General features: G+C 64.9%; 52 protein-coding genes (2 of these 52 cut by a window edge). 17 read left to right on the forward strand and 35 right to left on the reverse strand.

Features of this window, described 5'->3' with window-relative positions; all coding sequences use genetic code 11:
- The 7 genes from BC1002_RS17825 to bcsD all read right to left on the reverse strand — a co-directional run.
- Positions 1–681 carry the 5' portion of a cellulose synthase subunit BcsC-related outer membrane protein gene (locus BC1002_RS17825; protein ID WP_013091390.1) on the reverse strand. Its footprint begins 3,972 nt before the window's first position, so 681 of the gene's 4,653 nt are visible here — the first part of the coding sequence; the start codon lies at positions 679–681; its stop codon lies beyond the left edge, outside the window.
- The gene (gene bcsZ, locus BC1002_RS17830) at positions 672–1,859 is read right to left on the reverse strand and encodes a cellulose synthase complex periplasmic endoglucanase BcsZ (RefSeq protein ID WP_013091391.1); all 1,188 of its coding nucleotides are present in this window, start codon (positions 1,857–1,859) and stop codon (positions 672–674) included. Before bcsZ ends, BC1002_RS17825 begins: the two co-directional genes overlap by 10 nt.
- Before the next feature lie 19 nt (positions 1,860–1,878).
- A complete protein-coding gene (bcsB, locus tag BC1002_RS17835; protein ID WP_013091392.1) occupies positions 1,879–4,458 on the reverse strand; it encodes a cellulose biosynthesis cyclic di-GMP-binding regulatory protein BcsB in 2,580 nt (859 codons plus the stop codon).
- Between the two features lie 3 nt (positions 4,459–4,461).
- On the reverse strand, positions 4,462–6,669 hold the full coding sequence (gene bcsA / locus BC1002_RS17840; protein ID WP_013091393.1) for a UDP-forming cellulose synthase catalytic subunit: 2,208 nt from the start codon (positions 6,667–6,669) through the stop codon (positions 4,462–4,464).
- A complete protein-coding gene (gene bcsQ / locus BC1002_RS17845) occupies positions 6,666–7,454 on the reverse strand; it encodes a cellulose biosynthesis protein BcsQ (RefSeq protein ID WP_013091394.1) in 789 nt (262 codons plus the stop codon). Before bcsQ ends, bcsA begins: the two co-directional genes overlap by 4 nt.
- Entirely contained in the window at positions 7,451–8,317 is an 867-nt protein-coding gene (gene bcsP / locus BC1002_RS17850; RefSeq protein WP_013091395.1) for a cellulose biosynthesis protein BcsP, read from the reverse strand. Before bcsP ends, bcsQ begins: the two co-directional genes overlap by 4 nt.
- A gap of 172 nt (positions 8,318–8,489) precedes the next feature.
- Positions 8,490–8,945, reverse strand: a complete 456-nt coding sequence (gene bcsD, locus BC1002_RS17855) for a cellulose biosynthesis protein BcsD (RefSeq protein WP_013091396.1) — start codon at positions 8,943–8,945, stop codon at positions 8,490–8,492.
- 472 nt (positions 8,946–9,417) lie between these two features.
- Between bcsD and BC1002_RS17860 the strand changes: the two genes are divergently transcribed.
- Both BC1002_RS17860 and BC1002_RS17865 read left to right on the forward strand, forming a co-directional pair.
- A complete protein-coding gene (locus tag BC1002_RS17860) occupies positions 9,418–10,563 on the forward strand; it encodes a GGDEF domain-containing protein (protein ID WP_013091397.1) in 1,146 nt (381 codons plus the stop codon).
- Positions 10,564–10,673: 110 nt separating this feature from the next.
- Positions 10,674–12,989, forward strand: a complete 2,316-nt coding sequence (locus BC1002_RS17865) for a bifunctional diguanylate cyclase/phosphodiesterase (RefSeq protein ID WP_013091398.1) — start codon at positions 10,674–10,676, stop codon at positions 12,987–12,989.
- A gap of 66 nt (positions 12,990–13,055) precedes the next feature.
- On the opposite strand, the gene hpaI is transcribed toward BC1002_RS17865, so the two are convergent.
- Genes hpaI through BC1002_RS17900 form a run of 7 tightly spaced genes read right to left on the reverse strand, consistent with a single transcriptional unit; the run spans position 13,056 to position 19,019 of the window.
- A complete protein-coding gene (hpaI, locus tag BC1002_RS17870; protein WP_013091399.1) occupies positions 13,056–13,859 on the reverse strand; it encodes a 4-hydroxy-2-oxoheptanedioate aldolase in 804 nt (267 codons plus the stop codon).
- 10 nt (positions 13,860–13,869) lie between these two features.
- Complete coding sequence (gene hpaH, locus BC1002_RS17875; protein WP_013091400.1) at positions 13,870–14,673, reverse strand: 2-oxo-hept-4-ene-1,7-dioate hydratase; 804 nt, start codon at positions 14,671–14,673, stop codon at positions 13,870–13,872.
- Between the two features lie 6 nt (positions 14,674–14,679).
- Positions 14,680–15,078 carry a 5-carboxymethyl-2-hydroxymuconate Delta-isomerase gene (locus tag BC1002_RS17880; RefSeq protein WP_013091401.1) on the reverse strand — a complete coding sequence of 133 codons (399 nt, stop codon included), beginning with the start codon at positions 15,076–15,078 and terminating at the stop codon, positions 14,680–14,682.
- 19 nt (positions 15,079–15,097) lie between these two features.
- Entirely contained in the window at positions 15,098–15,961 is an 864-nt protein-coding gene (hpaD, locus tag BC1002_RS17885; RefSeq protein WP_013091402.1) for a 3,4-dihydroxyphenylacetate 2,3-dioxygenase, read from the reverse strand.
- A 31-nt stretch (positions 15,962–15,992) separates the two neighbouring features.
- Complete coding sequence (gene hpaE, locus BC1002_RS17890; RefSeq protein ID WP_013091403.1) at positions 15,993–17,450, reverse strand: 5-carboxymethyl-2-hydroxymuconate semialdehyde dehydrogenase; 1,458 nt, start codon at positions 17,448–17,450, stop codon at positions 15,993–15,995.
- Positions 17,451–17,490: 40 nt separating this feature from the next.
- On the reverse strand, positions 17,491–18,249 hold the full coding sequence (locus tag BC1002_RS17895) for a fumarylacetoacetate hydrolase family protein (RefSeq protein ID WP_013091404.1): 759 nt from the start codon (positions 18,247–18,249) through the stop codon (positions 17,491–17,493).
- Positions 18,246–19,019 (reverse strand): fumarylacetoacetate hydrolase family protein, encoded by a 774-nt coding sequence (locus tag BC1002_RS17900; protein ID WP_013091405.1) that lies wholly within the window; start codon positions 19,017–19,019, stop codon positions 18,246–18,248. The genes BC1002_RS17895 and BC1002_RS17900 overlap by 4 nt, the downstream gene beginning before the upstream one ends.
- 190 nt (positions 19,020–19,209) lie before the next feature.
- Between BC1002_RS17900 and hpaR the strand changes: the two genes are divergently transcribed.
- Entirely contained in the window at positions 19,210–19,617 is a 408-nt protein-coding gene (gene hpaR / locus BC1002_RS17905) for a homoprotocatechuate degradation operon regulator HpaR (protein WP_035490605.1), read from the forward strand.
- Positions 19,618–19,626: 9 nt separating this feature from the next.
- Here hpaR and BC1002_RS17910 read toward each other — a convergent pair whose 3' ends face one another.
- From BC1002_RS17910 to BC1002_RS17920, 3 genes are all read right to left on the reverse strand, one after another.
- Positions 19,627–20,775, reverse strand: coding sequence for a DSD1 family PLP-dependent enzyme (locus tag BC1002_RS17910; RefSeq protein WP_013091407.1), 1,149 nt, complete (start codon positions 20,773–20,775; stop codon positions 19,627–19,629).
- A 34-nt stretch (positions 20,776–20,809) separates the two neighbouring features.
- The gene (locus BC1002_RS17915) at positions 20,810–21,484 is read right to left on the reverse strand and encodes an HAD-IA family hydrolase (RefSeq protein ID WP_013091408.1); all 675 of its coding nucleotides are present in this window, start codon (positions 21,482–21,484) and stop codon (positions 20,810–20,812) included.
- A 97-nt stretch (positions 21,485–21,581) separates the two neighbouring features.
- A complete protein-coding gene (locus tag BC1002_RS17920) occupies positions 21,582–22,487 on the reverse strand; it encodes a LysR substrate-binding domain-containing protein (protein ID WP_013091409.1) in 906 nt (301 codons plus the stop codon).
- Positions 22,488–22,606: 119 nt separating this feature from the next.
- Between BC1002_RS17920 and BC1002_RS17925 the strand changes: the two genes are divergently transcribed.
- On the forward strand, positions 22,607–23,686 hold the full coding sequence (locus BC1002_RS17925; protein WP_013091410.1) for a hypothetical protein: 1,080 nt from the start codon (positions 22,607–22,609) through the stop codon (positions 23,684–23,686).
- On the opposite strand, the gene aroQ is transcribed toward BC1002_RS17925, so the two are convergent.
- Genes aroQ through BC1002_RS17940 form a run of 3 tightly spaced genes read right to left on the reverse strand, consistent with a single transcriptional unit; the run spans position 23,683 to position 26,698 of the window.
- A complete protein-coding gene (aroQ, locus tag BC1002_RS17930) occupies positions 23,683–24,120 on the reverse strand; it encodes a type II 3-dehydroquinate dehydratase (protein WP_013091411.1) in 438 nt (145 codons plus the stop codon). The two genes, BC1002_RS17925 and aroQ, sit on opposite strands and share 4 nt — an antisense overlap.
- A gap of 52 nt (positions 24,121–24,172) precedes the next feature.
- A complete protein-coding gene (locus BC1002_RS17935; RefSeq protein WP_013091412.1) occupies positions 24,173–25,243 on the reverse strand; it encodes a Gfo/Idh/MocA family protein in 1,071 nt (356 codons plus the stop codon).
- A gap of 51 nt (positions 25,244–25,294) precedes the next feature.
- The gene (locus BC1002_RS17940; RefSeq protein ID WP_013091413.1) at positions 25,295–26,698 is read right to left on the reverse strand and encodes an MFS transporter; all 1,404 of its coding nucleotides are present in this window, start codon (positions 26,696–26,698) and stop codon (positions 25,295–25,297) included.
- Between the two features lie 283 nt (positions 26,699–26,981).
- Between BC1002_RS17940 and BC1002_RS17945 the strand changes: the two genes are divergently transcribed.
- On the forward strand, positions 26,982–27,938 hold the full coding sequence (locus tag BC1002_RS17945; protein WP_013091414.1) for a LysR family transcriptional regulator: 957 nt from the start codon (positions 26,982–26,984) through the stop codon (positions 27,936–27,938).
- Positions 27,939–27,977: 39 nt separating this feature from the next.
- On the opposite strand, the gene BC1002_RS17950 is transcribed toward BC1002_RS17945, so the two are convergent.
- From BC1002_RS17950 to BC1002_RS17965, 4 genes are all read right to left on the reverse strand, one after another.
- Entirely contained in the window at positions 27,978–29,327 is a 1,350-nt protein-coding gene (locus BC1002_RS17950) for an MFS transporter (protein ID WP_013091415.1), read from the reverse strand.
- Between the two features lie 63 nt (positions 29,328–29,390).
- Positions 29,391–29,957 (reverse strand): isochorismatase family protein, encoded by a 567-nt coding sequence (locus tag BC1002_RS17955; protein ID WP_013091416.1) that lies wholly within the window; start codon positions 29,955–29,957, stop codon positions 29,391–29,393.
- 45 nt (positions 29,958–30,002) lie between these two features.
- Entirely contained in the window at positions 30,003–30,455 is a 453-nt protein-coding gene (locus tag BC1002_RS17960) for a MarR family winged helix-turn-helix transcriptional regulator (protein WP_013091417.1), read from the reverse strand.
- Positions 30,456–30,570: 115 nt separating this feature from the next.
- Positions 30,571–31,218 carry a VTT domain-containing protein gene (locus BC1002_RS17965; protein WP_013091418.1) on the reverse strand — a complete coding sequence of 216 codons (648 nt, stop codon included), beginning with the start codon at positions 31,216–31,218 and terminating at the stop codon, positions 30,571–30,573.
- Positions 31,219–31,370: 152 nt separating this feature from the next.
- On the opposite strand from BC1002_RS17965, the gene BC1002_RS17970 reads away from it, so the two are divergent.
- On the forward strand, positions 31,371–31,898 hold the full coding sequence (locus tag BC1002_RS17970; protein WP_013091419.1) for a GNAT family N-acetyltransferase: 528 nt from the start codon (positions 31,371–31,373) through the stop codon (positions 31,896–31,898).
- A 93-nt stretch (positions 31,899–31,991) separates the two neighbouring features.
- Here BC1002_RS17970 and BC1002_RS17975 read toward each other — a convergent pair whose 3' ends face one another.
- Both BC1002_RS17975 and BC1002_RS17980 read right to left on the reverse strand, forming a co-directional pair.
- Positions 31,992–33,050, reverse strand: coding sequence for an alkene reductase (locus BC1002_RS17975; protein ID WP_013091420.1), 1,059 nt, complete (start codon positions 33,048–33,050; stop codon positions 31,992–31,994).
- A gap of 84 nt (positions 33,051–33,134) precedes the next feature.
- Positions 33,135–33,437, reverse strand: a complete 303-nt coding sequence (locus BC1002_RS17980) for an ArsR/SmtB family transcription factor (RefSeq protein ID WP_013091421.1) — start codon at positions 33,435–33,437, stop codon at positions 33,135–33,137.
- 682 nt (positions 33,438–34,119) lie between these two features.
- Between BC1002_RS17980 and BC1002_RS17985 the strand changes: the two genes are divergently transcribed.
- Complete coding sequence (locus BC1002_RS17985) at positions 34,120–37,134, forward strand: hybrid sensor histidine kinase/response regulator (protein ID WP_238537987.1); 3,015 nt, start codon at positions 34,120–34,122, stop codon at positions 37,132–37,134.
- A 95-nt stretch (positions 37,135–37,229) separates the two neighbouring features.
- On the opposite strand, the gene BC1002_RS17990 is transcribed toward BC1002_RS17985, so the two are convergent.
- On the reverse strand, positions 37,230–38,018 hold the full coding sequence (locus BC1002_RS17990) for an IclR family transcriptional regulator (protein ID WP_013091423.1): 789 nt from the start codon (positions 38,016–38,018) through the stop codon (positions 37,230–37,232).
- A gap of 141 nt (positions 38,019–38,159) precedes the next feature.
- On the opposite strand from BC1002_RS17990, the gene BC1002_RS17995 reads away from it, so the two are divergent.
- From BC1002_RS17995 to BC1002_RS18015, 5 genes are all read left to right on the forward strand, one after another.
- Complete coding sequence (locus BC1002_RS17995; protein WP_013091424.1) at positions 38,160–39,434, forward strand: aromatic ring-hydroxylating dioxygenase subunit alpha; 1,275 nt, start codon at positions 38,160–38,162, stop codon at positions 39,432–39,434.
- A 106-nt stretch (positions 39,435–39,540) separates the two neighbouring features.
- Complete coding sequence (locus tag BC1002_RS18000) at positions 39,541–40,323, forward strand: SDR family NAD(P)-dependent oxidoreductase (RefSeq protein ID WP_013091425.1); 783 nt, start codon at positions 39,541–39,543, stop codon at positions 40,321–40,323.
- Positions 40,324–40,337: 14 nt separating this feature from the next.
- Positions 40,338–41,297 carry a PDR/VanB family oxidoreductase gene (locus tag BC1002_RS18005; protein WP_013091426.1) on the forward strand — a complete coding sequence of 320 codons (960 nt, stop codon included), beginning with the start codon at positions 40,338–40,340 and terminating at the stop codon, positions 41,295–41,297.
- 99 nt (positions 41,298–41,396) lie between these two features.
- A complete protein-coding gene (locus tag BC1002_RS18010) occupies positions 41,397–42,656 on the forward strand; it encodes an MFS transporter (RefSeq protein ID WP_013091427.1) in 1,260 nt (419 codons plus the stop codon).
- 107 nt (positions 42,657–42,763) lie between these two features.
- The gene (locus BC1002_RS18015) at positions 42,764–43,870 is read left to right on the forward strand and encodes a porin (RefSeq protein WP_013091428.1); all 1,107 of its coding nucleotides are present in this window, start codon (positions 42,764–42,766) and stop codon (positions 43,868–43,870) included.
- 16 nt (positions 43,871–43,886) lie between these two features.
- Here the strand turns inward: BC1002_RS18015 and BC1002_RS18020 are convergent, their stop codons facing one another.
- The 4 genes from BC1002_RS18020 to BC1002_RS38930 all read right to left on the reverse strand — a co-directional run bounded on the left by BC1002_RS18020 (position 43,887) and on the right by BC1002_RS38930 (position 50,358).
- The gene (locus BC1002_RS18020) at positions 43,887–46,490 is read right to left on the reverse strand and encodes an ATP-binding response regulator (protein ID WP_013091429.1); all 2,604 of its coding nucleotides are present in this window, start codon (positions 46,488–46,490) and stop codon (positions 43,887–43,889) included.
- A 16-nt stretch (positions 46,491–46,506) separates the two neighbouring features.
- Positions 46,507–47,739: a hypothetical protein gene (locus BC1002_RS18025; protein WP_013091430.1), complete on the reverse strand. Its 1,233-nt coding sequence runs from the start codon at positions 47,737–47,739 to the stop codon at positions 46,507–46,509.
- A 299-nt stretch (positions 47,740–48,038) separates the two neighbouring features.
- Positions 48,039–49,421 (reverse strand): phospholipase A, encoded by a 1,383-nt coding sequence (locus BC1002_RS18030; RefSeq protein ID WP_337999492.1) that lies wholly within the window; start codon positions 49,419–49,421, stop codon positions 48,039–48,041.
- 661 nt (positions 49,422–50,082) lie between these two features.
- Entirely contained in the window at positions 50,083–50,358 is a 276-nt protein-coding gene (locus BC1002_RS38930) for a phytanoyl-CoA dioxygenase family protein (protein ID WP_238537988.1), read from the reverse strand.
- A gap of 40 nt (positions 50,359–50,398) precedes the next feature.
- Between BC1002_RS38930 and BC1002_RS38935 the strand changes: the two genes are divergently transcribed.
- Entirely contained in the window at positions 50,399–50,656 is a 258-nt protein-coding gene (locus BC1002_RS38935) for a hypothetical protein (RefSeq protein ID WP_238537989.1), read from the forward strand.
- A 3-nt stretch (positions 50,657–50,659) separates the two neighbouring features.
- On the opposite strand, the gene BC1002_RS18040 is transcribed toward BC1002_RS38935, so the two are convergent.
- Positions 50,660–52,663, reverse strand: coding sequence for a bifunctional DedA family/phosphatase PAP2 family protein (locus BC1002_RS18040; protein ID WP_013091432.1), 2,004 nt, complete (start codon positions 52,661–52,663; stop codon positions 50,660–50,662).
- Between the two features lie 153 nt (positions 52,664–52,816).
- Here BC1002_RS18040 and BC1002_RS18045 point away from each other — a divergent pair, with 153 nt between their 5' ends.
- Together BC1002_RS18045 and BC1002_RS18050 are read left to right on the forward strand one after the other, a co-directional pair.
- Positions 52,817–53,200: a hypothetical protein gene (locus BC1002_RS18045; protein ID WP_041734939.1), complete on the forward strand. Its 384-nt coding sequence runs from the start codon at positions 52,817–52,819 to the stop codon at positions 53,198–53,200.
- A 45-nt stretch (positions 53,201–53,245) separates the two neighbouring features.
- On the forward strand, positions 53,246–53,722 hold the full coding sequence (locus tag BC1002_RS18050) for an OsmC family protein (RefSeq protein ID WP_013091434.1): 477 nt from the start codon (positions 53,246–53,248) through the stop codon (positions 53,720–53,722).
- 74 nt (positions 53,723–53,796) lie between these two features.
- Here the strand turns inward: BC1002_RS18050 and BC1002_RS18055 are convergent, their stop codons facing one another.
- Positions 53,797–54,030, reverse strand: a complete 234-nt coding sequence (locus tag BC1002_RS18055; protein WP_013091435.1) for a hypothetical protein — start codon at positions 54,028–54,030, stop codon at positions 53,797–53,799.
- Positions 54,031–54,115: 85 nt separating this feature from the next.
- Positions 54,116–54,586 (reverse strand): Lrp/AsnC family transcriptional regulator, encoded by a 471-nt coding sequence (locus tag BC1002_RS18060; RefSeq protein WP_013091436.1) that lies wholly within the window; start codon positions 54,584–54,586, stop codon positions 54,116–54,118.
- A 155-nt stretch (positions 54,587–54,741) separates the two neighbouring features.
- Here BC1002_RS18060 and BC1002_RS18065 point away from each other — a divergent pair, with 155 nt between their 5' ends.
- Entirely contained in the window at positions 54,742–55,422 is a 681-nt protein-coding gene (locus BC1002_RS18065; protein WP_013091437.1) for a LysE family translocator, read from the forward strand.
- A 53-nt stretch (positions 55,423–55,475) separates the two neighbouring features.
- Here BC1002_RS18065 and BC1002_RS18070 read toward each other — a convergent pair whose 3' ends face one another.
- A complete protein-coding gene (locus BC1002_RS18070; RefSeq protein ID WP_013091438.1) occupies positions 55,476–55,649 on the reverse strand; it encodes a DUF1289 domain-containing protein in 174 nt (57 codons plus the stop codon).
- A 139-nt stretch (positions 55,650–55,788) separates the two neighbouring features.
- Between BC1002_RS18070 and BC1002_RS18075 the strand changes: the two genes are divergently transcribed.
- Positions 55,789–55,939, forward strand: the start of a protein-coding gene (locus BC1002_RS18075; protein ID WP_013091439.1) for a YnfA family protein. It continues 176 nt past the right edge of the window; only the first 151 of its 327 coding nucleotides appear in the window; the start codon lies at positions 55,789–55,791; the stop codon falls past the right edge of the window.

Below are 55,939 nucleotides of genomic sequence, written 5' to 3' on the forward strand. Positions count from 1 at the left end.
CGCCGCCGCGCCGACCGAGGTGTCGCCCGCGAGCTTCTGCAGCCGCGCGATGCCGTCGCGCCGCGTGACGTCGCGATAGGTCAGATGCTGCGCGTACGCGAGCGCGAAGCGCGGGTCGTTCGGGTTGTCGTGCGCGAGCTGTTCGAGGCCGCGGCGCGCTTCGTCCCAGCCCTGCGGCGTGGCCGACAGCGCCTGGTAGTACTCGAGCTGCAACTGCGGCGTGGCGGGCTTGCCGGTCAGCGCGCGCTGATACTCCTGCGCCGCGCTCGCGCTCTGTCCGGCTTGCGCGAGCCGGCGCGCTTCGTTGATCGTCTGATCGCGCGGGCTGGTCTGGCCCAGCCGGCGGCCGAGCTCATCGAGATTCGGATAGTTCGGCGCGGCCGCCTTCAGCCGCGCGAGGTATTGCTGCGCGCCGGCCGCGTCCTTGCGGTCGGCCAGCACCATGCCCATGCCGAACAGCGCGTCGGGCTGCTTCGGATCGATGCTGAGCACCTTCTGCCACGCCTGCTCGGCGAGGTCGCCGCGCTGATGCGACTGCCAGTACTTGCCCTGATCGATCAGCACGCTCAGCGGATCTTTGCTCGCCTGCGCGAGCGCATCGGGCGCGGTCGCGGCTGCGCAGAGCACCGCGCCGACGGACAGCGCGATGCGCAGCGACACGGCGAGAGCGTTCAATCGCATGCGGCCCTCCAGGCGGGCACGAGGCTGCCGGCTTCATCGAAGCGGTAGCGGCCATCGATGAATCCCGTGCCGAACAGACCGAGCACACGATCGTAGTACACCGGTTCGCGGCCCGGCACGCTCGCGTCGAGCGCGGCGAGCCGCGTGCGCGCGAGGCCGAGGCCATGCTCGTCGCCCAGCGTCTTGAAGTAAGGCGCGAGCGCGCCCCAGTAGCTGAGCGGGCCTTCGCCGCTCGACGCGCCGGTGGTCGACGACACCTTCTCCGGCGGGAAGCCGTTCTGTGCGACCTTCGCGCGCATGCCGCCGAGCGCGCCGAGCCACGGCTTCGCGAGCGGATCGGCGGGCGACGCGAGGCCGGCCCACAGATAGACGCGGATCGCGTCGTAACTGCCGACGTCGCCGTGCTTCGGATCGACGACGAACCGGCCGTTCTGCCACGCCGCCCAGTCGGGCGCGAAGCCTTGCGGCGACACGGTTTTAACGAACTGATAGGCGTTGTCGGCGAGCTTGGCCCACGGGCCGTCCGGCACCTCGTGCGCGAGCGCGCGCAGCAGCGGCAGCGGCAGATAGCTCGGATTCAGCCGCGTGACGCCGCCGTTCCTGAAACCCTGCGCGCCCGGCAGCAGCATCGGCCCGAGACCGGACAGATTCGCGACTTCGTCGTGCGCGATGCGCTCGGCGAGCGCCTGACCGAGCTGCGTGTAGGCGGGGCTGTGCCACAGGCGGCCGGCCTGCAGCAGGTCGTAGGCAATCCAGAGGTCGGAATCCGATGCCGAATTCGGATCGAGCACGCCGTACGAGCCGTCCGGCTTTTTGCCCCATTGCCACGCGGGCAGCCGCAGGTTCTGCGCGTCGAACTGGTCGCCAGCGAGATTCGCGCGGGTCCAGCCGAGCAGCTTGTCGAAGGTCGCGCGGTCGTTGGCGACCAGCGCGAAAAAGAGCGCGTAGGACTGGCCTTCCGAGGTGGTCTGCTGGGTCGGCGTCGAGTAGTCGATCACGCGGCCGTCGGCCTGCACGAAGCGTTGCACGAAGGTTCGCCACGCGCTCCAGTCGCCGCAGGCGGCACCGTTCTGCGCGGCCTGAGCGGTGCCGCTCGAAGCCGCAAGACTCGCCGACGCCGCGATGCCGATACCGAGCGCCAGCGCAAAGGAGGTTCTTCTGTCGATCCGAAACCGCATACGAGTCATATCCGTTCCATCAGTCCTTCAGTCGACGCGCGGCAAGCGCGCGCAGCGTCCGGTAGCACAGGCCCGCGATGATCAGCGCGGCGAGCACGCCGCCGAACAACAGCAGCAGCGGATGCGACGACAGCGCCCAGCGTAGATACTCCTGCGGCGACAAATGGCCGACATAGTATGCGGAGCCGTTCGACGTGACGGTGACGTCGCGGCCATGGATCACGGCCATCGCGCCTTGAATCTTCGGCAGCACGTCGGCGTCGAGCAGCGCGCCGGACAGGTCGGCGTCAGACGGGCCGGCCGCGCTGATCAGCGCAACCGCGCTGCGGCCGCTCTGCAGCGGCGACTCGAAGCCGGTCAGCAGGGCCGCGCCGGTCGAACTGACCATCGTCAGATCGGCGCGCGCGGGCGTGCGCTCGACGCCGCGCTCGCCATGCCACCAGTCCCGCAGCTTGAACACGAGGTCGGTAAGCTGGAACGTGTGCGCGTCGCCGTTACTGGAGAACGGCATCGACTTCGACCAGCGCTGCAACAGCGGCTGCTTGCCGGGCGCGCCGAACACCAGCAGGTCCTTGTCCGCGAAGTGGTCGACGTCGGCCGCGTGGGTGACGGTCACGCCGGCGACCGGAAAGCCGGTCGATTCGCCCATCCGGCCCATCGTCAGCAGATACAGGCTGTAGTCGCTCGCGTCCGGGGCGTCCGGCAGCACGACGGCGGTCTCCGAGAGATCCGCCATCCGCGTGAACGGGAAGCCGCTGTTGGCGAACGCGGCCAGATCGGGCAGCGCCATGTAGTGCGGGAACGACGACAGGTCGATCGTCGAGTTCGGATCGATCGCGCCGACCACGTTCTGCAGCAGGCGGCCCGCGCATTCGCCGGTGTTCGGGATGTCGTAGTAGAAGTGCAGGCGCAGTTGGGTGCGCGGCGTCATCAAGAGCGGCGGGATGCGGATGTTGCGGCGCGCGTCGGCGGTGCCGTCGGGCATGATCAGGTTGAAGTAGCGGCTCAGCTCGAACACCGACGTCGAGCGTGCCGGAATCGGCAGCGCCTGCACGAAGCCGTTGTTCACGCTGATGTTCAGCGACGAGCGGTCGCGCTTGGGTCGCACCGTGTAGCGGTAGCGCAGAGCGATCGGCGCGCCGCGCGTGTGCCACATGAACAGATCGGGCGCCACACGCATGTTGATGCGCACCGCGTCGGCGTCGTAGCCGAACACGGTCAGGTCTTTCGGATCGGCGAGTTCGCCGAAGCGCACCGCGCGGTCGGTCGCAAGCCAGTTCGGCGCGTCGTACGGCACGCGCGGCGTGATCTCGTTCAGCGACGTGATCGTCGCGCTCGCGCCGGACAGCGTGCTATGGCCGATGCCGAGCGACTTCGCGGCGGTCTTCAGCTCGGCCTCGTCGCGGCCGAGCACGAGCAGCAGCTTGCCGCGCGCGTTCGCATCGCGCTCGACCACCGCGATGGTCGGCCCGGTGATCTCGGGAATCGTCACGCCGGCCGGATGCTGGTCGCTCGTCGCGAACACGACCGCATTGCCCGACAGCGGCGGGTTGTCGAGCTGGGTCGGAAACAGCGCGCCGCGATAGCCGGCGAGCGAGCCGAACCACGACGCGACGATTCCGGCGGCTTCGAGCGTGCCGTTGCCGGGTTTCTGCGCGAATACGAATGGCAGTTCGAGGCGGCGCACGTCGCGGCGGTCGAAGAACGGCTGCGGCAGCGCGGCCAGTTCCGCCTTCGTCGCGAGCGACGAGTAGGTCAGGTCGAGCGAGCTCGCGTTGCTGATCGTCGCCCACAGCGACGAGTTCGCGGGGTCTTCGCAGGCGCTCGTGTAATGGCCGATCAGCTGCAGGTTCAGGTGGTTGAAGTCGGTGATGAAGCGCGGATCGATCGTGATGTCGCGCGCGACCAGCATGCCGGACTGCTCGTGCGGCAGCGGCAGTGTCGCGGCGACCTCGCCGTTGATCAGCACCTTCAGTTGCGACAGGTTCGCCAGCAGCGCGGGCGAGTAGCTGTAGATCAGATGCAGCGTCGCGCCGGTCACGACCTCGTCGCCGCGCACCGAGAACGCGATGCCGTTCTGACCGTCGACGCCGCGCAGTTGCAGCGGATCGAGCGCGCCGAAGTCGGCGAACGTCAGCGTTTGACGACGGCCTCCCGGCACCAGCGTGCCGGGCTCGGCGGTGGTCGGCGTGCGCATGCCGAGCGCCTTCACCGACGATGCCGCGAGCGCGGGCGTCGGCGTGGCGAGCTGGTCCTGGGCGATCGCGTTCGGATCGAACGGCACCGCTGCGCTCGGCGCGGGCACGTTGCCGACACCGGTCGCGGCTTGCGGGCTTTGCGCCGCGCCGGCGGTTGCGGCGGCGGCCGGGGCCGGTTTGGCCGTGGCGGTGGCTGCCGGAGCAGCCGCCGGTGCAGCCGCTTCAGCGAGCGGCACGAACGACGCCAGCGCGGTCTGCAGCACAAGCCAGCAGGCGACGCCGCGCATGATTCGCCGCGAGCGCTGCAAGCCATGGAGGGCTAACACGCGCGATTGGGGTCCAGTGGTGTTGCGCCCGTGAGCCGGGCGTTCGATATGGTCCTTCGCCATCCTGTAGCCCATAGATCAGTCTTTCGTTTTTAGCTTCTTGACGTCCGCGGGACGGCTTTTGATCGAACTGCGCAAGTCGTCGTACAGATGCTCGAACAGCCCCGCGATGCCGCGCACGCCGACCTTCAGCACATGCGACAAACCGCGCAGCGGCGTGTCCGTCTCGCGTCCCTCGGCCCAGCCAGTCCACGCGTCCGCGCGGGCGAAGGTGGTCTTCACGAACTCGTACTCCTGTTCAGGCGACAGCGACGAAAAGCGCAGGCCCACGCGGCCCGGCTCGGTGAAGCTGACGGTGGCGGGGAATGCGTACTCTTCGTCGCCGCGGAACAGCGACACGGTCACACGCTCCTGCATCGGCACTTCGATGGTGCTGGGCAGCTTTACACCGACGCCGCCTTCCGAGTAGTCGATCGTTTCGCAGGCGAGCGTGCGGCCGGTCGAGAACTTCAGCATCACCGGCATCTTCATCGCGACGCGGGGCACCGCGCGGATCTGGCGACGCTCGCTCGCGGCGGCCACGCTCGCGCCGAGGATCAGCATGTTGTAGCTGGTCCACGCGAGATTGAGCAGCGTGGTCTCGACGATGCTGCGCACGTGCCAGTTCAGATAGATGTGCACGAGACCCGCGAGGAAGCCGAGCAGGTTCAGAAGCAGCAGGAACAGATACGGCCGCGAGATCGACCAGTCGAAGTAGCTTTTCTCGATCACGCCGCCCTTGGCCGTCACGTTGAACTTGCCGAGCTTCGGATTGATCAGCGCGAGCAGCGTCGGCGCGGTGATGTACGACGCGAGCACCGACTCGTACACCTCGGCCCAGAACGAATGGCGGAACATCCGCTGCATCCGCGAGTTCGTGATGCTCGCGTGCATCATGTGCGGCAGCGCGTAGATCGCGATCGTGCTGGCCGCCGCTTCGATCACATGCGCGCCGAAGAACAGATACGACAGCGGCGCGGTCAGGAACACGAGACGCGGCACGCCGTAGAAGAAGTGCATCATCGCGTTCAGATAGCACAGGCGCTGGCCGATCTTCAGCCCCTTGCCGGCGAGCGGATTGTCGATCCGGAAGATCTGCGTCATGCCGCGCGCCCAGCGGATGCGCTGACCGATGTGGCCCGACAGGCTTTCGGTCGCGAGGCCGGCGGCCTGCGGAATCGCCAGATACGCGGTGGTGTAGCCGAGGCGGTGCAGCTTCAGCGCGGTGTGCGCGTCCTCGGTTACCGTTTCAACCGCGATGCCGCCGATCTCTTCGACCATGTTCCGGCGCAACAGCGCGCACGAGCCGCAGAAGAACGTCGCGTTCCACAGATCGTTGCCGTCCTGCACGAGGCCGTAGAACAGCTCGCCTTCGTTCGGCACCTTGCGGAAGGTGCCGAGGTTGCGCTCGAACGGGTCGGGGGAGAAGAAGTGGTGCGGTGTTTGCAGCATCGACAGCAGCTTGTCGCGCAGGAACCAGCCGAGGCCGATCTGCAGGAACGAGCGGGTCGGGATGTGATCGCAGTCGAAGATCGCGAGATACTCGCCGCTCGTGATCTTCATCGCCTCGTTGATGTTGCCGGCCTTCGCGTGACGGTTGTTCGTGCGGATCGTCCAGTTCACGCCGACTTCTTCGCAGAACGCCTTGAAATCGGGGCGGCGGCCGTCGTCGAGCACGTGGATCGACATCTTGTCGCCCGGGTAGTCGAGCGCGAGCGCCGCGTAGACGGTCGGCTTCACGACCGCGAGCGGCTCGTTGTAGGTCGGGATGAACACGTCGACGGTCGGCCACTCGTCGCGATTGGCGGGCAGCGGCATCGGCTTGCGCTTGAGCGGCCACGCGGTCTGGAAGTAGCCGAGCATCAGCACGAGCGTCGCGTAAACCTCGGCGGAGACGAGCAGCAAACCCCAGGCGGCGTCGAGCGGTCGCTCCCAGCCGGTCGTTTCGGTCAGACGCCAGTACATGTAGCGGCCCGACGCGACGATCGACAGCATGATCATCACCATCGTCGCGTAGCGGCCGGGCAGACGGCGAAACATCAGCGCGAGCACGAAGCACAGCGTCGCGAAGGTCAGCTGCTGATAGAACTCGAGCGGCACCGTGAACACGAAGTACAGCATGTACAGCGCGAGCAGCGTGACGAGCCCGGTGACGATGCGGCTGTTCCAGAAGTTCGCTTCGATGAAGCGTTCGAACCGCGAAGGCTCGCCGCCCTCGGGTTCGCGGGAGGAGGCTGGGCCGCTCATGCGACGTTCCTCGGCTGGGCGGCGATCGCGTCGAGCGCCGCCATGAGCCACGCGCCGCATGCGCGCAAATCGGCGGCGGCCTGGCTCAGTGGATCGTAGTGGATCAGCGTCGTGTCGCAGGCGAGCGCTTCGCTGACGCCTTCGTCGAGATGGATCACGCCTGGGAACACCTTGCCGGCGAGCATCTGGCGCAACACCTTCAGCACGTCCTTGGTCAGCTGGCGCGACTGGTCGATCTGGTTGACCACGTAGCCGACACCGCCGAAGTCCGTGCGCGGCGCCGCGTAGGTTTCGATCAGCCGCTCCATGTGCGGGATCGCCGCGTACGACGCGGCGTCGGCGAGCACGATGTTCAGCGCGAAGGTGGCCGCGCTCAGCGCGGTCCGCACGTAGACCGACGAGCCGGGCGGCGTGTCGATGATGACGATGTCGGACGCATCGAGCCGCAGGCTCTGCAGCGACTGCGCGAGCCATTGCGGATGCTGGTCGATATGCGCCTCGAGGCGGCGGCGGTCGTCTTCTAGCAGCGCGCCATAGGGCAGCACGGTCACGCCGTCGATGCCGTCGAACATCACCGTTTGCCACGGATTGCCGGAGAGCGTTGCGCGCGACACGCCGTCGATGCTGTCGAGCGGCACGCCGAAGTGCAGACGCAGCGCGTTCTGCGGATCGAGATCGAGCGCGATCACGCGCCGGCCGCTGTTGGCGAGCACGGAGGCGAGATTGGCGGCGAGGGTGGTCTTGCCGACCCCGCCCTTGGCGGACACCACGGCAATGACTTTCATGACCGACACGGACCGTTGGTGAGCCACGAGGGGAAGCCGCCGCGCGCGGGGCCGCCGGGTGGCTGCGCGCCTTGCACGGGCGTGCCGCGCAGACGGTCGAACACCGCGTTCAGCGACGTGGGCTGTGGCGCGGGCGCGGCAGCTTGCGGCGGCGCGGACGGGGTCTTAGCGGCAAACATCTTGCCGAGAATCGACGGTGGCTGGGCCGGCTGCGCGGGCGGGGCGGGGTAGCCGGGTTGCCTGGCCTGTAGCGGTTGCATCGACGCTGCCGGTGCAGCACTGACGCCGCCTGCGACCCATGCGGGCGCGGTCGGTGGAACCGAAGCTTGCGCCGCGGCCAGAGCCGGTGCGGAGATCGGCGGGATCGGCGGGATCGACGGGATCAGCGTGGGCGCGGCAGCAGTCGGGGCAGCCGGCAAGCCCGGCGCGGCAGCGATGCCCGATGACGCGCCGCCCGCCGCCGTGCGCGCGGCCGCCTCGTCGGGTTCTTCAGCGGTACTGAAGCGCGACGCGCCACTGGGCGCCGCTGGCTGCGCGGGAGCCACCGGCACCGGTGGAATGTCACGCCGGTGAGGGCGGGTGAACAGAGGCGCTTTCGCGCGCGTCACCGATGCCATGTCCTTCGGTGTCGTGTCGTCGTGGGCGGCGGCGGCCCGTGGCGCCATGCTCGCCGGCGGCTGCTGTTTCGTGTCTCGAAGCTGGCCGATGGCCGGAATGGCCGGCTGCGTCAGATCGAGCGTGACGAGCAGCGGCCAACGAGTGCGCGCGCTGCGCGCATCGTTTTCGCGACCGATCTCCTGGTACGCGTTGGCGTCGCCGCCGAATTGCTCGAACAGTTTTTCGATGTCGCTCGATGAACTCATGATGCCGTCGTCCGGTACATACCGTGCATTGGCCCGAGACGATTCCTCGGGCGCTGTTTATTGGAAATGCCTTCCCTGCTTCCACGCGTCGGCTGTATCGACGTCGCACTTTCTTGCATTACTACCGCTGTCTTGAAATTGGTATGTCGTTCGCGTACCGAGCCGCTGATGCTCAGGCGGGATGACGGCCGAGACGGAATTCGAGCGAGCTGTCCTCGCCGAATGCGCTCGTCTGCACGACCGACAAACCCTGCGCGCCCAACGCGCTCAACCACGTTTGATAGGCGCCTTCGAGAAACGCCGGCGTCCAGGCGAGCGCCGATTCGCCGAAGGCCGGCAGCGGCGCGCAATAGTGAATGATGCGCAGCGACTCCGCCTCGTCGGCGAGTGCGACGTAACCCCAATCCATCTGATGCCAGTAAGCGTTCAACACCTGCTCGAGTTCGGCCGTCGATGCGCAGGCGGGCAGCGGATGCGCGAGCGCGAAGCGGTTGCCGACGCGATGCATCAGCTGACGCAATTCGTCGCGTCCGATCTGCGCTTCGAACTCGCTCGCCAGTGCGCTCAGCATGCCGCGCCATTGCGGCGAGATTTGGCGTTCAAGCAGATAGTCGAGGATTGGGGCCATGTTTTCCGGAAGTGGTCGTTACCCGTTGCGCATTCGCAAACGTTTGCTCAATTGGGCAGCGCAGTCGCTCGGCAATCGTGCGCCGCGCCATTTACGTCATTTGTACCGGCATGTCTGGCGCGTCCGGCACACATCGTGAGAAGTCTACTTAAGACACTGGCTTTTAGCCACTTTCCATTGCTCAGCTTAGACGTTTATTGATGTGCATTCGAGACACATGAATTACGTAATTTTTGCTGCTTCAAACAAAAATTGAAACGTTTGCCTTGCGCTTCATGCAAAAAGGCTTGCGCAACAATAGGCGGATTAGCCGACAATTCCGGCATGCTTTGAGCTTTGCGCTTTAAATCATGCATTCGGCGGGTGGTGAATCGCGCGAATTGAATTGCGGAATTGCCTGAAACCGTAATGAAAGTTATCGTCGCATGCCGGCATTGGCCGAGTAGCGACCTTCGATTCAAAACAATTCGCAATGCTCAATCCACTCACTATTCTGCTGGTCACGATTCTGGCGGACGCAATCGCGATGGCCGTGCTGCTGTCGCTAAGGCGTGCGGAGATTCCGGGTGTCGGCTACTGGATCGCCGCCAACGCGATCGCGGTCGTCGCGCTTCTGGGCACCGCGTTACAGGGACATGCATCGCCCTGGCTGACGCTCGTCGTGGCCAACGTGCTATTCGCGCTCGCGCTGCTGCTCCTGTTCGAGGGCTGCCTGCGTTTCCTCGGCCGCCGCCCACGGCCGTGGCCCGCATATGTGGGGCTGCTGTTCGTACTGGCCGGCATGATCTACTGGACCTTCGTTGCGCCGAACTTCAATGCGCGCGTCGCGCTGGTCTCTGCCTATCACGCGACCGTCTACGCGGCGCTCGGTCTGCTGATGCTGACCGGACGCCCGGCCAACCGGCCGCGCTACAGCTTCTACTTTCTCGCGACCGCGGCGCTGCTGCTGTGCCTCGGGCACACGACACGCGGCGTCATGTACGGCTTCCATCTGCTCGAGCAGGCGAGCCTGATGCAGGTGTCGATGCCCAACATCGTATTTCTCGCGCTCGGCATTCTCGCGCCGCCGTTCCTGTCGATCGGCGTCGTGATGCTCGCGCACGACCGGCTCGCCGAGCGCCTAGAGCGGCTCGCGAACGTCGACGATCTGACTGGCGCGCTGTCCCGTCGAGCGTTCATCGAAATCGGCGGCGCGCTGCTGAACGCATCGCTGCGCACGGGCTCGCCGGTCGCCATCGCGATCGTCGACATCGATTCGTTCAAGGCCGTCAACGATACGCACGGCCACGCGGCCGGCGACCAGGTGCTCACGCACTTCGCGGCATTCGTCGCGCGCGAGCTGCGGATCGGCGACGTGTTCGGGCGCCTGGGCGGCGAGGAGTTCGGCGTGCTATGCCCGGCGACCTCGGCCGCCGAGGCGGTCGTGCTGCTCGAGCGGCTGCGGGCGCGGCTTGCCGCCACCGTGCCGGACGAAAGGCCGCGCGGGTTGCGCTATACGTTCAGCGTCGGCGTCGATCAGCAGCGGCGGGGCGAATCGCTCGCGCAATTGATGGCGCGCGCCGACCGTGCGTTGTACGCGGCGAAAGCGGCGGGGCGCGATCGGGTGATGGCGGCGTAGTGGAGCGCACCGCAATTTGTACGTCGTCTTACGTTAGCCATAAATGTTTATCGAACGTTTGCCGATAACCATTGGCGGAGTGACCGGAAACCCATCCTGATCAGCCCTCTATGTCTGCCATCCCGACGCAGCACCTGTCCCAGCCGAGCCTGCGTGAGCGCTTTCACCGGCGCTCGCTCGACCATCAGCGGCCGCTTTCTCTCGTGACGATGGGTTTCACCGTGGTTGCGTTCCTGTGCATGGTGGTGGTGCGCGAACTGATCCGCGCTCCGGCCTCGCCGCTCGGCTACCGGCTGCTGTGCGCGCTCGTGCTTGCGCTGCTGGTGCTGGCGATCCCGCGCGCGAAGTCGACGACGCTGTTCGGCGCGATCGGCGTCGCGTACGAGCTGGTGCTGATCGGCGGGCTCGTGCTGAATGCGAGCGGCCTCACGCATCCGTTGGCGTGGCTGTTGCCCGCGTTCGTCGTGATACCAATCTGCGCGGCGCCGCTATGGCTCACGCCCGCCCATTTCGCGACCGGCAGCGCGCTGTTCTACGCGGCGGCCATCCCGCTGCTGCGCGGCAAAGCTCATGCGCCCGAGGTCGACGCTGCCGTGTGGACGTGGGTTATCGCGATCGGCGCGCCGATGGCGGTGGTGTTCCATTTCGGCTTCTACCGTTTCCGGCGCAATCACTTTCTGCTCGAAAGCCAGCTCGCGCAGCTCGCCGCAACCGATCCGCTGACCGGCCTGCAAAACCGCCGCTCGTTCGTCAAGCACGCGGAGGGACGGCTCGAAACGCTGGCGCCGGGCGCGCAGATCAGTGCGATCTTTCTGGACATCGACAGCTTCAAGTCGCTCAACGATCGCTTCGGCCATGCGGTCGGCGATCTTGCGCTGTTCCAGGTCGCGCAGGTGCTGAAGGACGCGGTCGCGCTTTACGACAGCGTGAGCCGCATCGGCGGCGAGGAGTTCGCGTTGCTGATCGACGAAGATCTCACCGGCGCGCTGCAACTCGCCGAGCGGCTGCGCCTCGACATCGCCGCGATCGAACGGCCGGACGGCCATCTGACCGCGAGCTTTGGCGTAGCCGAGCACCGGCGCGGCGAAAGCTTCATGGTGCTGCTCGATCGCGCGGACGAAGCGTTGCTGCGCGCGAAGCAGACGGGCCGCAACCGTGTCTGCGCGGAGCGCGCGCTGCCGTTCGACGCGCTGCAGCCGCCGTTCGACGATGTGCTGGCGCCGCGTTACCGCTGGGAAGACTTCTATCTGATCTCGCACTTCCAGCCGCTCTACAGCCTGTCGCATCAGAAGCAGGTCGGCTTCGAGGCGCTGCTGCGCGGCGAGCACGACGACGGCACGCTGGTGCCGCCGGTCGTGATGTTCGCGCCGAAGCCGTCGAGCGACGAAGGCGCGCTCGACCGCGCGAGCCACGCGGTGCATCTCGGCAACGCGCGCCGCGCGCTGCCCGGCGATGCGTGGCTGTTCCTGAACATCCTGCCGGCCACCTTCGTCGCCGAAGGCTATGCCGACCAGTTGACGAAAATCGTGCGCGCCGCGGGGCTCGAACCCGAGCGCGTGATTCTGGAGATTCTCGAATCGCATGGCGGCAGCGTCGACGAGATGTCGCGCGCGGCGGCCCGCTATCGGCAGCACGGCTTCCTGATCGCAGTCGACGACTTCGGCGCGGGCCAGTCGAATCTCGACCGGCTGCTGCGCATCCGGCCGGACATCGTGAAGCTCGACGGCGAGCTGATTCGCGCGACTACGCACGGCACGCAGCAGCCGATCCTGCCGAAGCTGGTGTCGCTGCTGCATCAGGCGGGGATGCTGGTGGTCGTCGAAGGCGTCGAGACGGCCGACGAGCTGATTCTCGCGGTCGAGTCGAATGTCGATTTCGCGCAGGGCTTTCTGCTCGGCCGGCCGGCTGTCGAGATCGCGCCGCCCGAATCGGTGCACCGCCAGATCGACGATGCATTCGACGTGATCGCGCAGGGCCGTGCGCATCAGTATGCGTTGTTCGAATCCGAGATGGAGCCATACCGGCTCGAACTGCGCCGCGCGGCCGACGCGTTGCGCGCCGGCGTCACGATGGACGATGCATTCGCGCTACTCGCGACCTTCAAGCGTTGCATCAGCTGCTTCCTTCTCGACGATACCGGTCGCCAGATCGGTCACGAGGTGCGCGGGCCCGCATGGAGCGAGGACGCCGCGTCGCTGCAGCCGGTCGCGAATCCGCGCGATGCGCGCTGGGATCATCGGCCGTACTTCCGCAATGCGGTGCTGCTGCCCGGCGAGGCGATTACCAGCAATCCGTATCTGTCGCTCGCGAGCGGGCGGCCGTGCATCGCGGTGACGTTGGCCGCGCAATTGGCGAGCGGGCGCTGTGTAATGGGCGTCGAGCTGGATTGGTCGGCGCGAGACTTGCCTTGGCCGGCGGGGGAGTAGGGGCAAGGTGAAGGCCGCGAGCGCGGGTGGGTGCGGCGGCTCGCGGCTTTTGCCGCAGCTATCGCGTCAATACCCGCCTGTGATCTGCGGTGCCATCGCCGCCGTGTTCTTGTACGACGCGGCGAGGTCCGAGGCCGCGCGGCTCAGCAAACCGGTATCCGTGCCGACCGCGACGAAGCTCGCGCCCGCCGCCAGATATTCAGCCGCCAGCGCGGGATCAGTGGCGAGCACGCCCGCTGCCTTGCCAGCGCCGCGCACGGTATCGATGCCGCGGCGAATCGCATCGCGCACGCGCGCGTCGCCCGGTTTGCCGAGCAATCCCATCGACGCGCTCAGATCCGACGGCCCGAAAAACACGCCATCGACGCCATCCACACGCGCGATCTCCGCGAGATTGTCGAGGCTCTGCACGGTCTCCGCCTGCACGATCACGCACAGTTCGTCGGCGGCGGTGTTCAGATAGTCGGGCACCCGATTCCAGCGCGACGCACGCGCGAGCGCGCTGCCGACGCCGCGAATCCCCTGCGGCGGATAACGCGTGGCCGCGACCGCGTCGAGCGCCTGCGCGGCCGTGTCGATCATCGGCAGCAGCAGCGTTTGCGCGCCGATGTCGAGCAACTGCTTGATCAGCGCGGCGTCGCTCCTCACCGGTCGCACGACCGGATGCGACGGATACGCGGCGACCGCCTGCAATTGCGACAGCGTGCTGCGTACGTCGTTCGGCGCGTGCTCGTTGTCGATCAGCAGCCAGTCGAAACCGGCGGTGGCGAGCAGTTCGGTCACATAGGCGTCGGCGAGCGCGGCCCACAAGCCGAACTGCGGCCGGCCGTCGGCGAGCGCGCGTTTGAAGGGGTTGGTCGGCAAGGACATGTCGTTGCTCTCAGATGAAATTCAAACCGATGCCGCCGAGCCGGCCATAGTCGACGTGGAACGTGTCGCCCGCCCGGGCCGGAATCGGGCTCGTGAATGAGCCGCTCAGGATTACGTCGCCCGCGTTCAATGATTCGTCGTACGGGGCAATCTTGTTGGCGAGCCACGCGACGCCGGTGGCCGGATGGTTGAGCACCGCCGCCGCGAGCCCGCTTTCCTCGACCGCGCCGTTCTTGTACAGCAGCGCGCCGACCCAGCGCAGGTCGACGTCGAGCGGACGCACGGGCCTGCCGCCGAGCACGACGCCCGCGTTCGCGGCGAAGTCGGAGATCGTGTCGTATACCTTGCGCGGCGCGCGCGTTTCGCGATCGAACTGCTCGATGCGCGCGTCGATGATTTCGATGGCCGGCGTCACATAGGCGGTCGCGTCGAGCACATCGAACAGCGTGACGCCTGGGCCTTTCAACGGTTTGTTCAGTACGAACGCGAGTTCCACTTCGACGCGCGGTGCGATGAAACGATCCACGCGAATGTCCTGGCCGCTGTCGATGAACATGCTGTCGAGCAGCGGCGCGTAGTCGGGTTCGTCGATCTGCGACGAGCGCTGCATCGCGCGCGACGTCAGGCCGATCTTCCTGCCCTTGATCACGTGGCCTTCGGCGAGTTTCAGCTTGACCCACTCGCGTTGAATCGCGTAGCCGTCCTGTACCGTCATCTGAGGATACTGGGCGGAAAAATGGCGCAGCTGGGTGCGGCTCTTTTCCGCGTGATCGAGTTGCGCGGCGAGCTCGCGAATGATGTGTTCGTCTAGCATGATGTGTCAGCCCTTGAGCCGCGCGTGCAGATTGTTGTGCTTCCAGGTGCCCGCTTCGCTGAACTCGTTGATTTCGAGCGATAACGCGAGCCCCTGTCGTTCGAACTCAGTGGCGAAGCACTGTTTGATCAGCGCGAACAGCGCGTCGCCGGTCGCCTTTTTGACGGCCTCCGAGCGACCCGCGCCGATCTTCAGGTTCGCGTGCAGGAACGCGGCGTCGGGGCGCCCATCGGCGATGCAGTACTGTTCGCAGCGCAGCGCGCGCACGCGAATGCCGCCGAGCGGATAGACCCGCTCGCCGTTATCGCGCTGCGCGTCTAGGCACTGCGCGAGGTCTTTGCAGAGTGCGCCGAGCCGTTGAGCATCCGCGAGATTGGCGCTGTATTCGAGTGTCAAGTGAGGCATGGCGATTTCCTCGCGAGTGTCAGACGGGTAGCGGCGTGACCGGGAAGATCGCATTGATCTGGCCGGTGCCCGAACTGCCGAAATAAGGCGTGATGACTTCGACTTTGCCGTCGTAACGATCCCAGCCGAGCGCGCCGAGCAGCATCGCGGTATCGTGCATGCCGCCTTCGCCCCAGCATTTCTCGTTGTAGAGCGGCAGCATGTCGCAGAAGGTCTTCCAGTCGCCGGCTTCCCACATGCGCACCACGCTGCGATCCATCTGCTCGAGGAACGGGCTCCAGACTTTGTGCAAGAACTGATCGGCGGTGCCGTTGTTCGCGAAGTGATGCGACAGCGAGCCGCTCGCGAGAATGGCCACGGTACCGTCGTAGCGTTCTTCGATGGCCTTGCGCACCGCGAGGCCGAAGCGCGCGCTGGTCGCGAGGTCGTGCCACATGCACCAGCCCGCCACCGACACCGTCTTGAAATGCTGATCGCCGTTCATATAGCGCATCGGCACCAGCGTGCCGTATTCGAGTTCGAGCGTGGTCTCGCTGTGCGCGCGGCTTTTCACGCCCATTTCGTTGGCGACTTCCGCGATCAACTCACCGAGCCCGACATTGCCCGGGTACGCGTACGGCATGTTTCTGATGAAATGCGGCAGTTCGTTGCTCGTGTACACGCCTTCGAACTTCGGCGCGCAATTGATGTGGTATTCGCTATTCACGAGCCAGTGCACGTCGAACACGACGATCGTATCGACGCCGAGTTCGCGACAGCGTCGGCCGATTTCGTGGTGCCCGTCGATCGCGGCTTGACGGCAACCCTTGTGCGGACCATCGAGCTCGGATAAATACAACGACGGCACGTGTGTGACTTTTGCTGCCAGCGCGAGTTTGCCCATCGCGGTCTCCCAGGTGTTTTCGATGTCGCGGTTAGACGCCCCAGCGCGGAATATGATGCGAGCCGAGCGACACGCAGACGTTCTTCGGTTCGAGGAATACTTCATAGCTCCACGTCCCGCCTTCGCGGCCCACGCCCGACGCTTTCGTGCCGCCGAACGGCTGACGCAGATCGCGCACGTTCTGGCTGTTTACGAAGCACATGCCGGCTTCGACAGCGGCGGCCACGCGCAGCGCACGGCCCGTGTTCTCGGTCCAGATATAGCTCGACAGACCATACGAAATATCGTTGGCGACACGGATCGCCTCGGCTTCATCGTCGAACGGAATCAGGCACGCGACCGGTCCGAAGATCTCTTCCTGCGCGATGCGCATGCGGTTGTCGACGTCGACGAACACGGTCGGCGCGACGAAATTGCCGTGGCGCAGGGCGTCGGGCAACTCGGGCGTGTCGAGGCCTCCGCACGCGAGCGTCGCGCCTTCCTTCGGGCCGAGCTCGATATAGCTGCGTACTTTCGCGAGATGCCCCTGGCTGATCATCGGGCCGACGATCGTGCTGTCCGCGAGCGGATCGCCGACCGTCAGACGCTTCGCGCGCTCGATGAAGCGCTCGGCGAACCGCGCGTAAATGGAGCGCTGCACGAGAATGCGCGAGCCCGCGGTGCAGCGCTCGCCATTGTTCGAGAAGATCATGAACACCGCGGCATCGAGCGCGCGTTCGAAGTCGGCGTCGTCGAAGATCACGAACGGCGACTTGCCTCCCAGCTCCATCGAGAACTTCTTCAGGCCCGCGGTTTGCACGATGCGATTGCCGGTCGCGGTCGACCCGGTGAACGACACCGCATGCACATCACGATGCGCGACGAGCGGTTCGCCCGCTTCCTTGCCGTAGCCGTGCACGACGTTCAGCACGCCCGCCGGAATGCCCGCTTCGAGCGCGAGCTTGCCGAGCATCGACGCGGTCAGCGGCGACAGTTCGCTCATCTTCAGCACAGCGGTGTTGCCGAACGCGAGGCAGGGCGCGACCTTCCAGGTGGCCGTCATGAACGGCACGTTCCACGGCGAGATCAGCGCGCACACCCCGACCGGATGAAACAGCGTGTAGTTCAGATGCGAGTCGGTCGGGTACGTGTGGCCGTCGACGCGCGTGCACATCTCGGCGAAATAGCTGAAGTTGTCGGCCGCGCGCGGCACCAGTTGCTTGCGCGTCTGCGAGATCGTCTGGCCGGTGTCCTTCGTTTCGGTCTCCGAGAGTTCCGGCACGTGCTTCGTGATCAGCTCGCCGAGCTTGCGGATCAGCTTCGCGCGTTCCGCGGCGGGCTTCGCGGCCCAGGCGGGAAAGGCGCCTTTGGCCGCTTGCACGGCCGCATCGACTTCCTTCGCGCCGCCGCGCGCGACTTCGGCGAGCACTTCCTGCGTGGCTGGATTGACGGTTTCGAAGTAGTCACTCGAAGTGCACATCTCGCCGTTGATCAGATGGTCGATCGGCATTGCCTTGTCCTTTTGCTGTTCGCAGGGTTTTTGCTGTCCATCAGGCGCGGCCGAAGTCCGCGTCCGATACGATCGTGTTGACGAGACGGCCGAGGCCGTCGATCTCGCAGACGACTTCATCGCCCGCGTTGACGTTGACGATGCCTTCGGGCGTGCCGGTCAGGATCACGTCGCCGGGTGCGAGCGTCATGAAGCCGCTCAGGTATTCGATCAGCGCGGGGATGTCGGTGACGAGATCGCGCGTATTGCCGCATTGCTGACGCGTGCCGTTGACGAACGTGCGCAGCTCGAGCTGCGTGACGTCGGCGATGTCGGCGGCGTCGACGAACCAGGGGCCGAGCACCGTGCCGCCGTCGCGATTCTTCACGCGCAGATTCGGGCGATAGTAGTTTTCGAGGTAGTCGCGAATCGCGTAGTCGTTCGCGATCATGTAGCCGGCCACGTGCTGCATCGCGTTTTCGCGCGCGACGTTTTGCGCGGTTCGCCCGATCACGACCGCGAGTTCGCACTCGTAGTGCATGAACGTGACGTCGGCTGGGCGGCGCGTGACGCCGCGATGGCCGAGTACCGTGCCCGGTCCCTTCAGAAATACCAGCGGTTCTTCCTGCTTGCTGAACTGCAACTCCCTGGCGTGCTCCGCGTAGTTCAGCCCGAGCGCGAAGATCGTGCCGACTTCGATCGGCGCGAGCCAGACCACTTCGTCCTCGCGACGCACGCGGCCGTCGGCGAGTCGGACACCCTGCTCGTGCGGATACGCTTCGTGAATCGCTCCCGCATAGGCGACGCGGCCGCGCATCATGCTTGTTCTCCGTTGCGTTGATCGACGCCCACGAACGATATGGTCAAGGGCGGCAGCGTGCCGACCGACAACGTGGCCGTATCGCCGACATGCGCGACCGGCGAGCCGTGCCGCACGCCGAGCGTCAGCACGTCGCCCGCGTTCAGCGTCATGAAGTCGGTGACGTCGGCGAGCAATTGCGCGACGTTGCGCACGGACGATGCGGTGTTCGCGATAAACGGTTCGGCACCGTTCAGCGAGATGGCGATGTCGAGCCGATCCGGCGCGGCGACATGGCGCGCGGCGACGAGCGCGGGTCCGATCACGCAGAAGCCGTCGCGTGCCCGCAGCCGTACGTTCGGGCGATACACGTTGGTATGCGGCACGCTCAGATCGCCGACCAGCGTATAGCCAGCGATATAGTCCGCCGCGCGCTCGACACCGACGCGCGTCGCGGTGCGGCCGAGCACGATGCCGAGCGACGCGCCGACCTCGACGCCGAGCGTGTTATCCGGCACGGCCACGCGCGCCCGATGTCCGGCCAGCGTATTGCGCGGCTTCAGATACAGAATCGGTGCTTTCGGCGGAGCCTTGTAGGGTGCCGCATGCACTGCGTCGCCCAGCGCGTTCAAGGCGGCGCGATCGTTAAGCAGGACTCCGTACACGGCGCCGCTGACCGGCGCGCGACATGCGACGCCGCGCGCGAGCAATGCGGCCGCGGTGTGCGCGTCGACGTCGCGAGGCAGCGCGTCGCCTTCGGGATGCAGTAGATGATCGGCAAGGGCAAACATATATGCGCAGCCTCGTGGCGAAAGTTCGGCGAAAACACTAAGATGTTAGTAGTATCCTGCTTGATATGATTGACGGTCAATAGGCTGTCAGTTGATCGCGGGTTTTCCCGTAAGCTTCGACGGCTTTTCTTTCTGATTTCTTACCGACATGTCCGCTGCGTCCACTCGAGTTTTGCACCGCAACCTGCCGATGCTGTTATTACGCGCTCGCGAAAAGATGATGGAGCGCTTTCGTCCGTTGATCACCGCGCACGGACTCACCGAGCAGCAATGGCGAGTGATTCGCGCGCTCAACGAGCACGGCCCGATGGAGCCGCGCCAGATCTCCGACATCTGCACGATTTCGAGCCCGAGCATGGCCGGCGTGCTCGCGCGCATGGAGAGCATGGAACTCGTGACGAAAGAACGTTTCGCGGAGGATCAACGGCGCGTACTCGTGTCGCTGACCGATACGAGCATCGAACTGGTGCGTGTAATTTCGAAAGATCTCGAGGCGCACTATCGCGAGCTCGAGCGCAAGGTGGGACCGGAGATCGTCGAGCGCGTGTATCGCGCGGTTGACGATCTGCTGGCGGGGTTGTCGGAAGAGGAGGGGTGACGCGGTGGCTTACCAGCCGTAAAACCTCTGCCACTCGACGCTGCTGCCGTCCGGCGCGACCGCGTGATACTCGGGAAACTGTGCGCCGGTCGCGCACGCGTGGTTCGGCAGAATGCGCAGTTTCATACCGATCGGAAAGCGCTGCGCGATGTCGGCGCTCTGTGCATCGGCATGCGGATCGGCCTGAGCCGCCGCAAGAATTCCGTGCTCCTGGTTGGCGCCGCTCACGACATAGCCCGGCAGCAACGTGCCATTGAGCAAACACGGCTGCCCGTAACCGAAATCGTGCGACTGCCGCGAGGTGCCGCGATCGCGGCTCAACGCCATCCAGCCCGCATCGAGAATCGCCCAGCCTTTGTCTTCCTGATGACCGATCACGGTCGTGAGTACGCTGAGCGCGATGTCGTCGAGCGTGCAAACGCCCACGTTGTGCATGACCAGATCGAACAGCACGTAGACGCCGGCCCGCACCTCGGTGACGCCTTCGAGATTCCGCGCGGCGAGCGCGGTCGGCGTCGAACCGACGCTGACGGCCGGACACGCAATGCCCGCTTCGCGCAGCCGCTCGGCGGCGCGCACACAGCCCGCGCGTTCCTGCTCCGCGAGCGCGGCGAGCGCTTCGGGCGTATTCAACTCGTAGCTCGAACCCGCATGGGTCATCACGCCGCCGACCTTCACACCGTTCTCGTGCAGAATCCGCCCGACGTCGAGCAGCGTCTGCTGTTCAGGCTGGATACCCGAGCGATGGCCGTCCGTATCGACCTCGATCCAGACCTCGAACGTTTCGCCGTGCTGGTCGCCGAACGCGGCAAGCGCCGCGGCGGCGGTCGGATTGTCGACCACCAGCTTCAGATCGCAGCCCTGGCGACGCAGCGCGAGTGCGCGCGGCAGCTTCGACGGAACCATGCTGACGGCGTACAGGATGTCGTCGACGCCGGCCGCGAAGAACGCTTCCGCTTCCTTCAGCGTCGATACCGTGATGCCGCGCGCGCCGGCGGCGATCTGCGCGCGGACGACGTCGATGCACTTGGTGGTCTTCACGTGCGGCCGGAACGCGACGCCGAGCTCATTCATCCGCCCTTGCATCCGCGCGATGTTCTTCTGCATCCGCGCGACGTCGATCAATGCGGCCGGGGTTTCGATCTGTTCGAGTTTCATGCTTGCACCTGAGGAACGAGGTGAGGTTGGAGGTTCAGTGCCGATGATGGCGGCCAAAGCTTGCGAGCCACGGCACGAGCCCGTCGAGCGATGCCGCTTCGCGCTCGGGCGCCTGCGCGCCCGCGACGAGCGGCAGGCCGACGTGGTTGTGCCAGTAGGTCCGCAGACCGACGGCCGCGGTGCCGAACATGTCATAGCTCGACCCGGCGACGAACGCGGCGCGCCGCGCTTCCACGCCGAGCTTATCGAGCGCGAGGCGGTACGGGTGCGGGTCCGGCTTGTAGACGCCGGCTTCCTCGGCGGTCACGATCGCGTCCCAGCGCACGGGCAACAGCGCGGCCGCCTGCAAGCCGAGCCGCGTCGAGCAGTTGGTGACGACCGCGAGTTTGCAGTGCGGCGCGAGCGCGCGCAATGCGTCGAGCGCGCCGGGCCACGGCGTCAGGTTCAGCCAGTCCGCTTCGAGCGCGTTCGCGGCCGCTTCGGACAAACCGACCTGCGTGGCAGCCTCCCGCACCAGTTGTTCGTAGGGAACGTAGCGGCCGCAGCCGTACGTCAGACGCAGATAGGCGGCACGCCATGCGCGGCCCGCTTCGCCGGAGCCTGCCGCGCGGTTCCACGAGGTCCACGAGTCGAGCAGGGCGGTGAGCAGGTCGAACAGGACCGCGTCGGGGTAGGCGGGGTTGTCGGCGGAGTAGGCGACGGCAGTCATGATTGCATGGGCCGGCTGTTGAGGATGAGCTGATTATAGGTTTCTGATCGTACGTAAGCGTTCAGGCCGGTTGACTCTTAGATTCAGGCAAACTGAATCATCGCCGCCACGGCGGCAGTGGCCTGAAGCTGCTTTGCAAATACTGCATGAAATGGCGCGTGCGCGCCGGCAGCCCCGTGCGCTGATGCGTGAGCGCGATCACGTTCGCATCAGGCGCTTTCCAGCCCGGCAGCAGACGCACGAGTTTGCCCTTCGCAAGGTCGTCTGCGACGTCCCATTCGGAGCGCAGAATCACGCCGCGTCCCTCGCAGGCCCATTGTCGGATCACGTCACCGTCGTTGCAGCTCAGATGCGCGGACACGCGCACGCTGCGACGCGTGCGGCCCTTGCTGAACTGCCACAGCGACACGTCCTCGTTGTTTTCGCGCAGCACGATGCACGGTAGCCGGCTCAGTGCTTCCGGCGATCCGGGTTGGCCGATTCGCTTGACGAGCGCGGGCGCCGCGCAGACGAAGCGCGCGTTCGGCGCGATCGTATAGCCGATCAGGTTCGACAGAGGCAACTCGCCGATATGCACGACGATATCGAAGCGATCGAGCGTTTCGGTCAACGGCCGGTCGGACAGCGTCAGCGCGACGTCGATATCGGGGTTCTGCTGCTGGAACTCGCTGATCAGCGGCGCCAGATGGCGTCGTCCGAAACCGAGCGGCGCATTGATCTTCAGCGTGCCGACGAGACCGCCGCGGCGAGTTTGCAGATCGTCGAACAACGCGTCGAATTGCTCGATCAGCTCGGCGCCGCGCTCGCACAGCAGCAGGCCTTCGTCGGTGAATTGCAGGCGGCGCGCGCTGCGGTTCACGAGCTGCGCGCCGAGCTTCTTTTCGAGCTGCTGCAGGCGCTGCGTCACCGCGGACGGCGATAGCGCGAGCCGCCGCGCTGCGGCGATCAGGCTGCCGCTCGCGCGCAGTGTGAGCAGGAAGCGGATATCGGCCGAATCGTTCATGAGGGCGAGGTGGGTGCAATGGCGGGAGCGTGGAAACTCGCAGCATAATGCGTCCCGATCGCTCACAGGGTAAAGTGGCGCTTCCGGTCTATCGATTCAATCATTGGAAGAGAAGTCCCATGTCGTTGCCTCATGAGTCGTCCGCGAACGACGCAGCGCCCAACACTCCGCTGAAACAGGCGGTTTTTCTGCACACGGGCTGGCGCAGCGCGGGCACGTGGGTGTGGTCGAGGCTACGCGAACTCGAAGGCGCGGCCGGTTTTTACGAGCCGCTCAGCAACGTGCTCGCCGATCTCAAACTGGCCGACGTGCCCGCCTCGCGGCCCACCTTCACCTCGGGGCATCCGCCGCTCGCCGCGCCATACTTCGATGAGTACCGGCCGTTTTTGCGCGAAGACGCGCGCGGCGTCGCGGGTTACGACCGGCGTTTCAGCATCGATCGATTTACGCGCGAGCCCGATGCGACATTCCCGTCACTGAAGGCCTATCTGCAAGCGCTGAGCGCACACGCGATCGAGCAGGGCCGTGTGCCGGTGTTCAAGTTTTGCCGCACGGGCGGTCGTCTACCGTGGCTGAAGCGCGCGTTTGCCGAGGCGCTGCACGTGGGCGTGCTGCGCAATCCCGCGTCGCAGTTCGCGTCGGGTTGGCTGCTGCGGCAGCAATGGAGCAATGCATTCTTCGTCGCCGCACCGTTTCGCGTGCTCGGTCTGAACCAGATCGATCCGCTGGTGCGCGAGGCGCTGGGCGTGTGCGGCGTGCGCCTGCCGCCCCTGCCGCCGATGCCCGATGACGCATATGCGGTCGCCTGCGAGCAATTCGCGCGCACGGTGGACAGCGACAACGCGTATCGCGCGTTCATTGCGTTGTGGATTCTCTGCGCGCTGCGCATGGGCGAGGGTGTCGATCTGCTGATCGATATGGAGCGGCTCGGCGAATCGCGCGACTACGCGGCCGGTCTAGGCGCCGCGTTCGACGCGCAATGCGGCTTGTCACCCGACTTCACGGGCGCGCGCGATCTGGTCGTTGAAACGCGGCGCAGCGCGGCGCGCATGACGGGCATCGACGGCGGCGCGTTGCGCGCCGTGCACTCGGCCGCGCTGAAATTCCTGAAGGCGCAGGCGGGTGTCGACCCGGCCTTCGCCGAGGTGGTCCGCCAGAAAATGGTGCTGGCCAACGAATTGACCGAAACGTGGCGCTAGCCCGCCGCGGACACCGCCGCGCGCAGCCCGAGCAGATAGCTGTCCACACCGAAGCCGCAAATCTGCCCTTTGACGATCTCCGCGAACACCGACTGATGCCGGAACGCTTCGCGCGCGTGAATGTTCGACATGTGGATCTCGACCACCGGCACGGTCAGGATCGCGAGTGCATCGCGAATGCCGTAGCTGTAGTGCGTCCATGCGCCGGCATTGATCAGCACGCCGTCGGCGTTGTCGGTGAACGCCTGGTGAATGCGCTCGCACATCGCCGCTTCGCTATTGGTCTGAAAGCTGTCGACCCGCACACCGAGCTCGTCGCCGAGCGCGCGCAGCCGTGCGTCGATTTCTTCGAGCGTGATCGTGCCGTATTGCGCGGGATCGCGCTTGCCGAACATGTTGTGGTTGATGCCGTGCAGCATCACGAATGTTTTCATATAGCCATCCTGTTTGATCAACTGAGTAATATCGACGCGACTTCAGTTTGTTTTAGTGGATCGCCGGCGCGACAGCGCGGGGCGTGTCGACGACCGCGCCGGTCCTCGCCGCTTCGACGATCGCCTCGGTAATACGCAGATTCTGCAAGCCGTCCCGTGCGCTGACGAGCGGCGGCTCTTTGCCGTGAATCACCCGCACGAAATGCTCGAGCTGCAGCTTCAGCGGATCGTCGCGCGTCATCTCGGCGACGCTGACGTCGAACGGCTTCCACCACGAGCGGTCCGCGGCTTTGGCGTAGGTTTTCAGACGCATCGTCGGGACCGCGAGCGAGCCGAAGGTGCCCGCGATCACGTAGCAGTCTTCGTCCGGATACGACGGATAGGCCTTGTTCTCTTGCGACGTCTGCTCCCAGCTGCGCGCGCTCGCGGCGGTATCGGACAGCATGAAGCTGCCGAGCGCGCCGTTCGCGAAACGCAGATTGATCGCGACGGTATCCTCGACCGGAAAGCCGCGCGTCGCATGCGACGAGAAAGCCTGCACGGCGACGATGTCGCCGCACAGCATGCGCAGGTTGTGCACCTCGTGAATCATGTTCAGCAGGATCGGACCGCCGCCGGGCTGGCGCCGCCAGTCGGCGTCGGCGAAGTACTCGTCGGGTTTGAAGAACACCGCGCTGCCCATCACTGCGACGAGCTTGCCGAGCCGTCCCTCGTCGATCAGCTGCCGTGCGCGCGCCATGATCGGACTGTGCGCGCGATGATGACCGATCAGCAGCGGCACGCCGCTGCGCTCCGCGTCGGCGGCGAGCGTTTCCGCTTCGTCGACGCTCGGCGCGATCGGCTTTTCGAGCAGCGTCGGCACGCGCGCCGCGAGACAACGCGACGCGTGTTCGACGTGCAGCCGGTTCGGCGTCGCGAGAATCACGCCGTCCGGGCAATCGCGTTCGAGCAGTTCGTCGAGCGTGCGGAACAGCGGCACGCCCGCCTCGGCCGCGAGCGCGGCGGCCGCGGGCGACGGATCGACGATCGCCGACAGCGTGCACGCGTCGCTTTGCTGCGCGACCGCCATATGAGCGCGGCCGATGTAGCCCGCGCCGGCGACGGCGATCCGAATGCTGGTCATGAGCGGGTTCCCTGAAAGTACTGACTAAAACGCGCTAACGGGCAAGCGGGCTCAAGCAACGGCCTTTTTTCCTGCGGCCATGCTTTGCGCGCGCAGCGCGTCGTAGCTGAGCTTGTCCATCGGCACGACGTTCTTTTCGCCGAGGTCGCCAAGCCGCACACGGAAGTTCTCGCGCGCGCTCCATGCGGAAATCGCGCAGACGATCGTGATGCCGAACGTGATCGCGCCGATCGTCAGCGGCACGTTGTGCGATCCCGGCGGCGCGACGTAGGCGAACAGGGCCGGCAACAGGGCGGTGATCGTCGTGCCGATGTTCTGGCCGATCGCCATCGCGGAGACGCGTGAACGCGTCGGGAACAGTTCCGGATAGAAGCTCGGGAAGATCGCGTTATAGCCTTGATAGATGACGCCCCACATCAGGATCGACATCACCATCGCGAGCGGCACGTTGTGGATGCTGATCGCGTACAGATACGCGAAAGAAAGCAGCCCGGCGCCGAGCGCGCCGACGATGATCGGCAGGCGCCGGCCGATCCGATCGGACAGATTGCCCACATATGGAATCACCAGCACCGCAACGATATTGCCGATCACCGGAATCCACAGATACAGGCTCTTCGAAAAGCCGATTCCATACGACGGCTGCACCGCGTACGCCGCGCCGAAAATCGTCGCGACGACCGGGATCACGTTCATCAGCGAGCACAGCACGACGCGCAGCATGTCGCGCCAGTTGTACTTGAACGCTTCGACGATCGGCGAGCGCGGCACGCCGCCGCTCGCGCCTTCCTTCTCGAACGCGGGCGTTTCGTGGACTTCGCGGCGGATGATGTAGCCGGCGATCAGCACGATCGCGCTGAGCAGGAACGGAATGCGCCAGCCCCACGAGTTGAACGAGGCGTCGTCCATGTAATAGGCGAGCGGCAGGAATACCGCGGCGGCGAGAATCTGCCCGGCCTGCACGCCTTGCAGCGTGAAGCTCGCGTAGTAGCCGCGTCGTCCGAATGGCGCGTGTTCGAGGATCATCGAGCTGGCGCCCGAGATCTCGCCAGCGACCGCGAACCCCTGGATCAGCCGCAGCACGACGAGCAGCACCGGCGCGAGAAAGCCGATCTGGTGATAGGTCGGCAGCAAACCGACCGCCATCGTCGACAGACCCATCAGGAACATGCAAAGAAGCAGTACGTTCTTGCGCCCGTGTGTATCGCCCCAGTGCCCGAGCACGATTGCGCCGATCGGCCGCGCGACGTAGCCGACGCCGTAGGTTGCGAGCGATGCGACGATCGCGATCTTGGGATTGCCGGAAGGGAAGAACAGTTGAGGAAAGATCAGCGCGGCGGCCTGCGCATAGATGAAGAAATCGTAGTACTCGAGTGCCGAGCCGATCCAGCCGCTGGCGGTTGCCTTGCGCGCCTGCGAGCTATGCCCGCTGCTTGCGGATGCGTTCGTTTGCATGTCGTCTCCTGAATGGGAAATGTTTTTGTCAGCTTCTACGGCTGAATCATTGGCGCTTTTAAACGGGCACCGCGCAAGCCAGGATTTTCCTGATCCCGTTACCGCGGTGCAGCACAACGGTACGGATCGACGCATGTCATACGCCGCCCCGGCGCACTGCGGGTTAACCACGGCATGCGTGCTCCGGGCATTGCATGCAGACCGGCATTCGAACGACCGCCCTTGCCCAACCAATCCGTTGGAGCTAGGGTAATAGCGTTATGCGCCGACACAATGCGTCCAGATGCAAAATCAGAATGCGCTCACAGCCACGAATGAATCCTTCCTGCGCGATCTGCAGCTGTTCTGTCATATCGCGCGGCGCGGCAGTTTTGTCGCGGCGTCGACGGAGATGGGGCTGTCGCCGTCGCATGTGAGCAAGCGCATCGCAATGCTCGAAGCCGGTCTCGGCGTGAAGTTGTTTCAGCGCACCACGCGCCGCGTCAGCGTGACGAGCGACGGCGAAGCCGCGCTGCAGTGGGCGCAAAAAATTCTCGACGACGTGCAGGGCATGGCCGACGCGTTCGCCGATCGCCGCACCGAGCTGAGCGGTGTGTTGCGCATCAGCACGAGTCTGCGGCTCGGCCGCAAGCACGTGTCACCGATTCTCGCGATGCTGCGCGAGCGCCACCCAAACCTCGAAATCTGGCTCGAACTGCTGGATCGGCGCGCGGATGTGGTCGGCGAGAACTTCGATATCGACGTGCGCGTGGGCGAAGTGCAGGAGCCGCATCTGATCGCGCACAAGATGGTGGAGAGCGCGCGCATTCTGTGCGCGTCGCCGGCTTATCTCGAGCGGCACGGCGCGCCGGTCGAACTCAACGATCTGACCGGCCATGATTGCCTGCTGTTTCGCGGCCGCGACGACCGCTTCGGGGTGTGGCGTCTCAGTGGGCCGCACGGCGAAAAGAGCGTGAAGGTGACGGGCACGGTCGCGTCGAATCTGAGCGACATCGTCGTGCAGTGGGCGAAGCAGGGCTACGGGATCGTGATGGTATCGATCTGGGACGTGGCAGAGAGCCTGCGCGCGGGCGAACTGGTGCGCGTGCTGCCCGACTATCAGCAATCCGCCGATGTGTGGGCGGTGACGGCCGCGCGCTTGTCGTCGTCGGCGCGGATTCAGGTGTGCATCGAGTTTCTCAGGGAGCAGCTGACGTGCGGGCCGTATGCGCTGGTGACGCGCGGCGTCGGCGGACTCTGAGCTGCGCCTGGATGGGTCCGGGGTTCGGACGCTGCGCGCTTATACGCTCGAAGCCGTATCCTCTTCCGCCTCGTCGAGCTCGCTGCGCTGAACCGTCGTGACGGAGTCGGGAAACACCGTGGTGGCCATGACGGGTCGCGGGTCTTCGATGCTGTAGCGCAGGAGCCAGCCTTCACGATAGAAGCGCAGCTGCCGGTATCGCATCAGATAGACCAGACCGACGAGCGCCGCGCCGAACCCCGATGCCGCGCCGACGCCAAGCGCCCAGCGCGGGCCGAAACGGTCGGCGACCCAGCCGACCACCGGCGCGCCGAGCGGTGTGGTGCCGAGCGCGATCGCGAGCAGGATCGCGATCACGCGGCCGCGCATCGCGGGCTCGGTGGTCAGTTGCACGAGGCTATTGGTCGAGGTGGTGAAGGTCTGCGTCGACACGCCGATCACGACTAGCACGATGCCGAACAGCACGTAGTTCGGCATCAGCGCGGCTGCCGTGCAGCCGACACCGAACAGCGCGACGGCGCCGAGCAGCAGCCCCATCGTGGGCCGCGCGCGGCGCGCGGCGAGCAGCGCGCCGGTGACCGAGCCGATCGCCATCGTCGAACTCAGGAGGCCGTATTCGCTGGCGCCGGCACGGAACGCGGTGACGGACATCGTCGAGATGAAGATCGGGAAGTTCAGGCCGAAGGTGCCGATCAGGAACAGCATCAGCAGCGCCGCCTTCAGATCGGGGCGGGTCCATACATATTTGAAGCCTTCGACGAAGCTGCCGCGCGAGCGCACATTGCGCGGCTTGATATGCAACTGGTCGAGCCGGAGCATGCGCAGCGCGCCGAGCACCGCGACGAACGACAGCGCATTGATCAGGAACACCCAGCCGCTGCCCACCGACGCGATCAGCAGACCCGCGACCGCCGGGCCGAGCATGCGCGCGGCGTTGAACGACGTGGAGTTGAGCCCGACCGCGTTGGCGAGATCGCGTTCGCCGACGAGGTCGGATACGAAGGTCTGGCGCGCGGGCGAATCGAACGCGGTCACGCAGCCGAGCAGACCCGCGAACACGTAAACCTGCCATAGCTGCACGAGCCCCGTGACCGTGAGCAGACCGAGCGCGAGCGCCAGCGTGCCCATCGCCGCCTGCGTCGCGAACAGCAGCTTGCGGCGGTCGAAATGGTCGGCCGCGTAGCCGGTGAGCGGCAGCAACAACATCTGCGGGCCGAATTGAAGCGACATCACGATGCCCACAGCCGTCGCGTTGTGATGCGTAAGCTCGGTCAGCACGAGCCAGTCCTGCGCCGTGCGTTGCATCCATGTGCCGATGTTCGAGACGAGCGCGCCGCTCGCCCAGACACGATAGTTGAAGATGCGCAGCGAACGGAACGTGGTGCTCACGGCAGGGGTTTCCTCAACGCGGGGTGGGCCGGATGCGGGTGGTGACTCGCGTCAATTCAGGCTTTAAGCGCGCGAGCGTTCGAGCAGATCGAGCACTTCCTGCGTCGTGCCGGTTTCGCCGAGGCGCGGGAAGATACGCGTGATGCTGTGGGTGTGCGCTTCGGCGTTCAGATCGGTCATCGCGTCGACGACGAGCGTGACGTGCAGGCCTGCCTCGCTCGCGAAACGCGCGGTCGATTCGACGCCGATGCTGGTCGCGATACCGACGAGCACCACTTGCGTCACGCCTTGCCGTTGCAGATACGAGGCCAGATCCGTGTTGGTGAAGGCGCCCCACGTGCGCTTCGTGACCAGATGATCCGACGGCTGCGGCTTCAGTTCGGGCAACAGATCGGCGAAACCGGCCGGGAAGTCGGCGGAGTGGCGACCCTGGTCGGTGCGGCCCGGTGCGCCGGCGGTGACATTCACGAGCACGACCGGCAGGCCGTGGCGGCGGAACGCGTCGAGCAGCATCACCGAGCGTTCGACGATTTCGCCGGCCGAATGGGGCGCGGTGGGCAGCGCGACGACGCCGCGCTGCAGATCGACGACGATCAGTGCAGTTTTGGCATCGAGAGTAGTGAGTGCCATGAAGTGCTCCTGCGAGTGGCGAGACGCGCGTGCGCGAATCGCGAGTTACAAATCGACGAGGCGTTTCAGCAGATCGACGCCCGTCGCGAGCTGTTGCTGTTCGGCTTCGGTGAAGCGAGTTTGAATCGTGCGGTAAAGCCAGTCTTCGCGCGCCGCGCGGCTTGCCTTGACCTTCTTGCGAAAGGAAGGCGTCAGCGACAGAACCGTCTGCCGACCGTCGTCGGGATCGGGCGCGCCGCTGACGAGCCCCGCGGCTTTTAATGCCGCGAGCGTTTCTCCCATCGACTGTGGACGCATGCCGTGCGCGCGCGCGAGCGCGGTGACGGTGGCTGGGCCTTCGCGTTCCAGCAAGTTCAGCACCTGCACCTGCGACGGCGTGAAGTCGCCGACATGCGACTCTTCGCGCAGACGCCGGCGCAGCTTGCCCGCCAGCACGCGCAGGTCTTCGGCCAGCGTATGGAGTTCTTCCGGCGTAACGGGGGGAGGGGATTTGCTCATGCGATGAACTCACGCGATGACATGATGTGAAGGTATCCTGCGAAGGTTACCTTCGTATCTCGCCAGGGTCAAGTTTTGAGGTGGCGGGACGCCGTACGCCCGGGCCACGATCGCCTCAACGCGCCCGCATCCGTCGGTTGAAAAAGCGCCAGACCGCGGCGCCGGCCAGCATCGCACCGCCGAGCGCAAGGCCCAGCAACACCAGCGAACTCAGATGCTCGCGCACCACCGGCACGTTGCCGAACAGATAGCCGGCCGCGATCAGCGACACGATCCACAGCGCCGCGCCGGCAGTGACGAACGTGACGAAGCGCGAGAACGTCATTCGCGATACGCCCGCGGCGAACGGCGCGAACGTGCGCACCACGGCGATGTAGGGTGACAGCAGGAAGGTCAGGCGGCCGCGCGCCTCGCTGAACGCGTGGGCACGGCTCAGCGCATTGCGGTTGAGCCAGTAGTAGTTGCGGGTATAGACCTTGTCGCCGACCGCGTGGCCGATCGCGTACCCGACGACGCTGCCGGCCACCGTCGCGACGAACAGCACGGGCGCGATGATCCACACGTTCAATGCACCGGTGGCCGCGAGCGCGCCGCAGATGAAGATCAGCGGATCGCCGGGCAGAAAGAACAACGGCAGAAAACCGAATTCGACGAACACGACGACGAACAGCAGTGCGTAGATTGCCGTGCCGAATTGCACGATCAGCGCGCTCAGGTGCTGGTCGAGGTGCAGCGCGATCTGCAGCGCATTCATCAGGTTCATGTTGGCATGAGCCTCAGGTGGCGTTCGGATCTGATGAGTGTAGTCCCGCGAGCGTGGGTGAGGGCGCTCTTGCGCGAGTTTATGTCGTTTGACGCTTGTCGATGTTGCGGCGCCGATGTCAAACTCGGGTGGTCTTCATCAGATGCAACGCCATGTCGCGCGACTCCGCCATCACCTTCCGTTTTGCCGCGCCGCACGAAGTGGAAACGATTCGCGCCATCGAATTCGAAGCGGGCCTGCGTTTCGTCAGCGTCGGCATGACGGGCATCGCTGACGCACCGCCGATGGCGCGCGAGGTCGTGGAGCGCAAGATCGAAGCGCGCGAGATCGTCGTCGCGCTCGACCAGCAGGAGATTTGCGTGGGCTTCGTGATGTTCGAGCCGCAACCGACGCGCATCTACATTCAGGAGCTCGATGTACTGACCTCGCACGCGGGCAGGCGCATCGGCGCGGCATTGATCGAAGAGGTCGCGCGAATCGCGCGCGTGCGGCAATTGACGCAACTCGTGCTGTCGACGTATCGCGACGTGCCGTGGAACGCGCCGTACTACCGGCGGCTCGGTTTTCGCGACCTCGACACGTCGGAACTCGACCCGGCATTGGTTGCGCTGCGCGACGCGCATATCGCGCGCGGGCTCGATGAGTCGAAACGGGTGTTCATGCGGCGCGATCTGGCGTAGCGCGCAAAAAAGGCGGCGGGCGTGGCTGAAATTCAGTCACGCCCGCCGCTTTGCCATCTCATACAGCGGACTTGAGCCCGCTGTCACTACCGATTACACCGCTTCCAGCGCCGGATAATCGATGTAGCCGGCTTCGCCGCGCGCATAGAACGTCGCCGGAACCGGCGTGTTCAGCGGCGCATCTTCAGCGAAGCGGCGTACCAGATCCGGGTTCGCGATGTACAACTTACCCCAGGCCACCGCATCCGCTTCACCGGCGTCGAGCACCTGCTGCGCGGTTTCCTTCGTGAACTTCTCGTTCGCGATGTACGGGCCGCCGAACGCTTTCTTCAGCTGCGGGCCGAGGCGGTCGTCGCCGAGCGATTCACGCGCGGCGATAAATGCGATCTTGCGCTTGCCGAGTTCGCGCGCGACATAGCCGAACGTTGCGGCCGGATCGGAATCGCCCATCGTATGCGAGTCGCGGCGCGGCGCGAGATGCACGCCGACGCGGTTTGCGCCCCACACGCTGATGCACGCGTCGGTGACTTCGAGGAGCAGACGCGCGCGGTTCTCGATCGGGCCGCCGTAGATATCGGTACGCTGGTTGGTGCTGTCCTGCAGGAACTGGTCGAGCAGATAGCCGTTCGCGCCGTGCACTTCGACGCCGTCGAAGCCCGCGGCCTTGGCGTTTTCCGCGCCCTTGCGGAATGCTTCGACGACACCGGCGATTTCATCGAGCTCGAGGGCGCGAGGCGTCACGAACGGACGCTCGGGCCGCACGAGGCTCACGTTACCGCCGGCCGCGATCGCGCTCGGCGCGACCGGCAGCTCGCCGTTCAGGAACACCGGGTCCGAAATACGGCCGACGTGCCACAACTGCAGGAAGATCTTGCCGCCCGCGTCGTGCACGGCCTGCGTGACGAGTTTCCAACCTTCGACCTGTTCCTGCGACCAGATGCCCGGCGTGTCCGCATAGCCGACGCCCTGAGGCGTGACCGATGTCGCTTCGCTGAGGATCAGGCCGGCGCTCGCGCGCTCGGCGTAGTAGCGCGCCATCAGCGCGTTCGGCACGCGAATTTCCTCGGCGCGCTGACGCGTGAGCGGCGCCATGATGATGCGGTTCGGCAGCGTGATATCGCCAATTTGCAGCGGATCGAAAAGAGTCGGCATGAGAGTTCACCTTTGGCGGCGGGCAGGGCCCGTGCCTCATAAGACTGCGTGAAAGAAGGAAACGCGGCGATGCGAGTGCGGTGCTCAGAGCGTGGCGTTCATGTATTCGAGGAACGCCTGAATGACGGGCTCGTTGCGTTTGAAAAACACCCATTGGCCGACCCGTTTCGACGTAACGAGCCCCGCGCGCTGCAAAGCGGCGAGATGCGCCGACACGGTGGACTGCGACAGGCCGCAGCGCGCGTCGATCTTGCCCGCGCACACGCCGTGGTCGAGCGGTAGCTCCTGATCGGCAAAGTGCGCGTACGGCTCGCGCAGCCAGCCGAGAATCTCCCGGCGGACGGGGTTGGCCAGCGCTTTGTGGATCGCGTCGAAATCGGGCGTCATGTGGATGGTTTCAGGTGGTTCGACAAACGGCACGCTGGTTGGCGTGCGCGCAATTGCATCGCTACGGTACGAATCATATATCGGAATTTGACGATATGTGCGAAGGCACTACTGGGAATGGGGCGATAGGTTATCGACGTGAAGTTTGGATCGCGCTGCGTGGCGGTGCGCGGCGATTACGGTTTTCGGGACGGTCATTCGCAGCAACGACGGGCGGCAGCATTGTCCCGACGGCTCGAAGGATGAGTCGCTGGTCGAAGTTCTCCCTAATGTCGCGCGAGCTCAACTACGCGGTGCTACGAGGCATCTACGGCCTTGGAATAGCGCTTCTTTCTGCCTACGTTGTCGCGGTTGGCGTCCGGAGTCATCTCCTGATCGTCCCGTTCAGTTATTACCCCGCCGTCGCCGTAATGCCGTTCAGTCAAGCAACTGAACGGCATATTTTTTTCATGAGATTGCCGCCTTGTCATCTAGCCGTCAGGCATCACCGCAACGCGGCGACCTCAAGACGCAGCACTTCTCGTGCGGACCTGCGCTCGTCGGTCCCTGCATGAACGCGGCTCGAATGACTTCAAACGCGCAACGCTTCAGATTGGCCGTATGATGCTGAAATCATCTCCAAGGTCCCGGATCCGGGTCCGCCATGCCATCAAAGAGCACAGATTCCACTGGACATGAGCGTGTGACTTACGCACCCAATGGCGATGCACACATTGATGAGCCAAGCAGGCTGAACCGATATCAGCGGGCGCTGGTCATGGGGACGGGCATCGCCATCTCGTTTGTGCTGGTGCTGTTGACCGGCGTTTTGCTGCACTCGGCGATCGCGGAATACATAGAGGATCGCTACAGAGACTTCTCTCTACGCCAGATTCGCGTGCAACTTGAGTTCCTCGAGCGGGAAAGAACCTTGCGAGCCGCGATCCTCCATGAGGAATCGGGGTGGGGTACGCGACCACTTGCACCCGCGGCCCTCATCGACGAATTTGCTGCGCAGCATGGACAAGTCATTCTGCAGAGACACGCGAATTTTGACCCGGTGATGATGCTCGGCGATGTTGGTCCGTCGCACCCCGCATCGGATTTTGCACCGTATCTCGCGCTCGGCGTCGATTTTCATTATCGTGTTGGACCTTGGGCCAAGGTGCAGACCAATGCGGTGTCAGGCTATTTCTATTCGCCGGACCGGCGCTTCGTCGGAATTCTTCCTGCACCGGCATCGGGCAACCCGGTCAAGCAAAGCGGCACGAAAGACGTTCACGAGCTTCTCGACCGCATTGCCCCGGACATCGGCGATCTGACAGACCCAACGGTGATCGAGAGGTTGCGAGAGGGCGAGGGTGCGACCTGGTTTCCGCCAGCCACAGATCCATTCGGCGACAAGCCCGCAATCCGGCTCGTCATGCCGGCTTTTAGCGAGGGCAAGATTTTCCTCGTGGCTGTCCGAAAGATTTACTTGAGTTCCGTAATCGAAATACTTGCCGGGGGGCGCTACGATGAGGAATCGCTGCTGCTCGATTCCGCCGGCAACGTGATCCTCAGTACAGCCACGCCGGGTACCGGCGCTGCGCTGACGCAACGGATTCTCGAGTCTCGTCCGCAAGCGGCGGAGCGAACCGGAGAAAGCCGTCGCTATCGCAATCGACTTTTCATGGCCAGTGCGGAAGTAACGAATTCTGGCTGGACCATCGTTTACGCATTCACGTGGCGCACGATTCTGCGCGACTTGGGGCCACGCCTCGCTGCTTACATTGCAGTGGTGCTGCTGGTCCTGGGGTTCATGTGGCTGCTTCTGTTGATGCTCGATCACAAGCTCTTCAAGCCCGACTACGAACGTTCGCAACGAGTATTCGAAAGCGAAGCCTTGAATCGCACGATGGTTGCCGCCGCGCCGTCCGGGTTCGCGCTGCTGTCTTTCGAACAGGGCGATATCTTGTTGCAGAGCAACCTGATGCGTGCCTATGAACTGAACACGCATCCGGACGAGCCACGCTTGCACGAGCGTTTGCTCGGACTGTATGACCGCAGCCCTGGCGCTCCCGCGTGGCAGTCCGATCTGGAGATGCCGCTAAGGCTGGCCGATGGCCGCGTGGACGACCTGCTGGTGAGCATCGTGCGCACCAAGTATCGCGGGAAAGATGTGTTGCTGTGCAGTTTTTCCGACGTCACGACGCTGAAAAACACCGAACGCAAGCTGGACGAGGCGCGTGCCGCGGCGGACGCTGCCAACCAGGCAAAGTCGGCGTTCCTCGCGATGATGAGCCACGAAATACGCACGCCGCTCAATGCCATTCTCGGCAACCTCGAGTTGCTCGGACGCTCGCCGTTGTCACCGTTGCAGGAGGAGCGGGTAGGGGTCGTTACGTCGTCGTCCACCGCGCTGCTCGGCATCATCAACGACATTCTCGATTTTTCGAAGGTGGAGTCGGGTCAGATGACGCTCGAGTCGATCAGCTTCGATCTCGCTCAGGTGATTCGTGAGGTGGCCGCGATGTTCGAACCAGTCGCGCAGGCGAAGGGACTCGAGTTCGACTGCGTGATAGACGATGCGCTCGCGCCGCACTATCTAGGTGACCCGACGAGAATCCGGCAGATCGTGATCAACCTGGTCAGTAACGCGATCAAATTCACCGCCACGGGCGATGTACTGCTCGAGGTCTACCTGAAGGACGACACGGCCGAAGATTCTCCGATCGTGATCGGCGTCAGCGACACCGGCATCGGCATGACCCCGCAGCAGCAGGAGTCGCTATTTCATGCTTTTACACAGGCCGATTCCTCGATTGCGAGGCGCTACGGCGGAACAGGCCTCGGACTCGCGCTCTGTCTGCGCCTGACCGAATTGATGCATGGCACGATTTGGGTGAAGAGCGAGTTACATGCCGGAAGCACTTTTGTCGTGACCTTGCCCATTCCGGTGAGTGCAGACCGCCAAGTCAGCGCCGCAGGACATACCACGGCCGAATCGAAGTCCACCGAGATCGACACAAACGCCATTCACATCCTCGTTGTGGACGATCAACTCGCCAACCGGGAGTTGCTCGTCGCGCAACTTGCTACGCTGGGATACGACGCCGATATGGCCGATAGTGGCGGGGCGGCATTGCGGCGCTTCAACGAGCGCCACTACGATCTGGTGATGACCGACATCAATATGCCGGGAATGGACGGGTACGCGCTCGCGCGGTGCCTTCGCGCTCAAGGCGCGACGGTGCCGATCATCGCGATTACTGCGCATGTCGCGGCAGAAGTGCGGGCGCAATGCACGAACGCGGGAATCGACGAGGTCCTGCTCAAGCCTGTCCTGCTCGACACGATGGACGCGATGGTGCGGCGGGTGGTCGACGAGGCCGCCAGACGTCCCGCGATCGACACCATGGGCAGGCGCGACATCTCGCAAGGGCCATTGCCCGAGCACATCCATGCTGCGATGACCCAGGCGATGAAGGATTCGCTTCGGGAACTGCATGCCGCCGTTGAAGTTCGGGATATGAAAACGGTGCTCGCCCAACTTCATGCGGTGCGCGGATCTTTCGCGATGATTCAGGAAACGGAAGTGGCGAATGCGTGCGCGCAGATGGAGCAGCAAGCCAGAAATAACGACATTGCCGCCGTCAAGGATGGACTCGATCGTTTCGAGCCACTCGCATACTCGGCGCTCGCGCGGCGCGCGATTGGCGAGCAGTCCGACGCATGAGTTTCGGCGTCAGCGCAGCATCAGCGGGCGCCTGAACAGAGCGTCGACTTCTCCGACGACGCTCCCGGCGTTGGCCGACCTCTTCGATGCCGATTTCACCGACGCGCCGCACCCGGCACACGTCCAGCTTCCCCGTGATGCCCCAGCGCGCGCGACAGATTGCCCACCTCCCGCTTGAGCAACGCCGCGAACTGCGCGACGCGCTCATCGGTTACGCGCACGCTCGGCCCGAAAATGCACACCGAACCCGCCACCTGGTTCGCGCCGTTGAAGAATGGCGCGGCCACCGCGACTGCGCCGGCGATCAGTTCGTGATGGCTGGTGCCGAAGCCCTGTGCGCGAACCGCGTCGAGATCGGCGGCGAGCGTCGCGACGTCCTGATTCGGGTCGGTCAGATAGCGCCGCAGATCGTCCGCCGACAGCGACATCTGCGAAAGAATCGTGCGGCCGCTCGCGCCGAGCACGAGCTTCTCTCGATAGCCAACTCCGCGCCGGAAACTGAGCGGCTGCGGACTTTCCAGTTCGGCCACGCAAATCCGGTAGGTCCCCTCCGGCACGAACAGCGCGACCGTCTCCGAAGTCGCTTCCCAAAGCTCGCGCAGCATCGGCTGCGCGAGCTGCGCGATCGTATTGTTCGCCATCCACGCGTGCGCGACTTGCGCGACCGAGCTGCCGAGCCTGAAGCGCTGCGGCTCGCCGGACGACGCGAGAAAGCCGTTCTGTTCGAGCGTATTCAGCAGCCGGTATAGCGTCGGTCGGCTCAGGTCCACGCGGGTCAGCAACTCCGCGACGGTCAATTCCTTGTCCCCGGGCCGGAATGCCAGAAGGATTTCTAGCGCCCGCTCGACTGCCCGCACATTTTCGTGCGGCTTTTTTTCTTCCATTTGAAATTTCCTTTCCGCGTCGGTCCGCGTCGATTGCACATTGTAGTGAAAGTCCCTATCGGCACGAACTTGACGCACATCAATCTGTCCGTACAATGAGAACACATTCTCACACAACGGACAACCGGATTCGGAGGAATTATGGACAAGAACATGTCGGAGACGCTGGTTCGCACTGGCCCAGGCACGGCGATGGGCAATCTGATGCGCCGCTACTGGGTGCCGGTGCTGCTCGCGAGCGAAATCGCGGAGCCCGATTGCCCGCCTGTGCGCGTGCAGATCCTCGGCGAAAAACTGCTCGCCTTTCGTGATTCCGAAGGCCAGCCGGCGCTGATCGACGAGTTCTGCTCGCACCGCGGCGTGTCGCTGTACTTCGGCCGCAATGAAGAGAACGGCATTCGTTGCTCGTATCACGGCCTCAAATTCGACCGCAACGGCAACTGCGTCGAAGTGCCGTCCGCACCGCAGGCGTGCAAGCACATGGGCATCACCGCGTATCCGTGCATCGAACGTGCGGGCATCGTGTGGGCGTACATGGGACCGAAGGACCGCCAGCCGGCGCCGCCGGATCTTGAGTGGTGCAACCTGCCGGACAGCCACGTGTTCGTGTCGAAGCGGTTGCAGGAATCGAACTACCTGCAGGCGATGGAAGGCGGCATCGACACGAGCCACGTGTCGTATGTGCACCGCTACGAAGTCGACGATGACCCGATGCACCAGGGCACCAAGGCGCTCGACTACATCAAGGCGGACGGCAACGTGATCTTCGAGATCGAGAAGCAGCCGTTCGGCCTCACGCTGTTCGGCCGTCGCAACGGCGAGCCGGATTCGTACTACTGGCGCGTCACGCAGTGGCTGTTCCCGTGGTACACGCTGATCCCGCCGTTCGGCGATCACTCGCTCGCGGGCCACGTTTGGGTGCCGATCGACGATCACAGCTGCTGGGCGTGGAGCATCAACTTCCGCCCGGACCGTCCGCTCGACGAGCAGGAACTGGCCGACCTGAACGCCGGCAAAGGCATTCACTGCGAGTACGAGGAGGGTGGCAGCTTCCGGCCGAAGGCGAACAAGGACAACGACTATCTGATCGACCGCAAGGCGCAGAAGGAAAAGCGCGCGTATTCGGGCGTGTTCGGCTTCGCGATGCAGGACGCGTCGCTGCAGGAAAGCATGGGTCCGATCCAGGATCACAGCAAGGAAAAGCTGTTGCCGACCGACCGTGCGATCGTGATGGCGCGCCGCATGATGTACGAGGCGGCAACGGCGCTGGTGCCCGACACCGATCCGCCCGCGATCGACGCCGACCAGCAGCGTGTGCGTGCGGCCGGCGTGCTGCTGCCGCGCGATCAGAAGCCGCAGGAGTGGGCGGTGATCCATCTGCACGACGGCAAGGACCAGCCGATCTACACGATCTGATGCACGGCGGGGCCGGACTCCTGTCCGGCCCCGCCGTGTCGTCGTCTGATCCGACTGGATCTTCCGCCCATTCCGCAAAAGGAGGCCGGCTGCGCCCCGGCATGCAATGAAGCAACGTAAAAGACTCGAAGACAAGGTCGCGCTGATCACCGGCGGCGGAGGCGGCATCGGTGCCGCGACCGCACGCGTGTTCTGCGCGGAGGGCGCCGCTGTGGTGCTCGTCGATGCGAATCAGGAGGCGCTCGCGCGCGTCGCCGACGAACTGAAAACGGCCGATCCGTCCGCGCGTGTCGAGACGTTCGCGGCCGACGTGTCGAACGACGCCGATGCGATGCGCGCGGTGCAACTCGCCGCCGATTCCTTCGGCCGGCTCGACGTGCTGGTGAACAACGCGGCGATGCGCAACTACAGTGCGCTCGCCGACGCAACGCCGGCCGAGTGGCAGGCGATGGTGTCGGTCAATCTGGTCGGCACGTCGAACTATTGCAGCGCGGCGCTGCCGTTCCTGCGCCGCGCGGGCCGCGCGAGTATCGTCAACGTATCGTCGTGCTATGCGGTGACCGGCCGCAAGGGCATGGGCCTGTACGACGCGACCAAGGCCGGCATGCTCGCGATGACCCGCACGCTCGCGTTCGAGGAGACCGCGAACGGCGTGCGCGTGAACGCGGTGTGCCCGGGTTCGACGCTGACCGAATTCCACGTGAACCGGGCGATCGCCTCGGGCAAGAGCGTCGAGGTGCTGAAGACGCAGCGCCAGGACACGTCGCTGATCGGCCGCTGGGCGTCGCCCGAAGAGATCGCGTGGCCGATCCTGTGGTTCGCGAGCGACGAGGCGTCGTACATCACCGGCACGACGCTGATGGTCGACGGCGGCCTGTCGGCGATGTGAGCGGAGGAGATGGCATGAACATGACCGATTCCACGCTGATGATGCGGGTTGCCGCACGGCGCGACGAAGCCGACGGGATCGCCGGCTTCGAGTTCGTCGATGCAGACGGCCGCGAGCTGCCGCCGTTCGAGGCGGGCGCGCACATCGACGTCTACGTGCCCGGTGGGCCGGTGCGGCAGTACTCGCTGTGCAACGCACCTCACGAGCGTCACCGGTATCAGATCGCGGTGTTGCGCGACGCCAATTCGCGCGGTGGCTCGCAGCGCATGCACGACGCGGTGAACGAAGGCGACGCGATTCACATCGGCGTGCCGCGCAATCATTTCCCGCTCGCCCGGCATGACGCGAAGCCGCTATTGCTCGCGGGCGGCATCGGCGTGACGCCGATTCTCTGCATGGCGGAGCAACTGGCAGCCAAGGGCGCGGCGTTCGACATGCATTACTGCGCGCGCTCGAAGAGCCGTGCGGCGTTCGTCGAGCGAATCGCCGCGTCGTCGTGGGCGGACAACGTGCAATACCACTTCGACGACGAGCACGGCATGCTCGATCTGAACGCACTGCTGACAGGAGGCGCGGACCGGCATCTGTACGTATGTGGTCCCCAGGGCTTCATGAACGCGGTGCTCGACACGGCGCGCTCGCTCGGTTGGAGCGACGATCGTCTGCACTACGAGTACTTCGCGGCGGCGCAGCCTTCCGGCGACGGCGAGTCGTTCGACGTGCGGCTTGCGCGCTCGGGCCGCGTGGTGTCGATTGCGGCCGATTGCACGGTCACGCAGGCGCTCGCGGCGGCGGGTGTCGACGTGCCGGTGTCGTGCGAGCAGGGCATCTGCGGCACCTGCATTACGCGCGTGCTCGACGGCGAACCCGACCACCGGGATCTGTACCTGTCGCCAGAGGAGCAGGCCCGCAACGATCAGTTCCTGCCGTGCTGTTCCCGTGCGAAGTCGAGGGTGCTCGTGCTCGATCTGTAACGGCATTCGCCGGCGCCGGGCACATCGGACGGCCGGCGCCGTATCCATCAGAAAGAAAGAAAACGGGCGGCCGCCGGCACGCCCGGTATTGGAGGAGTCATGGAGAAGAATCTGGCGTCGTCGCAGGGCATGTCCGCGAGCGTCTGGAGCTCGAACGGCGCACGGGAGGCGAGTAGCGCCGACACGAACCCGTATCGCTGGGTCGCGCTGTTCATCGTCTGGGCCGCGTTTCTGCTCAGCTATGTGGTCCGCGTGGCATGGAGTACAGTGGCCGCGCCGGTCGGCGCGTCGCTCGGCATCAGCGTGTCGATGCTCGGTGCGTTCGTGACCGCGTTCTACGCGGGCTATGTGCTTGCGAACGTGGTCGGCGGCATGCTGACCGATCTGCTCGGCGGTCGCGCGATGCTCACGCTCGCGCTGCTGCCGCTCGGCGTGCTCACGTTCACGTTCGGCTACACGCATTCGCTCGCCTTCGGCATCGTGATTCAGGCAGCGATGGGTTTCGCGGCGGGCGCCGACTACTCGGCCGGCATGAAGATCATTCCCGCATGGTTCACACGCGACCGGGGCCGCGCAATGGGCCTCTATACGACCGCGACGTCGCTCGCCGTCGTGATCGCGAACGCGGTCGTGCCGTCGTTCTCCGCGCGGCACGGCTGGTCGAACGCATTCCATATGCTCGGCATCGTCACGTTCGCGTGGGGCATCGTCACCTTGCTGCTGCTGAAGAACCGGCCGTCGAACGAAGCGAAGCCCGCGCGCAACAGCCTTCAGGACATGCTAGGCCTGCTGCGCAACCGTAACCTGATCGCGCTGTCGATCGCGGGCTGCGGCGGCTTGTGGGCGACCGTCGGCTTCGCTGCCTGGGGCAACGCGCTGATGACGCGGCAATACGGCATTGCGCCGATCGTCGCCGGATCGATCGTCGCCTCGTTCGGCATCGGCGCGGTGATCGCGAAACCGACGCTCGGCTGGATCTCCGATCTGCCCGGCGTGTCGCGTCGGATGATGTCGATCGGCTGCCTGATCGCGTTCACGATCGCGCTGCTGGTGTTCGGCTACTGCTCGACCGCGCATCAGTTCTATCTGGTCGCGCCGATCCTCGGGGCGTTCTCGTTCGGCTATCTGCCGGTGCTGATGGCACAGGTCAGCGACGCATCGGGCAAGCGCCTCGCGGGCGCGAGCGCCGGCTGGACCAATGCGATCTGGCAGTCCGGCAGCGCGGTGTCGCCGATGCTGGTCGGCTCGCTGTATGGCGCGAGCCATTCATTCCTGCTCGCGCTCATCACGCTTGCGATCGGACCCGCTATCGCGGTCGTCGCGATGTTCTTCGTCAATCCACAAATCGCACGCGAATGACCGATTCTCCGATAGCCGCCGCGGCCACGCGCCGGCTACCGCGACGACAGAGATCGAACGATCGCTCTTCCGCAGCACAAAACAACTCAATTTCCAGCAGGAGACACATGGTGAAGCACACGCCTCTCGCCAGGCCGTCGAAGGTCCTTTTTGCATGTGGTATTGGTATCGGCATCAGCGGCGCGGCGCATGCGCAGTCGTCGGTCACGCTGTATGGCATCGTCGACTCGGGGGTGACCTACGTAACTCACGCTGTGACGCCGCAGGGATCGTCCGGCACGCAGGTCGCTCTCGGCACGGGCAACCGGCAGAATTCGCGCTGGGGTTTCACGGGCAAGGAAGATCTCGGCAACGGATTACGGGCGATTTTCACGCTCGAATCGGGCATGGCGATGAACACCGGCGCGCTGCAGCAAGGCGGACGGCTATTCGGCCGGCAGGCGTTCGTCGGACTCGAATCGGACCGCTACGGCACGATGATGCTCGGCCGGCAGATGACGCCGATGTACCGCTACTTCCTCGCGCTCGACCCGCTCGGGTATTCGAGTTACGGCCTTTCCGCGCAGGACGCGCAGTTCGTCGGTCGCGCGGATAACGCGGTGTCGTATCTCGGCCACGTGGGACCGTTCGAGCTGAACGCGCTCTACAGCTTCGGCTATGACGCAGTCGCCTCGAACGTGCCGGTGGCGGGCTCGTTTCGCGTCGGCAAGCAGTACGACATCGGTGGACGCTACGTGCAGGGGCCGCTCAATCTGACGTTCGTGTACGAGCAGCGGCAAGGCTCGGTGATCGCGACATCGGGCGATAGCGAGCGGCGCTACGTGGCCGGCGGTTCGTATGCGATCGGCAAGGCGACGCTGTACGGCGGCTACGAATTGCTGCTGAACGACGTCCCGTCGACGCTCACCGCATCGCCGCCGCAGTCGATGGCGTTCGCGGGCGTACGCTACAAGGCGACTCCGGCGCTGGACCTCGCGGCCGCGGCTTACTATCACGCGTATCGCCACGTCGACGCGCACGCATTGAGCACCGGTCTCAACGCGGACTACTGGCTGTCGAAGCGCACGGCGCTGTACACCGACATCACGTATGTGATCAACAGCTCGAAGGCCGCGCTGAGTGCGACGGGATGGGCGACTTCTGTCGCGACGACGACCGTGAAGACCGGCGCGAACCAGCTGGCGGTTGCGGTCGGCGTGCTGCACAAGTTCTGACGGCGACGGCCCGCGCTCAATCGCTCAGCGCGTCGCGATGATCGCGCGGGCCGTTCGCCGACGCGTAATATCGCTGCAACGCTTCAGTCGAGCGCGCGCCCAGCGTGCGGATCTGCGCGAGCCAGTCGGTATCCGCCGGCCATTCACCACCGATCACGCGTGGATAGATCTGCCGCGCGTAGCGATGCAGTGCCTTCGCGCCGATGTTGCCGCTGACGCCGAGCAGCGCATGCAAGCTCGCGTGCGTCGCCTTGATATCGACAGCCGCGCTGTTTGCCGCGAGTCTCACGACGAGCGAGCGGATCTGTTCGATGCCGTTCAGGAACGATTCGTCGAGCAGATCGAGCGAGACCAGCTCCTCGAGGTGCGGTTCGTCGAGCAGGCTTTCTTCAGCGATGGTGGTGGCCGCGGGCGCGCTCGCAGTGGGGGCCAATGCCACCGGCGTCGCCGCAAAATCCGTTTGCGCGCTTGCGCCCGCGGTTTCCGCGATTCGTCGTGAAAATGGAGCGTCCGCAATCAGCGCGCCGCGCGTGCCGAACTGCCGCGCGAGACATGCGTACAGCGAGCCGGCCTGCACCGGCTTGATCAACACCTCGTTCATCCCGGCGGCAAGGCAGGCCTGCGCCGCCTGAGCATCGGTGTGACTGGTCAGCGCGATGATAGGCAGCGTCGCGTACGCATCGGTGCGGGCGCGAATCGACTTCGTGGTCTCGATGCCGTTCATGCCCGGCATGTTGACGTCCATCAGGATCGCGTCGATGAAGCCGTCGTCGTGCAGTTCGGTCAGCACCGCCTGACCGTGGTCGGCCTCGACGACGCTCGCGCCGCAGCGCTCCAGATACGCCTTCGTGACGAGCCGGCTGTAGGTGTCGTCGTCGGCGATCACGAAGGTCCTGCCGGCGAAGCCGTCGGGCAGTTCGCCAGGCTGATGCCGCACGCCGTTGTCGAACAGAGCCTGCACCGCGGTGATCAGCTCCTGCACACTCGACGTCTTGCCGATGATCTCGTCGATGCCGGCGCGCCGCGCGCGCAGCCGCACCGCGTTGCCCGGCTCGGCGGTATAGGCGGCGATCAGCACGTTGCGGTTCGGGCAGTCCCGGTCGGCGCGGATGCGCTCGGTCGTCGCGTAGCCGTCCAGATCGGGCATGCTGATGTCCATCAGCACGAGGTCGTAGAGCGGCGCACGCCGCAACGTGGCGAGCGCGAGCTCGCCGCCCGACGCCTCGCTGACATAGGCTCCGGCCTTCGTCAGCACGCGGCGGGTGCGGGCGCGCAGCGTAGCGTCGTCGTCGACGACGAGCACGCGCTTGCCCTTGAACGCCGGCATCGCGCGTTCGAACAGGCGCCGTTCGTGCTCGGCGACCTCGTCGGCCGCTACCGGCGGAAAGCGCAGCGTGAACGCGGTGAACTTGCCGAGTTCCGATTCGCAGTCGATGCTGCCGCCGAACGCCCGCATCGCCCGCTGGCAGTAGGCGAGCCCGAGCCCGGTCCCGCCCGAGTTGCCGGCCGTGCGAAACGGCTCGAACAGATGCTGCAGGATCTCCGCCGCGATGCCGGGGCCGGTGTCGCGCACGATCACCGAGCCGCTATCGACGGTCAATGTCAGCGTCGCCTGCGGATACGCGACGATGTGATGCAGCGCGTTCTTGATCAGGTTGAACAGTGTGAATAGATAGACCGTCTCGTCGACCTTGAACACGAAGTCGCGCCTGACGACGACGCTCACCTTCGCGCGCTCCTTGTCGTTGTCGAAGCCGTATTCGGCGAGCGCCTTGCGCGTGGTCGCGCCGGCATGCAGGTAGCTGAGACTATCCGGGCGGATCGATTTCGCGGCGACTTCGTCGAGCGTCATCGCGATGATGCGCAGGCCGCGCTCGATCGACAATTGGCCCTGCGCGAGATGGTTGTACATCAGCGAGGCCGTGCCGTCGGAGAGCGTCGGCGCCGCGCCTGCTCTGTTCGCCGACGGCAGCGCTTCCTCGACGCGGTCGAGCACGTGCCGCAACTGGCTCAGCGGATTGCGCATCTCGTGCGCGATGGAACCCGCGAGCGCCTGCAATGCGCGATTCTTTTCGACGAAGATGCGTCCCTTGCTGATCGCGTGACTGAACGCCATGCTGCACAGTACGACCACCGGCAGCAGCGCGAGATTGGACTTGTCCTCGGCGCTGAGAACGACCGGCGTCGGCGCGCTCAACACGCCGGCAAGGCCGCCGGAAAACACGCCGATACCGATGCACGTTATCAGCAGCACCGGGTTGTCGATACACAGCGCCAGAATGAAGATCATCATGACCTCGGTCATCATCCACATCGTGGAGAAACCGTTTCTGACGGTCAGGAACGTGCACACGAACGGCAGCACGTAAATCAGGCAGCAATGCCAGTAGATCAGCAGCGCGGGGTTGTAGCGTCGCGGCCAGCGCGCCTGGAACAGCAGCGGAACGCAGACGGCCGCCGCGCTGAGCCGAAGCGGCAGGTTGTCGTAAGGCTGCGGAAGGATGTAGGTCCAGACGACGTAATAGATGGGGTGACACAGGAGGCCGAGTGCGCCTCCCCATCGAATCGCGAACCTGCTTCGTTCCAGCATATCCCGCATGCTTTCGCGCGGTCTCGCCATCAGGCCTCCGAGTTCATCAGGAACCCATCATTTCATGCGTATTGAATTGCTGTGCTTCGACGCCTTCGGCGAGCGAATCGCCGTTCTTGCCGTGAAACGGTCCGACCGAAAAGCCGTGCTTCTTCAGGAGCCCATGAGTATAAGAGACTGACCATACGGGCGGGCTACCGATGATGAAATCGGATGCGATGCCTTCCTGCCATGCCGAATAGCCTTCGGCAAAGCAGGTATAGCAGTCGCGGGTGGACGGCAGCCTGAACGGGAACGCGGTGTCGAGTTCAGCGGGCCCACGCGCGAAACATTCAATATAGAGCGTATGGCCGCGAGAAGCGAGTTCCGCTTCGACGCTTGCCGCGCGCGGATGCGAATCGTCGATCCAGAACTGCGCACGTTTGAGATCGGCGGCGCTCAGGTAAGGCACGCTCGTGCTGCTCGCCAGAATCGCGCCGTCGAAGTCAGGCAGCGGCGTGTCAGGGCTGAACGTATGCACCGATACTTTCGATTTGCCGAGCAGGTCCGACGCGAGCAGATCGTTCGCCTGATCGGTCAGCAGGTTGATCTTGTCCGGCAGATCGATCAGCACCAGTTCCTTCGGCGCATCCTTGTAGAGCAGATACTTGGCGACGGTCGTGCCGAGCCGGCCGGCCGCGCCGAACAGTGCGAGCTTCGTGTTGCCGAATTCGAGGTCGAGCTGCTCGCAGCAATGCATCGCCCAGTCCTTCAGCATCCCCGCGGTCGCCGCGTGGCCGGTCGTGATGTGAGGCGGCTTGACCGGCCGGGGTAGCGCGCCGTAGTTGCAGGCATACGGCGTCGACGCGCCCATCGCGACCATGTTCAAGCCTGCCTTTCTGGCGAGTTCCAGCGCCGGAAAGAATTGCGTCTCGCGAAAGCGCTTGATGCCGCGCGGGCTGCCGAGCCACATTTCGAGCGGCGCCGGGCAGGCGATATTCGCGCCGATCACCTGTGAGCCCGAATAGATCGGCGATGCGATGAAAGGCTTGGTCTTCCATAGCTCCTCTTCGAACGACTCGCTGCGTTCGCGAACGTTGTGAAAAGAAAATGAAAGGGTCTCCCAGTCGGTTGCGTGAAACAGAAAGCCGACTCCCCCCTGACGGGCCGGCAGGCTATCCCTGATCTGCTCCGGATGAATTTCGTGCTTGAGCGCAAGCGGTGCACTGTTCCGATGCAAAAGAAGTCCGGTTGGCTCGATTGAAACGGTCGACAGGTCTTTAAGGAGAGCGGTCTTCATTGGTTTTTCCTTGATTTTGATTAGACGCTGGAAAAGTCAGCGCGCGGCGTGGCCAGCCGGTTGGACCGGCAACCCTTCAACTCTAGAGAAATCCGCACCGATATGCCCGTCTGTTCGTGCACACAGAATTCACGAGCGGATTTAAGACGGGTTGCCCGCCGGGTGGGAATCGGCTGTGGGCAAACTTTTGAAAGAATTACGGCAGAACTTTCGGTGTATTAAGGCACGTCGTGCGCCTTCCTCGAATGGCAAAAGGGCCGCTCGGCGGCCCTTTGCTTGCATCTCAGGCGAATTCCGGATTAGCGTGTGATGCTATAGCCGATTCGCGCAATCCAGCGATGCTGGTTGTAGTCGAGAATGTCCTCGCCATAACCGCTAAAGAAGCCGAGCCACACGTAACCGCCCCAGCGGCTGTTGATCAGCTTCGCCAATGGATAGGTGAACTGCGTATCGATGCTGCCCTTGCCGCCTTTCGTGCCTTTGCGCAGCGTCGTGTCCAGTTGCGCGCCATCGGGGCTGCCGTAGATGAACCGCAGATCCACATAGCCGCGGTAGTCGGCGATGTCGTGGTTCTCGCCGGCGATGTGCGTATAGTAATAAATCTTCGGCTCGATGGTCAGATGGTAGCCGTTGATGTCGCCGAAATCCCAGATCGGCTTGACGAACACATAGTCGACGCCGCGCGATTCCGGACCGTCGCGTCCATTCGATTCGTGTTCGTAGCCGGCCATCACGCCCATTCTGCTCCACCACTTGCTCTTCCAGCCGGTGTCTTCGAGGTAGTAGAAGAGTGCGGGCATATAGCTGGTGTCGCGGAACGGCGACGAGTACTCCTCGATAGCCCACAGCGAGGTTTGTGTATAGCCGAAGTACAAGTTATCCACGAATCTACGCGAGCGCGGGTCGTCTGGAATGACGAGGCGGAACTTGAAGCTCAGCTGGAATTTCGCGAGATTGTCGCCATCCTGGCCCCAGCCATCGGCGAAGTACATCGGCTCGTAGGCGGAGAAGCGGCTCAGGAAAGTGTTGATTTGCGGCACCGGCGCATCCGGTCGCGACGGTCCGGGCGACGACGCGATCAGGCTCGACGACGTCGGTGCGCCGCTCGCGGTGCCAGACATCGTCGTTGCATTGGCACCCCCGGCCGACGCGAGCGCCGCGTCCTTGCCGGAGCGCGGCGGACGCGTCAGCAGCACGTACGATGGCGACACGTCGAGATCCGGCACGTCGATCTGCATTGCGCCGCGCGCCCATTCGGGCCACGTGCCGGTATAGCGCACCGCCTTCAGTTCGCCGGCGGCGAGTTTCAGATGCTCGGGTGCGCCGCTTTCGCGCGTGAGCGCGAGCCGATGCGGTACTACGTCGGTATTACTGACGGCAATGTTCAATTGCGCCGGCACGTCGACTTCGGTGCCGCCGGGTTGATCGCCGGCATAGACGATCGTCACTTCGAGGGGAGTGCTCGAGAGCGCCTCGCGCGGCGGACGCAATACGGAAACGCCGGCGACGCTATACGCGCAGTAGCCGCCGAGCACCAGCGCGCTGATGCAAAGCGATAACCGGGGAAGAAGCCTGGAGAACGAGCGGGAAAGCGAGCGGTAAAGCGGACCTGACGATAATCGGGAACCACGCGAGCGGCGGCTGCGGATGGCGGACTGGCGGCCTTTCTTCACGCGAGACATCGATCGATTCCGCACACGAAGCTCCTGGTGGTCTACGAGTTCAGGTCGCAATGAGACGATAGCGTTAAAGCGTGCAATTGGGTAGCAAATCAGGTCCGTGTGTGTCGTTGCGGAAACGGCGGTGCATGCCGATTCCCGCTGACTGGTTTTTTGCCTATTCTGCCAGCGCTATTTCGGAATGCGTGAGTGGAAAAATGAATCAGGAGCGCTACGAGTGGAAATAGCGCGGCGGAAGTGCGGATAATGCGGGCGTGTCGTTGCATTTGCGCAACGAAGCTTTAAATGTCAAATCGTGTGTCACTCGCAATCCTGTGTAATTGCGCGTCAATTGGCGACTCGCTTTCGCGATAATTCGTCGCGCGGCCAATGCGATGCCTGAATGCTTTCTTCAATAGGCGAATTTCCGGTATTGCTCCGGCGCACACGCATCGTCGAGTTCGCTTACGCGCGGCATATGGCGCAGCAGGCGTTTCGCGCGTGGCGCCAATTGTTGATAGACGGCGTCGGGTACGTCGATGTGGACCTCCGGTCGGAAGTACCGGCTGCGGCTCTAGCCGATCACGACCATCGGACGCGGCGCCTCGGTCCGGTTCGGCGTGCCGCGATGGAGCGCGCGCACGTCGCGAATCATCACGTCGCCGAGTTCCATCGTGATCGCATGCTAGGGCAGGCGGCCGTCGCGCCACGCGTTCAGCGCGTCTTCGGAGCGCATCCGATGCGTGCCGAGCGTGGTTTCGAAGGGGCCGTTCTCGAGCGTGACGTCGCACAGCGGGAAGTTGACCGCGAGCTGGAACGACGGGGTTTCCGCTTCGCCGTCGAACAGCGCGGGTGTGTCGCGATGAATCTCCTGATACGTCGAGCCGTTCAATGGCGTGTCGGTGGCCAGTTGGCACATCACGGGGTCGTCGCCGGCCACGCGCTCGACGATGCCGAGCACGTCCGGATCACAGAAGATCGACTGATCGGCGGAGACCCCCGTGAACGGCCGTGACGTAGTGCCGGTTTTCGCCGCGCACGGCGGTCGCCTGCGCGGCGATCTGCTGTTGCAGCAATGGCGCGAACGCGTCGCGCCATCCGAGCAGCGTGGCTTTCGGGAAATGCTGGCGCAGAACGACCATGCCGTCGCGTTCGAACGTCGCTGCGTAGTCATCGAGTTGTTCGGTCGAAAAGTGGCCCACGGTTCCCCCGTTTATCGAGTCGTTGAGTCGCGTGTTGCCCAGGTAGCCTGCATATGACGCTCATTCGATCGGCGAGACCAGCAGCGACACCGGTACGCCGTGACAATCGACTTCCGCGAGGACCGTCGCGCCGAGCTCTTCGCCCAACCTGGTGCGCGCGTCGATCGGACTTCCATTGCGGTCGATGCGCAGAATGTTCAGCGGCCAGGACGGCCGCGTCAACCGCTCGTGCGCGAACGCGCCGACCCATAGCGGCGCCGCGGAGGCGCCGTTGCCGACCGCGTAACCGCTCGGCCAGAAACGAAGCACATAACGTTCCTCGCGCGATTCGCCCGGCCGCATGAAGACCAGCGACGACGGCACGCCATTGTTCAGCTTCGGCAGCACCGGCAACGACACCGCCGCGACGTCGGGCGAAGCGAGCGACAGCAGGCTGTGAGCGGACACGTCGGTGCCCTCGACCCAGCCCTGCGCGCGCAGTAGCTCGCGGATCGAAGCGGGTTCGGAAACCCATTGCAGCGTCAGCGGCTCCTTTTGATCGCCGCCCATGTCGGAGCGATAGCACGGCAGCCGCTTCCACCCGGAGTGCATCCACTGCGCCAGCGTGAACTGCACGGGTGGTGGTTGCGGCGCGCTGTTCGGCGGCGTCGGCATGGCGACGCCGAGCTGCACGCCGACGCTGAGCACCACCACCGCGAGCACCACCAGCGGCATGAAACGGCGCGGTGGCGGCGGCCGCGGATGCCGCCAGATCGCCGTCAGCGCGATCAGCGTGACCCATACATACGCGAGCGCCGCGCCGCCGATCGCGTCGGAGACCCAGTAGCGGCCGAAGTAGACGCCCGCGAGCGCGACCACGATCACGACGATGATGCTCGCGCCGGCAACCAGCACGCCTTCCAGCTTGTCGACCCGACGCGCGAGCAGAAACGCGAGAAAGCCGTAGACGATCACCGTCGCGGCGACGTGATTGCTCGGAAACACGAAGTGGCCGGTCATCAACTCATTGGGCGGGGCGCGGCGCATCGCGAGTTGCAGGCCGAGAATCAGCAGCTGCGAAAACACGACCGCCGCGAGCCAGTAGGTGATCGTGCGCCAGCGCCGCTCCCATATCATCCACAGTGCAACCGTGACGACCAGCGCGAGCAGCGTGATGCCGCTGCCGAGCGTCCCGAGCGCCGCGAGCACCGTGTCGCCCCACGGCGTGCGCACCGATTGCAGAAAGTGATAGACGGATAGATCGATGGTGGTCAACGGATCGCCGCTGACGACGTCTTCAAGGACCCAGAAGAAAAGCGCGCCGGCCACCAGCACGATCAGCGATGCCATGAGCAGGTGGGTCGCATCGGGCGTGTCGGGGTCGAGCATGCGGCGTGCGATGCGGCCGAGCGGGCCCGGATGGCGGCACGCCCAGGAGCCGAGATGACGGCCCGCCGCGCTCGACCACGCGTTCGCGTGCGATACCAGGAACGCCGCGCCGCGAAAGCTGAGCCACACGATGCACACCAGCATCGCGATGATCACGACGAGCCGGAACGACACCGCGCCCGCGAGCAGCACCGACGCGCCGAACACGACGCCGGGCAGGATGTGCGCGGGCGCCCACAGCAATGTGGACAGCACGTTGATCGCGAGGAAGCGCAGCGGTTGCATGCCCATCATGCCCGCGACGACCGGCACGATCGCCCGCAATGGACCGATGAAGCGGGCGAGCACGACGCTCTTCGCGCCATGCTTCAGAAAGAAGCGCTGGCCCGCGTCGAGTACGCCGGGGTGTGTGCGGAACGGCCACAAAGTGACGATGCGCTCCTTGTAGCGATCGCCGAGCCAGAAGCTGGCGCCGTCGCCGGCGACCGCGCCGATGATCGCCCACACGAAGACCCAGGCAAGGCTCAGCGAGCCGGTGCCGGTCAGCGCGCCGGCGAGGAACATCGCGGTGCTGCCGGGGACGAAGGTGCCGATGACCGCGATGGATTCGAAAAAAGCGGCGAGGAACACGACCCCGAGCATCCACGTCGAGTGGCCGGCGAGCAGATGCAAAAGGTGGCTGTAGGCGTGCTCCATCGTGCGCGATCGGCGGTTCTCGGGCGTGACGATCGATCATAACGCGCACGCGCAAACGGTGGGCGCGAGCGGGAGCGGCGCTCGTGCATCGGTCGGGCGATCGGCTCAGAATAGATGTCGTGGCTCGGCGGATCGATGCGCTTGGGGGGAGCTATGAAGACAGCAACAGGTGAGATCGTGTGGTCAGCGTTGCTTGTGACGCTGTTGACGGTGGGGGGCGCGGGGACGGTCGAAGCTCAGCAGCTGGGCAATCCTGGCGGCAGCCAGGCCGGAACTCGTGCGGGCAACAACGTCGGTACCAGCGCGGGCAGCGGCAATGCGGCTGTCGGCGGCGCAACGGGCATCGGTACCGGCGTCAGTCCGAGTGCGATGCCGGGGCCCGGCATATCGGCGGGTGGCTCGTATGGGCTCGGCTCAGGTGGCGCGACCGGCTCGGGCGGCGCGCTCAACAACATGCGCGCGAACGGCACGGCGCTCTACATGAGTCCCGACCCGCGCGCGCCGAACGTGACCGGCCGCGCGGCGCCGCCGCGCTAGCGCCGCGTATAGAATGCAGATCCGATCCGACCACAGGGGAAGGGAATGGCACACGGCGAGCACAAGTACCGCGTATCGGTGCAATGGACCGGCAATCGCGGCAGCGGCACCTCGGGCTACCGCGACTACGGCCGCGACCACTTGATTTCTTCCGACCGCAAGCCCGACATTCCGGGTTCGTCGGACCCGACGTTTCTCGGCGACGCGGAGCGCTGGAATCCCGAGGACCTGCTGGTCGGGGCGGCGAGCGCGTGTCACAAGCTGTGGTATCTGCATCTGTGCTCGGACGCGGGCATCGTGGTGCTCGACTATCGCGACGACGCCGAAGGCACGATGCTCGATTCCCCTCACGAAGGCCGCTTTTCGCAGATCGTGCTGCGCCCGCGCGTGACGATCCGCGAGGGCGGCGACGTCGAGCAGGCCATGCATCTGCATCACGTCGCGCATCAGAAGTGCTACATCGCGAACTCGGTCAACTTTCCGATTCTCTGCGAAGCGGTGGTGGAGACGGATGCGCGTTGAGGCGCATACGGCGGTGCCGGGCATGCGAGCCGGCTGCCGAGCGGGGCGCCGGCCAGCCGCTCGCTAGCGCTCGCTCAACGATTGCCGTCGAGCAGATCGCCGAGCAGTTCGTCGAACGCGGCTTGCGCGTCTTCGAGTTCCTGCAGCGCGGCATCGAAAGTCTGCAACGCAAATTGCGAGGGTTTGCCGCTGCCTGCCGGCGGGAATTGCGATTGCAGCGACGCGAACGCCGTCTGCACACGCTTGGTGGCGGTCAACACGCGTTCCATTGCGGCGGTTTCTTCGGCTCGCGCCTTGTCGTGATCCATGAGAACTCCGGAGTCTCGGGTTGCGTCGGAACGGCTCGCGCCGCTCCAAAAGGGGACTAAAGGGGTGACTATGCCACGTTCGCGCTCACGACAGCGGCAGACCGCCAAACGCTTTTACTTCGCGCAACGATAAGGCCGATTCCACCGACGTCACGCCCGGCAGGCTGCGCAGTTCGTCGCGCATGAAGGTGCCGTAGTCGTCGAGGTCGCGCGCGACGATCTGCAGGATGTAGTCGGCGCTACCCGATACGTTGTGGCACGACAGGATACGCGGGATCGCCTGCACCTCGCGCTCGAAGCGCGTCGCCACCACGCGATCGTGCACCGCAAAGCGCACCAGCACGAATGCGACCACGCCCAGACCGAGCCGGGCGCGCGACAGCACTGCGCGGTAACGGTCGATGTAACCATCGTTCTCCAGACGTTTCAGACGGCGCGCGCACGGCGTTTCGCTGAGGCCGACCATGTCGGCGAGACGCGCATTCGACATGCGCCCGTCGTTTTGCAGCGCGGCGAGAATCGCGCGGTCGGTTTTGTCGAGATCGTCGGCGGACATGGTCGGGAGGGGTTTCTGCGGACTGGTGGAAGGTGCCATCGAATATCGAAATATTAGCGCATTCCACTATTTTATTATTCTCCTGAGCAGAAAATCGCCAGCAAACCCTCCGCCTCCGATAGCAACATGGAGGCTCGAACAACAAGGAGGCTCCGATGATTTCCGCTCACCTGCTGGCCGTCTACGTGGCGGCATTGGTTGTCGTTTATGCGGTGCCTGGTCCGGACATGGCGCTGATCCTGCAAACCAGCATCACGCGCGGCGTGCGCAGCGGCTTCGCGGCCGCGGCGGGGCTCGGCGTGTCGCGCGCGACGCACGTGACGCTGTCGGCGTGCGGCATGGCGGCGCTACTGCGCAACGCGCCGTGGCTGTACGACGCGGTGCGCTATGCGGGCGCGGTCTATCTTGCGTGGATCGGAATTCAGATTTTCCGCTCGCCCGGGTTCGCATTGCCGGCCGGTGCGCGCGACAAGCAAGCGGCCAGCGCATCGCGAGTGGAATCCACTCCTTCGAGCGATGCGGATAGAGAGACGCGGCCGTTGCGGACCGCGTTCGTCAAAGGTCTGCTGACGAATCTGCTCAATCCGAAGGCGCTACTGTTCTGCTCGGTGCTGTTACCGCAATTCGTGCGGCCGGAAGCGGGGCCGGTGGCGTGGCAGATGATCGAGCTCGGTGTCGTGCTGCTCGCGATCGGCGCATGCTTCGACGCGTTGTATGCGATCGGCGCCGCCCGCATCGCCAACTGGATGCGCGCCCATCCTCTGGCGCAGACGCTGCAACGCTGGACGTTTTCGGCTGCGTTGATCGGCTTCGCGCTGCGCCTTTCGCTGGATTGAAACTCGAGGCTGGCGGGAGTTTGCGTGAGTGGCCGACCGGCGACGCCCGCCGCTCACTTCTTCAGCTTGCGCTCGCGCCGAGGCCGGTCCTCGATAATTTTCTTGCGATGCTTGTCCTTCATTTTCTTCCAGCTTTTGCATTCGTCGCGCGTGCGCATACAGCCGATGCAAAGACCGGTTTTGTCGTCGAACTTGCAGATGTCGACACAGGGTGACGCGATACTCATGACCGGTGGCCGTTGGAGTTGAAGTAGCGCGACTGTCGCACGTGCAGCGCGCACGATGCCAAGTGATTGTGTTAATAAAGCCGATAGCGCAGCGGCAGCCCGCACGCGCGGCGACACCACCACCTTCTCACCTCCGTCGATGAAAACCTTCCTGCTGTATGTCGTGACCGCTATTGCCGAGATCGTCGGCTGTTACCTGCCGTGGCGCTGGCTGAAGGAGGGCGGCTCCGCGTGGCTGTTGCTGCCAGGCGCGACAAGCCTCGCGCTGTTCGCATGGCTGCTGACGCTGC

Source organism: Paraburkholderia atlantica, assembly GCF_000092885.1.
In the GTDB taxonomy this organism is placed as follows: Bacteria; Pseudomonadota; Gammaproteobacteria; order Burkholderiales; family Burkholderiaceae; genus Paraburkholderia; species Paraburkholderia atlantica.

Bases quoted from the DNA above. Each gene is read 5' to 3' on its own strand.
- bcsZ (WP_013091391.1), bottom strand. From the start codon at position 1,859: ATGCGGTTTCGGATCGACAGAAGAACCTCCTTTGCGCTGGCGCTCGGT.
- bcsB (WP_013091392.1), bottom strand. From the start codon at position 4,458: ATGGGCTACAGGATGGCGAAGGACCATATCGAACGCCCGGCTCACGGG.
- bcsA (WP_013091393.1), bottom strand. From the start codon at position 6,669: ATGAGCGGCCCAGCCTCCTCCCGCGAACCCGAGGGCGGCGAGCCTTCG.
- bcsQ (WP_013091394.1), bottom strand. From the start codon at position 7,454: ATGAAAGTCATTGCCGTGGTGTCCGCCAAGGGCGGGGTCGGCAAGACC.
- bcsP (WP_013091395.1), bottom strand. From the start codon at position 8,317: ATGAGTTCATCGAGCGACATCGAAAAACTGTTCGAGCAATTCGGCGGC.
- bcsD (WP_013091396.1), bottom strand. From the start codon at position 8,945: ATGGCCCCAATCCTCGACTATCTGCTTGAACGCCAAATCTCGCCGCAA.
- BC1002_RS17860 (WP_013091397.1), top strand. From the start codon at position 9,418: ATGCTCAATCCACTCACTATTCTGCTGGTCACGATTCTGGCGGACGCA.
- BC1002_RS17865 (WP_013091398.1), top strand. From the start codon at position 10,674: ATGTCTGCCATCCCGACGCAGCACCTGTCCCAGCCGAGCCTGCGTGAG.
- hpaI (WP_013091399.1), bottom strand. From the start codon at position 13,859: ATGTCCTTGCCGACCAACCCCTTCAAACGCGCGCTCGCCGACGGCCGG.
- hpaH (WP_013091400.1), bottom strand. From the start codon at position 14,673: ATGCTAGACGAACACATCATTCGCGAGCTCGCCGCGCAACTCGATCAC.
- BC1002_RS17880 (WP_013091401.1), bottom strand. From the start codon at position 15,078: ATGCCTCACTTGACACTCGAATACAGCGCCAATCTCGCGGATGCTCAA.
- hpaD (WP_013091402.1), bottom strand. From the start codon at position 15,961: ATGGGCAAACTCGCGCTGGCAGCAAAAGTCACACACGTGCCGTCGTTG.
- hpaE (WP_013091403.1), bottom strand. From the start codon at position 17,450: ATGCCGATCGACCATCTGATCAACGGCGAGATGTGCACTTCGAGTGAC.
- BC1002_RS17895 (WP_013091404.1), bottom strand. From the start codon at position 18,249: ATGATGCGCGGCCGCGTCGCCTATGCGGGAGCGATTCACGAAGCGTAT.
- BC1002_RS17900 (WP_013091405.1), bottom strand. From the start codon at position 19,019: ATGTTTGCCCTTGCCGATCATCTACTGCATCCCGAAGGCGACGCGCTG.
- hpaR (WP_035490605.1), top strand. From the start codon at position 19,210: ATGCTGTTATTACGCGCTCGCGAAAAGATGATGGAGCGCTTTCGTCCG.
- BC1002_RS17910 (WP_013091407.1), bottom strand. From the start codon at position 20,775: ATGAAACTCGAACAGATCGAAACCCCGGCCGCATTGATCGACGTCGCG.
- BC1002_RS17915 (WP_013091408.1), bottom strand. From the start codon at position 21,484: ATGACTGCCGTCGCCTACTCCGCCGACAACCCCGCCTACCCCGACGCG.
- BC1002_RS17920 (WP_013091409.1), bottom strand. From the start codon at position 22,487: ATGAACGATTCGGCCGATATCCGCTTCCTGCTCACACTGCGCGCGAGC.
- BC1002_RS17925 (WP_013091410.1), top strand. From the start codon at position 22,607: ATGTCGTTGCCTCATGAGTCGTCCGCGAACGACGCAGCGCCCAACACT.
- aroQ (WP_013091411.1), bottom strand. From the start codon at position 24,120: ATGAAAACATTCGTGATGCTGCACGGCATCAACCACAACATGTTCGGC.
- BC1002_RS17935 (WP_013091412.1), bottom strand. From the start codon at position 25,243: ATGACCAGCATTCGGATCGCCGTCGCCGGCGCGGGCTACATCGGCCGC.
- BC1002_RS17940 (WP_013091413.1), bottom strand. From the start codon at position 26,698: ATGCAAACGAACGCATCCGCAAGCAGCGGGCATAGCTCGCAGGCGCGC.
- BC1002_RS17945 (WP_013091414.1), top strand. From the start codon at position 26,982: ATGCAAAATCAGAATGCGCTCACAGCCACGAATGAATCCTTCCTGCGC.
- BC1002_RS17955 (WP_013091416.1), bottom strand. From the start codon at position 29,957: ATGGCACTCACTACTCTCGATGCCAAAACTGCACTGATCGTCGTCGAT.
- BC1002_RS17960 (WP_013091417.1), bottom strand. From the start codon at position 30,455: ATGAGCAAATCCCCTCCCCCCGTTACGCCGGAAGAACTCCATACGCTG.
- BC1002_RS17965 (WP_013091418.1), bottom strand. From the start codon at position 31,218: ATGAACCTGATGAATGCGCTGCAGATCGCGCTGCACCTCGACCAGCAC.
- BC1002_RS17970 (WP_013091419.1), top strand. From the start codon at position 31,371: ATGTCGCGCGACTCCGCCATCACCTTCCGTTTTGCCGCGCCGCACGAA.
- BC1002_RS17975 (WP_013091420.1), bottom strand. From the start codon at position 33,050: ATGCCGACTCTTTTCGATCCGCTGCAAATTGGCGATATCACGCTGCCG.
- BC1002_RS17980 (WP_013091421.1), bottom strand. From the start codon at position 33,437: ATGACGCCCGATTTCGACGCGATCCACAAAGCGCTGGCCAACCCCGTC.
- BC1002_RS17990 (WP_013091423.1), bottom strand. From the start codon at position 38,018: ATGGAAGAAAAAAAGCCGCACGAAAATGTGCGGGCAGTCGAGCGGGCG.
- BC1002_RS17995 (WP_013091424.1), top strand. From the start codon at position 38,160: ATGGACAAGAACATGTCGGAGACGCTGGTTCGCACTGGCCCAGGCACG.
- BC1002_RS18000 (WP_013091425.1), top strand. From the start codon at position 39,541: ATGAAGCAACGTAAAAGACTCGAAGACAAGGTCGCGCTGATCACCGGC.
- BC1002_RS18005 (WP_013091426.1), top strand. From the start codon at position 40,338: ATGAACATGACCGATTCCACGCTGATGATGCGGGTTGCCGCACGGCGC.
- BC1002_RS18010 (WP_013091427.1), top strand. From the start codon at position 41,397: ATGGAGAAGAATCTGGCGTCGTCGCAGGGCATGTCCGCGAGCGTCTGG.
- BC1002_RS18015 (WP_013091428.1), top strand. From the start codon at position 42,764: ATGGTGAAGCACACGCCTCTCGCCAGGCCGTCGAAGGTCCTTTTTGCA.
- BC1002_RS18020 (WP_013091429.1), bottom strand. From the start codon at position 46,490: ATGGCGAGACCGCGCGAAAGCATGCGGGATATGCTGGAACGAAGCAGG.
- BC1002_RS18025 (WP_013091430.1), bottom strand. From the start codon at position 47,739: ATGAAGACCGCTCTCCTTAAAGACCTGTCGACCGTTTCAATCGAGCCA.
- BC1002_RS18030 (WP_337999492.1), bottom strand. From the start codon at position 49,421: ATGTCTCGCGTGAAGAAAGGCCGCCAGTCCGCCATCCGCAGCCGCCGC.
- BC1002_RS18040 (WP_013091432.1), bottom strand. From the start codon at position 52,663: ATGGAGCACGCCTACAGCCACCTTTTGCATCTGCTCGCCGGCCACTCG.
- BC1002_RS18045 (WP_041734939.1), top strand. From the start codon at position 52,817: ATGAAGACAGCAACAGGTGAGATCGTGTGGTCAGCGTTGCTTGTGACG.
- BC1002_RS18050 (WP_013091434.1), top strand. From the start codon at position 53,246: ATGGCACACGGCGAGCACAAGTACCGCGTATCGGTGCAATGGACCGGC.
- BC1002_RS18055 (WP_013091435.1), bottom strand. From the start codon at position 54,030: ATGGATCACGACAAGGCGCGAGCCGAAGAAACCGCCGCAATGGAACGC.
- BC1002_RS18060 (WP_013091436.1), bottom strand. From the start codon at position 54,586: ATGTCCGCCGACGATCTCGACAAAACCGACCGCGCGATTCTCGCCGCG.
- BC1002_RS18065 (WP_013091437.1), top strand. From the start codon at position 54,742: ATGATTTCCGCTCACCTGCTGGCCGTCTACGTGGCGGCATTGGTTGTC.
- BC1002_RS18070 (WP_013091438.1), bottom strand. From the start codon at position 55,649: ATGAGTATCGCGTCACCCTGTGTCGACATCTGCAAGTTCGACGACAAA.